At 60.5% G+C, this 56150-nt stretch carries 56 protein-coding genes; 28 read left to right on the plus strand and 28 right to left on the minus strand.

Translation table 11 applies throughout. The annotated features are described in order from the left end of the window. Positions 1-494 precede the first annotated feature (494 nt). The 3 genes from JBE38_RS26195 to JBE38_RS26205 all read right to left on the minus strand — a co-directional run bounded on the left by JBE38_RS26195 (position 495) and on the right by JBE38_RS26205 (position 3506). A complete protein-coding gene (locus JBE38_RS26195; protein ID WP_060754522.1) occupies positions 495-2153 on the minus strand; it encodes a cation acetate symporter in 1659 nt (552 codons plus the stop codon). Further along, positions 2150-2461, minus strand: a complete 312-nt coding sequence (locus JBE38_RS26200; RefSeq protein WP_003190001.1) for a DUF485 domain-containing protein — start codon at positions 2459-2461, stop codon at positions 2150-2152. Before JBE38_RS26200 ends, JBE38_RS26195 begins: the two co-directional genes overlap by 4 nt. Before the next feature lie 193 nt (positions 2462-2654). Then, positions 2655-3506 (minus strand): glycine betaine ABC transporter substrate-binding protein, encoded by an 852-nt coding sequence (locus tag JBE38_RS26205; RefSeq protein ID WP_205345470.1) that lies wholly within the window; start codon positions 3504-3506, stop codon positions 2655-2657. 332 nt (positions 3507-3838) lie between these two features. On the opposite strand from JBE38_RS26205, the gene JBE38_RS26210 reads away from it, so the two are divergent. Next, positions 3839-5392: a glycoside hydrolase family 17 protein gene (locus tag JBE38_RS26210; RefSeq protein ID WP_205345471.1), complete on the plus strand. Its 1554-nt coding sequence runs from the start codon at positions 3839-3841 to the stop codon at positions 5390-5392. Between the two features lie 98 nt (positions 5393-5490). Here JBE38_RS26210 and JBE38_RS26215 read toward each other — a convergent pair whose 3' ends face one another. Further along, the gene (locus JBE38_RS26215) at positions 5491-5859 is read right to left on the minus strand and encodes a hypothetical protein (RefSeq protein WP_205345472.1); all 369 of its coding nucleotides are present in this window, start codon (positions 5857-5859) and stop codon (positions 5491-5493) included. Between the two features lie 236 nt (positions 5860-6095). On the opposite strand from JBE38_RS26215, the gene JBE38_RS26220 reads away from it, so the two are divergent. The 4 genes from JBE38_RS26220 to JBE38_RS26235 all read left to right on the plus strand — a co-directional run bounded on the left by JBE38_RS26220 (position 6096) and on the right by JBE38_RS26235 (position 9039). Then, positions 6096-7394 carry a serine/threonine protein kinase gene (locus JBE38_RS26220; protein ID WP_205345473.1) on the plus strand — a complete coding sequence of 433 codons (1299 nt, stop codon included), beginning with the start codon at positions 6096-6098 and terminating at the stop codon, positions 7392-7394. Then, entirely contained in the window at positions 7387-8175 is a 789-nt protein-coding gene (locus tag JBE38_RS26225) for an MlaA family lipoprotein (RefSeq protein WP_060754527.1), read from the plus strand. The genes JBE38_RS26220 and JBE38_RS26225 overlap by 8 nt, the downstream gene beginning before the upstream one ends. Positions 8176-8208: 33 nt before the next feature. Then, entirely contained in the window at positions 8209-8370 is a 162-nt protein-coding gene (locus JBE38_RS26230; protein ID WP_159438925.1) for a hypothetical protein, read from the plus strand. Between the two features lie 63 nt (positions 8371-8433). Beyond that, positions 8434-9039: a TetR/AcrR family transcriptional regulator gene (locus JBE38_RS26235; protein WP_060754529.1), complete on the plus strand. Its 606-nt coding sequence runs from the start codon at positions 8434-8436 to the stop codon at positions 9037-9039. Positions 9040-9143: 104 nt separating this feature from the next. Here the strand turns inward: JBE38_RS26235 and JBE38_RS26240 are convergent, their stop codons facing one another. Next, entirely contained in the window at positions 9144-9584 is a 441-nt protein-coding gene (locus JBE38_RS26240; protein ID WP_060754530.1) for a GlcG/HbpS family heme-binding protein, read from the minus strand. A gap of 256 nt (positions 9585-9840) precedes the next feature. Between JBE38_RS26240 and gcl the strand changes: the two genes are divergently transcribed. From gcl to JBE38_RS26280, 8 genes are all read left to right on the plus strand, one after another. Further along, complete coding sequence (gene gcl / locus JBE38_RS26245; RefSeq protein ID WP_090365967.1) at positions 9841-11616, plus strand: glyoxylate carboligase; 1776 nt, start codon at positions 9841-9843, stop codon at positions 11614-11616. 10 nt (positions 11617-11626) lie between these two features. Then, positions 11627-12409, plus strand: coding sequence for a hydroxypyruvate isomerase (hyi, locus tag JBE38_RS26250; protein WP_205345474.1), 783 nt, complete (start codon positions 11627-11629; stop codon positions 12407-12409). Positions 12410-12427: 18 nt separating this feature from the next. Next, the gene (locus JBE38_RS26255; protein WP_060754533.1) at positions 12428-13318 is read left to right on the plus strand and encodes a 2-hydroxy-3-oxopropionate reductase; all 891 of its coding nucleotides are present in this window, start codon (positions 12428-12430) and stop codon (positions 13316-13318) included. Positions 13319-13497: 179 nt separating this feature from the next. Continuing rightward, entirely contained in the window at positions 13498-14778 is a 1281-nt protein-coding gene (locus JBE38_RS26260; RefSeq protein WP_205345475.1) for a glycerate kinase type-2 family protein, read from the plus strand. Continuing rightward, positions 14768-16183, plus strand: a complete 1416-nt coding sequence (gene pyk / locus JBE38_RS26265; protein WP_090365973.1) for a pyruvate kinase — start codon at positions 14768-14770, stop codon at positions 16181-16183. The genes JBE38_RS26260 and pyk overlap by 11 nt, the downstream gene beginning before the upstream one ends. 138 nt (positions 16184-16321) lie before the next feature. Further along, the gene (locus JBE38_RS26270) at positions 16322-17197 is read left to right on the plus strand and encodes an urea transporter (protein ID WP_205345476.1); all 876 of its coding nucleotides are present in this window, start codon (positions 16322-16324) and stop codon (positions 17195-17197) included. A 31-nt stretch (positions 17198-17228) separates the two neighbouring features. Then, positions 17229-18050, plus strand: a complete 822-nt coding sequence (locus JBE38_RS26275) for an ion transporter (protein ID WP_090365976.1) — start codon at positions 17229-17231, stop codon at positions 18048-18050. 97 nt (positions 18051-18147) lie between these two features. Then, positions 18148-19152, plus strand: a complete 1005-nt coding sequence (locus JBE38_RS26280; RefSeq protein WP_205345477.1) for a sulfate ABC transporter substrate-binding protein — start codon at positions 18148-18150, stop codon at positions 19150-19152. Positions 19153-19288: 136 nt separating this feature from the next. Here JBE38_RS26280 and JBE38_RS26285 read toward each other — a convergent pair whose 3' ends face one another. Further along, a complete protein-coding gene (locus JBE38_RS26285; RefSeq protein WP_060754539.1) occupies positions 19289-19903 on the minus strand; it encodes a DUF5666 domain-containing protein in 615 nt (204 codons plus the stop codon). 175 nt (positions 19904-20078) lie between these two features. Between JBE38_RS26285 and JBE38_RS26290 the strand changes: the two genes are divergently transcribed. Continuing rightward, entirely contained in the window at positions 20079-21275 is a 1197-nt protein-coding gene (locus JBE38_RS26290) for an MFS transporter (RefSeq protein WP_090365979.1), read from the plus strand. Between the two features lie 53 nt (positions 21276-21328). On the opposite strand, the gene JBE38_RS26295 is transcribed toward JBE38_RS26290, so the two are convergent. Together JBE38_RS26295 and phnN are read right to left on the minus strand one after the other, a co-directional pair. After that, complete coding sequence (locus JBE38_RS26295) at positions 21329-22867, minus strand: M10 family metallopeptidase C-terminal domain-containing protein (protein ID WP_205345478.1); 1539 nt, start codon at positions 22865-22867, stop codon at positions 21329-21331. A 350-nt stretch (positions 22868-23217) separates the two neighbouring features. After that, positions 23218-23790 (minus strand): phosphonate metabolism protein/1,5-bisphosphokinase (PRPP-forming) PhnN, encoded by a 573-nt coding sequence (gene phnN, locus JBE38_RS26300; RefSeq protein WP_126870631.1) that lies wholly within the window; start codon positions 23788-23790, stop codon positions 23218-23220. 570 nt (positions 23791-24360) lie between these two features. On the opposite strand from phnN, the gene JBE38_RS26305 reads away from it, so the two are divergent. After that, the gene (locus JBE38_RS26305) at positions 24361-25878 is read left to right on the plus strand and encodes an MFS transporter (RefSeq protein WP_060754542.1); all 1518 of its coding nucleotides are present in this window, start codon (positions 24361-24363) and stop codon (positions 25876-25878) included. Positions 25879-25972: 94 nt separating this feature from the next. Here JBE38_RS26305 and JBE38_RS26310 read toward each other — a convergent pair whose 3' ends face one another. The 10 genes from JBE38_RS26310 to ccmA all read right to left on the minus strand — a co-directional run bounded on the left by JBE38_RS26310 (position 25973) and on the right by ccmA (position 33336). Further along, positions 25973-26368 (minus strand): hypothetical protein, encoded by a 396-nt coding sequence (locus JBE38_RS26310; RefSeq protein WP_060753302.1) that lies wholly within the window; start codon positions 26366-26368, stop codon positions 25973-25975. Positions 26369-26382: 14 nt separating this feature from the next. After that, on the minus strand, positions 26383-27567 hold the full coding sequence (gene ccmI, locus JBE38_RS26315) for a c-type cytochrome biogenesis protein CcmI (RefSeq protein WP_090365982.1): 1185 nt from the start codon (positions 27565-27567) through the stop codon (positions 26383-26385). Continuing rightward, a complete protein-coding gene (locus tag JBE38_RS26320) occupies positions 27560-28033 on the minus strand; it encodes a cytochrome c-type biogenesis protein (protein WP_090365984.1) in 474 nt (157 codons plus the stop codon). The genes ccmI and JBE38_RS26320 overlap by 8 nt, the downstream gene beginning before the upstream one ends. Further along, complete coding sequence (locus JBE38_RS26325) at positions 28030-28566, minus strand: DsbE family thiol:disulfide interchange protein (RefSeq protein ID WP_205345479.1); 537 nt, start codon at positions 28564-28566, stop codon at positions 28030-28032. Before JBE38_RS26325 ends, JBE38_RS26320 begins: the two co-directional genes overlap by 4 nt. Then, a complete protein-coding gene (locus JBE38_RS26330) occupies positions 28563-30551 on the minus strand; it encodes a heme lyase CcmF/NrfE family subunit (RefSeq protein ID WP_205345480.1) in 1989 nt (662 codons plus the stop codon). The genes JBE38_RS26325 and JBE38_RS26330 overlap by 4 nt, the downstream gene beginning before the upstream one ends. 3 nt (positions 30552-30554) lie before the next feature. Continuing rightward, positions 30555-31022: a cytochrome c maturation protein CcmE gene (gene ccmE, locus JBE38_RS26335; RefSeq protein ID WP_090365989.1), complete on the minus strand. Its 468-nt coding sequence runs from the start codon at positions 31020-31022 to the stop codon at positions 30555-30557. Continuing rightward, complete coding sequence (gene ccmD / locus JBE38_RS26340) at positions 31019-31195, minus strand: heme exporter protein CcmD (protein ID WP_060753296.1); 177 nt, start codon at positions 31193-31195, stop codon at positions 31019-31021. The genes ccmE and ccmD overlap by 4 nt, the downstream gene beginning before the upstream one ends. Then, positions 31192-31947: a heme ABC transporter permease gene (ccmC, locus tag JBE38_RS26345; RefSeq protein WP_060753295.1), complete on the minus strand. Its 756-nt coding sequence runs from the start codon at positions 31945-31947 to the stop codon at positions 31192-31194. The genes ccmD and ccmC overlap by 4 nt, the downstream gene beginning before the upstream one ends. Before the next feature lie 88 nt (positions 31948-32035). Next, positions 32036-32704: a heme exporter protein CcmB gene (gene ccmB, locus JBE38_RS26350; protein ID WP_205345481.1), complete on the minus strand. Its 669-nt coding sequence runs from the start codon at positions 32702-32704 to the stop codon at positions 32036-32038. Then, positions 32701-33336, minus strand: a complete 636-nt coding sequence (gene ccmA, locus JBE38_RS26355) for a cytochrome c biogenesis heme-transporting ATPase CcmA (RefSeq protein WP_205345482.1) — start codon at positions 33334-33336, stop codon at positions 32701-32703. The genes ccmB and ccmA overlap by 4 nt, the downstream gene beginning before the upstream one ends. A 200-nt stretch (positions 33337-33536) precedes the next feature. Between ccmA and fliK the strand changes: the two genes are divergently transcribed. Both fliK and JBE38_RS26365 read left to right on the plus strand, forming a co-directional pair. Next, complete coding sequence (gene fliK / locus JBE38_RS26360; protein WP_205345483.1) at positions 33537-35111, plus strand: flagellar hook-length control protein FliK; 1575 nt, start codon at positions 33537-33539, stop codon at positions 35109-35111. Beyond that, complete coding sequence (locus tag JBE38_RS26365; protein ID WP_060753292.1) at positions 35108-35437, plus strand: EscU/YscU/HrcU family type III secretion system export apparatus switch protein; 330 nt, start codon at positions 35108-35110, stop codon at positions 35435-35437. The genes fliK and JBE38_RS26365 overlap by 4 nt, the downstream gene beginning before the upstream one ends. Positions 35438-35763: 326 nt before the next feature. Here the strand turns inward: JBE38_RS26365 and JBE38_RS26370 are convergent, their stop codons facing one another. After that, a complete protein-coding gene (locus JBE38_RS26370; protein WP_205345484.1) occupies positions 35764-36990 on the minus strand; it encodes a molybdopterin-binding protein in 1227 nt (408 codons plus the stop codon). Next, positions 36974-37513, minus strand: a complete 540-nt coding sequence (moaB, locus tag JBE38_RS26375) for a molybdenum cofactor biosynthesis protein B (RefSeq protein ID WP_010211803.1) — start codon at positions 37511-37513, stop codon at positions 36974-36976. Before moaB ends, JBE38_RS26370 begins: the two co-directional genes overlap by 17 nt. 76 nt (positions 37514-37589) lie before the next feature. On the opposite strand from moaB, the gene mobA reads away from it, so the two are divergent. Beyond that, positions 37590-38192, plus strand: a complete 603-nt coding sequence (gene mobA, locus JBE38_RS26380; protein ID WP_205345505.1) for a molybdenum cofactor guanylyltransferase MobA — start codon at positions 37590-37592, stop codon at positions 38190-38192. A 79-nt stretch (positions 38193-38271) separates the two neighbouring features. Further along, entirely contained in the window at positions 38272-38493 is a 222-nt protein-coding gene (locus JBE38_RS26385; protein ID WP_060753290.1) for a YgdI/YgdR family lipoprotein, read from the plus strand. A 56-nt stretch (positions 38494-38549) separates the two neighbouring features. On the opposite strand, the gene JBE38_RS26390 is transcribed toward JBE38_RS26385, so the two are convergent. The 3 genes from JBE38_RS26390 to JBE38_RS26400 form a co-directional block, all read right to left on the minus strand. Beyond that, on the minus strand, positions 38550-39440 hold the full coding sequence (locus JBE38_RS26390; RefSeq protein WP_205345485.1) for a pseudouridine synthase: 891 nt from the start codon (positions 39438-39440) through the stop codon (positions 38550-38552). Positions 39441-39512: 72 nt separating this feature from the next. After that, positions 39513-39848 (minus strand): transcriptional regulator, encoded by a 336-nt coding sequence (locus tag JBE38_RS26395; RefSeq protein WP_090366000.1) that lies wholly within the window; start codon positions 39846-39848, stop codon positions 39513-39515. Between the two features lie 73 nt (positions 39849-39921). Next, positions 39922-40158: a glutaredoxin family protein gene (locus JBE38_RS26400; protein WP_060753287.1), complete on the minus strand. Its 237-nt coding sequence runs from the start codon at positions 40156-40158 to the stop codon at positions 39922-39924. Positions 40159-40315: 157 nt separating this feature from the next. Here JBE38_RS26400 and JBE38_RS26405 point away from each other — a divergent pair, with 157 nt between their 5' ends. Continuing rightward, positions 40316-42034, plus strand: a complete 1719-nt coding sequence (locus tag JBE38_RS26405) for a cation:proton antiporter (protein WP_090366002.1) — start codon at positions 40316-40318, stop codon at positions 42032-42034. Here JBE38_RS26405 and JBE38_RS26410 read toward each other — a convergent pair. Next, complete coding sequence (locus JBE38_RS26410) at positions 42021-43229, minus strand: ammonium transporter (RefSeq protein WP_090366003.1); 1209 nt, start codon at positions 43227-43229, stop codon at positions 42021-42023. The genes JBE38_RS26405 and JBE38_RS26410 overlap by 14 nt on opposite strands. A 347-nt stretch (positions 43230-43576) precedes the next feature. On the opposite strand from JBE38_RS26410, the gene JBE38_RS26415 reads away from it, so the two are divergent. The 7 genes from JBE38_RS26415 to JBE38_RS26445 all read left to right on the plus strand — a co-directional run bounded on the left by JBE38_RS26415 (position 43577) and on the right by JBE38_RS26445 (position 51190). Further along, positions 43577-43891, plus strand: coding sequence for a DUF883 family protein (locus JBE38_RS26415; protein WP_205345486.1), 315 nt, complete (start codon positions 43577-43579; stop codon positions 43889-43891). 2 nt (positions 43892-43893) lie between these two features. Beyond that, complete coding sequence (locus JBE38_RS26420) at positions 43894-44280, plus strand: phage holin family protein (protein WP_060753283.1); 387 nt, start codon at positions 43894-43896, stop codon at positions 44278-44280. After that, positions 44277-44615: a hypothetical protein gene (locus tag JBE38_RS26425; protein WP_060753282.1), complete on the plus strand. Its 339-nt coding sequence runs from the start codon at positions 44277-44279 to the stop codon at positions 44613-44615. Before JBE38_RS26420 ends, JBE38_RS26425 begins: the two co-directional genes overlap by 4 nt. Positions 44616-44776: 161 nt before the next feature. Then, positions 44777-46108, plus strand: a complete 1332-nt coding sequence (locus JBE38_RS26430) for a deoxyguanosinetriphosphate triphosphohydrolase (RefSeq protein WP_060753281.1) — start codon at positions 44777-44779, stop codon at positions 46106-46108. A 166-nt stretch (positions 46109-46274) separates the two neighbouring features. Beyond that, positions 46275-46664, plus strand: a complete 390-nt coding sequence (locus JBE38_RS26435) for a response regulator (protein ID WP_060753280.1) — start codon at positions 46275-46277, stop codon at positions 46662-46664. 255 nt (positions 46665-46919) lie between these two features. Then, positions 46920-47546, plus strand: coding sequence for a response regulator transcription factor (locus JBE38_RS26440; RefSeq protein WP_060753279.1), 627 nt, complete (start codon positions 46920-46922; stop codon positions 47544-47546). Positions 47547-47554: 8 nt separating this feature from the next. Then, entirely contained in the window at positions 47555-51190 is a 3636-nt protein-coding gene (locus JBE38_RS26445; protein WP_205345487.1) for a transporter substrate-binding domain-containing protein, read from the plus strand. A 146-nt stretch (positions 51191-51336) separates the two neighbouring features. Here the strand turns inward: JBE38_RS26445 and JBE38_RS26450 are convergent, their stop codons facing one another. Both JBE38_RS26450 and JBE38_RS26455 read right to left on the minus strand, forming a co-directional pair. Next, a complete protein-coding gene (locus JBE38_RS26450; protein WP_205345488.1) occupies positions 51337-51819 on the minus strand; it encodes a GAF domain-containing protein in 483 nt (160 codons plus the stop codon). Next, positions 51816-52706, minus strand: a complete 891-nt coding sequence (locus JBE38_RS26455; protein ID WP_090366008.1) for an ATP-binding protein — start codon at positions 52704-52706, stop codon at positions 51816-51818. Before JBE38_RS26455 ends, JBE38_RS26450 begins: the two co-directional genes overlap by 4 nt. Positions 52707-52869: 163 nt before the next feature. On the opposite strand from JBE38_RS26455, the gene JBE38_RS26460 reads away from it, so the two are divergent. Continuing rightward, positions 52870-55179, plus strand: coding sequence for a response regulator (locus JBE38_RS26460; RefSeq protein WP_205345506.1), 2310 nt, complete (start codon positions 52870-52872; stop codon positions 55177-55179). Here JBE38_RS26460 and JBE38_RS26465 read toward each other — a convergent pair. Together JBE38_RS26465 and JBE38_RS26470 are read right to left on the minus strand one after the other, a co-directional pair. Further along, a complete protein-coding gene (locus tag JBE38_RS26465; RefSeq protein ID WP_090366009.1) occupies positions 55160-55624 on the minus strand; it encodes a MarR family winged helix-turn-helix transcriptional regulator in 465 nt (154 codons plus the stop codon). The two genes, JBE38_RS26460 and JBE38_RS26465, sit on opposite strands and share 20 nt — an antisense overlap. Then, a complete protein-coding gene (locus tag JBE38_RS26470; RefSeq protein WP_090366011.1) occupies positions 55621-56106 on the minus strand; it encodes a glutathione peroxidase in 486 nt (161 codons plus the stop codon). The genes JBE38_RS26465 and JBE38_RS26470 overlap by 4 nt, the downstream gene beginning before the upstream one ends. Positions 56107-56150: the final 44 nt, after the last annotated feature.

The raw sequence follows: 56150 nt of genomic DNA on the forward strand, positions 1-56150 counted from the left end.
AAAATCGCAACCAAGCCGATCGTTCCCACGCTCCGCGTGGGAATGCATACCGGGGCGCTCTGCGTCCCAAGGCGTGACGCAAAGCGTCACAAGAGGCATTCCCACGCAGAGCGTGGGAACGATCAAAACCAGTCGCGTGACATTCCGAAGCTGGAAAATCGCAACCAAGCCGATCGTTCCCACGCTCCGCGTGGGAATGCATACCGGGGCGCTCTGCGTCCCAAGGCGTGACGCGGAGCGTCACAAGAGGCATTCCCACGCAGAGCGTGGGAACGATCAAAACCAGTCGCGTGATATTACGAAGCTGGAAAATCGCAACCAAGCCGATCGTTCCCACGCTCCGCGTGGGAATGCATACCGGGGCGCTCTGCGTCCCAAGGCGTGACGCAAAGCGTCACAAGAGGCATTCCCACGCAGAGCGTGGGAACGATCAAACGCCAGGCCAAAAAAATGCCCCGGCCTTTCGACCGGGGCATTCTTATCCAGCGCCAACCTTAGTGATTGACCGCCCCGCTCGCCCCCAGGCCAGTCTGCGAACGCACAAACTGCGGGAAGAACAGCGCACGCTCCTTCTCTGCCGCCGCCGACTTGTCGGTGATGGAGAAGAACCAGATGCCGATGAACGCAATGATCATCGAGAACAGCGCCGGGTATTCATACGGGAAGATAGCTTTTTCATGGTGCAGGATCGAGACCCAGATGGTCGGGCCGAGAATCATCAGGCCGACAGCACTGACCAGTCCCAGCCAGCCGCCGATCATCGCGCCACGGGTCGTGAGCTTTTTCCAGTACATGGAAAGCAGCAGTACCGGGAAGTTACAGCTGGCAGCAATCGAGAACGCCAGGCCGACCATGAACGCAATGTTCTGGCTTTCGAACAGAATACCCAGGCCGATCGCCAAGACACCCAAGGCCACGGTGGTGATCTTCGACACGCGAATCTCATCTTTCTCGTTGGCCTTGCCCTTCCTGATCACGCTGGCATACAGGTCGTGTGACACCGCAGACGCACCGGCCAGGGTCAGGCCGGCAACCACCGCCAGGATGGTGGCGAAAGCCACGGCCGAGATGAAGCCCAGGAAGATACTGCCACCCACCGCATTGGCCAGGTGCACCGCCGCCATGTTATTGCCACCCAACAAGGCGCCTGCCGCATCCTTGAACGCCGGGTTGGTGCTGACCAGCAGGATCGCGCCGAAGCCGATGATAAAGGTCAGGATATAGAAGTAGCCGATGAAGCCCGTGGCATACAGCACGCTCTTACGCGCTTCCTTCGCGTCGCTGACGGTGAAGAAGCGCATCAGGATATGCGGCAGGCCGGCGGTCCCGAACATCAGGGCCAGGCCAAGGGAGAAGGCGGAGATCGGGTCTTTGACCAGGCCGCCGGGGCTCATGATCGCTTCACCTTTAGGGTGGACCTTGATCGCCTCGGAGAACAACGTATTGAAGTCGAAGTTGACGTGCTTCATCACCATCAGCGCCATGAACGAGGCACCGGACAGCAACAGCACCGCCTTGATGATCTGCACCCAAGTGGTCGCCAGCATGCCGCCGAACAGCACATACAGGCACATCAGGATACCCACCAGGATCACCGCAACGTGGTAATCCAGGCCGAACAGCAACTGGATCAACTTGCCCGCACCCACCATCTGCGCGATCAGGTAGAACGCGACCACCACCAGCGAGCCGCAGGCCGACAGGCTGCGGATCTGGGTTTGGCCCAGGCGATAGGACGCCACGTCGGCAAAGGTGTACTTGCCCAGGTTACGCAAGCGCTCGGCGATCAGGAACAGGATGATCGGCCAGCCCACGAGGAAGCCGATCGAGTAGATCAACCCGTCATAACCCGAGGCGTAGACCAGTGCGGAAATGCCCAGGAAGGACGCTGCCGACATGTAGTCACCGGCAATCGCCAGGCCATTCTGGAACCCGGTGATCTTGCCGCCGGCCGCATAGTAGTCGGCCGCCGACTTGTTGCGCTTGGACGCCCAGTAAGTGATGCACAGGGTCGCGCCGACAAAGGCGATAAACATCACGATCGCCGAGATGTTCAGCGGTTGTTTGTGCACTTCGCCGGTCAATGCATCCGCTGCCCAAACAGCTGGAGCCAACAGCGAAGCGCCGAATACTGCCAATAGACGCCGGATCATTGCGCAGCCTCCTTGAGAATCGCATTGTTCAGGTCGTCAAATTCGCCATTGGCCCGGCGCACATAAATGCCGGTCAGGATGAAAGCGGACACAATCAATCCAACGCCCAGGGGAATGCCCCACGTAATCGAGGAGCCAGGACTGATCTTGGCGCCCAGCACTTGTGGTCCATAGGCAATCAACAGGATGAAAGCGGAGTAAAGCCCAAGCATGATCGCCGAGAGAATCCAGGCGAATCTTTCCCTTTTTCTCACCAGCTCCTTGAAACGCGGGCTGTTTTGAATCGAGAGGTAAATGCTGTCGTTCATTGTTTTTATCCTCGCAGCACAGCTTTTTATTATTGGAACGTATCCACTGTATGCGGCTCTGGAACAGGTTCCAGACGACCTTAGTATTAGAGGGAGTGTAGCGAGGGTTTTCGAGGGTGCAGGAGGATTTGCAGAGGGGGATACCCCTGTGGGAAAGGGCAAGCGCCCTCCCACAAGGTTAAATCAGAGAATATTACTTAGCGGTCCACTCAGCGACGCGCTCAGGGTGCTTGGCCACCCAATCCTTGGCCGCGGCATCAGGCTTGGCACCCTCCTGGATCGCCAGCATGACTTCGCCGATTTCGTCCTTGGAGGCCCACTGGAATTTCTTCAGGAAGGCCGCGACTTCCGGCGCTTTCTTCTCCAGGCCCTTGCTGCCGATGCTGTTGACGGTTTCAGCAGCGCCATAAACGCCCTTTGGATCGTCCAGGAAGCGCAGTTTCCATTTGGCGAACATCCAGTGCGGCACCCAACCGGTGACGGCAATGGATTCCTGCTTGTCTTCGGCACGGGTCAGTTCGGCGATCATCGCCGCGCCCGAGCTGGCTTGCAGCTTATAGTCCAGACCGTATTGTTTGATGGCTTCGTCGGTCTTGAGCATCACGCCTGAACCGGCATCGATGCCGACGATCTTGTTCTTGAAGGTCGTATCAGTCTTGAGGTCTTCGATGGATTTGGCCTTGACGTACTCCGGCACGATCAGGCCGATCTTCGCATCCTTGAAGTTGGGGCCGTAGTCGACCACCTTGTCTTTGTTCTTGGCCCAATACTCACCGTGGGTCACAGGCAGCCACGCGGAGAGCATGGCGTCGAGCTTGCCGGTGGCGACGCCCTGCCACATGATCCCGGTGGCGACGGCTTGCAGTTTCACGTCGTAACCGAGTTTTTCCTTGATCACCTCTGCCGCCACATAGGTAGTGGCAACGCTGTCGGACCAACCGTCCACATAGCCGATGCTCAGGGTTTTGCTGTCGGCGCTGGCCAGTGTGGAGCTCATCGCAACTACCAGAGTGGCAGCTGCGCCCAAGAGTCGTCGCATCTTCATAATACTTCCCCGAAAGTGCTGCGCCCGACGGATGCCGGGCGACATCAACCTGTGTTGTTTTAGGGTGCGCCGCGCGCCCTTCACGCGCATCGATCCGGATGTTGCGGCATCAGTGGAGTGCTGACCTTGCGATAATCAACCTGCCGGGGTGTTCGACCTGCTCTGTCAGCGACCTTGTACGAGCAAGAAACGACATCACATAGCCAGTAGGACGCTTTGTCTTACCTGGCGTCAAAATCCCGCCCGAACTTTGCATGTCAAAATCATGCAGCCCACTGAAACGGGCTAAATCGGGGTAAGATGCGCGCCTTTGCTCCCCAGATAAGCTGACCATGCCCGCGACTGCCCGCTTTCCTGCCCTGCCCTACTTTTTCGCTTTGTTCCTCGGCTTGCTTGCCATCGTCGGCTATTGGTACGGCATCGGCCGGCCCGTGGTGCTGCCGGACGTCGCCAGCGCCACACACAAGATGCAGTGCGCGTCCTACACGCCCTTCGATAAAGACCAATCGCCCTTTGACCAGCCATTCAAGCTGCGCCCCGAGCGCATGGATGCCGACCTTGCGCTGCTGGCCACGCGCTTTGAATGCATCCGCACCTACACGATGTCCGGCCTGGAAGCGTTGCCGGACATGGCGCGTAAACACGGGCTGAAGTTAATGGCCGGCGCCTGGGTCAGCAGTGACCCGATTGCGACTGAAAAAGAAGTCGACGAACTGATTGCAGCCGCCAACGCCAACCCCGACGTGATCACCTCGGTGATCGTCGGCAACGAGGCCTTGTTGCGCAAGGAAGTCACGGCCAGGCAACTGGTCACGCTGATCCATAAAGTCAAAAGCCAGATCAAGCAGCCGGTCACCTATGCCGACGTCTGGGAATTCTGGCTGAAACACCCGGAAATCGCCCCGGCAGTGGACTTCCTGACCATTCACCTGCTGCCGTACTGGGAAGATGATCCTTCCGGCATCGACCAGGCTCTCAAGCATGTCGGTGATGTACGCCAGACCTTCGGCAACAAGTTCGCCCCTAAAGATGTACTGATCGGCGAAACCGGCTGGCCCAGCGAAGGCCGCCAGCGCGAAACGGCTGTGCCGAGCCGGGTCAACGAAGCCAGGTTCATGCGCGGTTTCGTGGCCATGGCCGAAGCCAATGGCTGGCGCTACAACTTGATCGAAGCCTTCGACCAGCCGTGGAAACGCGCCAGTGAAGGCGCCGTCGGGGGCTACTGGGGCTTGTTCGATGCCGATCGCCAGGACAAAGGCATCCTCGCCGGCCCGGTGAGCAATGTGCCGTACTGGCCGCTGTGGCTCGGCGTAGGTGGCCTCATCCTGCTGGGCAGCCTGACGCTGGGCGGGCGCGTTCGCAGCCCTCGCAGCGCCCTGGTGCTGCCATTGCTCGGTGCCGTCGCAGCCTGCTCCATCGGCACCTGGGCGGAACTGACCCGCGTGACCGCACGCTTCAATGATGAATGGGTATGGGCAGGCTTGCTGGTGGTGTTGAACCTGCTGGTGCTGGCCCACGCCGCCCTCGCCCTCAGCGCCCGTCAGGGCTGGCGCGGGCGAGCCTTCCACTGGCTTGAGCAGCGTGCCGGCTGGCTGATCGCAATCGCCGGGTTTGCAGGGGCGGTGATGATGCTGGCGCTGGTGTTCGATCCGCGTTATCGCAGCTTTCCGAGCGCGGCGCTGGTGCTGCCGGCCCTGGTGTATCTGGTACGCCCGGTGACCGGGCCGCGCCGGGAGATTGCCCTGCTGGCCTTCATCATCGGAGCCGGCATTGCGCCGCAGCTGTACCGCGAAGGGGTGTTGAACCAGCAGGCTTGGGGTTGGGCGGTGATCAGCGTGCTGATGGTTGCAGCTTTGTGGCGTTGCTTGCGGGTGCGCAAGGTCTGAAACCGCTATCGGGAGCAAGCCCCCTCCCACAGTGGACTTCATTGCCTCAGGCAAATGCGTTCAACTGTGGGAGGGGGCTTGCTCCCGATAAGGTCCTATCAAATACCGCGCGGCTTGCGGACCAACCGCAGCCCGGCAATCACCACCGCAAATACCGCAAACGTCGTGTTGTACAACGCCAACGCCGGTAACCCGAACACCATCCCCAACACCGCCAGCCCCCACCCCGCGCGACCCGGCACAAAGAACGCCAGCACCGACGCCACCAACGCCGCCCAACCCAGCACCTTGAAGTGAATCATCAACCCCAGGTTGGAGCGCAACTGGCATTCCCAGCGGCTGGCTTCATCGACGCAAATACCCACCCACCGGCCATCCTCCATGAAACCGTAGCGAGCGCCATAACTGGCGGCCAACCATAACGGCAGGGCAATAAGCAGCAGGATCAGCGGCAAACGACGAGACATGGGGCACTCCGATAGACAAAAACGGCGCCCAGCTTAATGCTCCGACGCCCATTGGCAAGGTACAAACATACAATTAGTGTTCAGCAGGGCCTGGCAAAGTGTATCGTCTGGCTGCTACACCCCCGATTCCTACGTTATTTTCCGATATTTCGTGCCGTGTGATGGCACTTCGGCGACAGGGCGGTGGTCATAGCCTGCGATCTTCATTCAGCACGTTTCCTCTTAGGGATTAAGTCATGCTCCGTTCCTTGCGCTGTGCGGCCCTGTTGGGCAGCCTATTTTTGAGTGCGTCAGCACTGGCGGTCGATATCGACCAAGCCACCTATGGCTACCCTTTGACCAACCCGTTTGAAGCGACCATCGCGACGACACCGCCCGACCTGCGGCCAAAGCTGCCGAGCAACGATGAGATCAACCAGTCCGACTACAGCCTGACCATGCGCCCGGAGCGTGAGTTCAGCCTCCCGGACAACTTCTGGGCCGTCAAGAAGCTCACCTACCGTATCGCCAAGCAAGACCGCGCCGCGCCGCTGATCTTCCTGATTGCCGGCACCGGCGCACGGTATGACAGCAGCCTCAACGAATACCTGAAAAAGCTCTACTACCAGGCCGGCTACCACGTGGTGCAGCTCTCCTCGCCCACCAGCTTCGACTTCATCGCGGCCGCCTCGCGCTTCGCCACCCCGGGCATCACCCAGGAAGACGCCGAAGACATGTACCGGGTGATGCAAGCGGTGCGCGCACAGAATGCGTCGCTGCCCGTCACTGACTACTACCTGTCCGGCTACAGCCTGGGCGCGCTGGACGCCGCATTCGTCAGCAAACTCGACGAAACCCGGCGCAGCTTCAACTTCAAGAAAGTGCTGTTGCTCAACCCGCCGGTCAACCTCTACACCTCGATCACCAACCTCGACAAACTGGTACAGACCGAGGTGAAGGGCATCAACAACACCACCACCTTCTATGAGCTGGTGCTGGGCAAGCTGACCCGCTACTTCCAGCAGAAGGGCTACATCGACCTCAACGACGCCCTGCTCTATGACTTCCAGCAATCCAAGCAACACCTGACCAACGAACAGATGGCCATGCTGATCGGCACCTCGTTCCGTTTCTCGGCGGCCGACATTGCGTTCACTTCGGACCTGATCAACCGTCGCGGCCTGATCACCCCGCCGAAATACCCCATCAGCGAAGGCACCAGCCTCACGCCCTTCCTCAGGCGTGCGCTGCAATGCGACTTCGATTGCTACCTGACCCAGCAGGTCATCCCGATGTGGCGCGCGCGCACCGACGGCGGCAGCCTGTTGCAACTGGTCGACCAGGTCAGCCTTTACGCCCTCAAGGACTACCTGCACAGCAGCCCGAAAATCGCGGTCATGCACAACGCCGACGACGTGATCCTCGGCCCTGGCGACCTCGGTTTCCTGCGTCAAACCTTCGGCGATCGCTTGACCGTCTACCCGCTGGGCGGCCACTGCGGCAACCTCAATTACCGCGTCAACTCCGACGCCATGCTGGAGTTCTTCCGTGGCTAAATATCTTTTGCTGCTCGCCGCCTTGATGTGCGCGGGCGTGGCCAACGCCGACAACAGCAAGGCCCACGAGCCGATCAAGGTTGACTCCGATGGCTTCAAGGAGCCGCTGTCCAAGCTCAAGTTCAACCCCGGCCTGGACCAGCGTGAGTTCGAACGTTCCTCGCTGACCGCGCTCAACGTCTACGACCCGCTGGAATCGTGGAACCGCCGCGTCTACCACTTCAACTACCGGTTTGACCAATGGGTGTTCCTGCCCGTGGTCGACGGTTATACCTACATCACTCCACGCTTCCTGCGTACCGGCGTGAGCAACTTCTTCAACAACCTGGGCGACGTGCCCAACCTGTTGAACAGCCTGCTGCAGCTCAAGGGCCACCGCTCCCTGGAAACCACCGGGCGCCTGCTGCTCAACACCACCATCGGCATCGCCGGCCTCTGGGACCCGGCCACCGCCATGGGCCTGCCACGCCAGAGCGAAGACTTCGGCCAGACCCTGGGCTTCTACGGCGTGCCCGGCGGCGCGTACCTGGTACTGCCGATCTTCGGCCCATCGAACCTGCGCGACACCACCGGTCTGATCGTCGACTACGGCGCCGAAACCGAGGTCAACTTCCTCAACGTGTCCAAGGTCAGCGAAAACCACCCGGAAATCTGGGCCCTGCGCGCAGTCGACAAGCGTTACCAGACCAGCTTCCGTTATGGGCAGATGAACTCGCCGTTCGAATACGAGAAGGTGCGGTACATCTATACGGAATCGCGCAAGTTGCAGATTGCCGAATAAACGCCCCCCCAAAAAAAGAGGCCATTGCATTGAATGGCCTTTTTTATTGCGGCTGAGATAAACCAGATTTTTCGACTCACCGGCGCCAAACCCAACGACACGCCAACAGCCCAAGCGAATGCGCATGGGCTCAGCATCAAGACTGACTATTTCAGTCGTAACACCCGCGCCGCAGGGCTGCGCAAGGATTCTTGAGCGTCGCGCAAGGCCGGTGCTACCATGCCCGACCGCCTGTCTTGGCAAGGAATCAACTGGTTTATGAGCAGCATTCGCGAGCGCAACAAAGAAAAGATCCTGCGGGCGGCCAGCGAGGAGTTCGCCGACAAAGGCTTCGCCGCGACCAAAACCAGTGACATCGCCGCCAAGGCCGGGCTGCCCAAGCCCAACGTCTATTACTACTTCAAGTCCAAGGACAACCTCTACCGCGAGGTGCTCGAAAGCATTATCGAGCCGATCCTGGCCGCTTCCACGCCGTTCAACCCGCAGGGTGCCCCCAAGGAAGTGTTGAGCAATTACATCCGCTCGAAAATCCGCATCTCCCGCGACCTGCCCTTTGCCTCCAAAGTGTTCGCCAGCGAAATCATGCACGGCGCGCCGCACCTCAGTGCCGACCAGGTCGAGCAGCTTAATGCCCAGGCCAAGCACAATATCGATTGCATCCAGAGCTGGGTGGAACGCGGCCTGATCGCAGCCATCGACCCCCATCACCTGATGTTCAGCATCTGGGCGGCGACGCAGACCTATGCGGACTTCGACTGGCAGATCTCGGCAGTGACCGGCAAGGCCAAGCTGGATGAAGCCGATTATGAGGCAGCGGCGCAGACGATTATCCGGTTAGTGCTCAAAGGCTGTGAGCTGGACTGATACACCGAGTGGCCTGTGCCCGTCGGGAGCAAGCCCCCTCCCACAATTTTTACTGTGCTCACAGTTAAATGTGGGAGGGGCTTGCTCCCGATGGGGCCCTCAAGTCAGGCTGACACGCCCGCGTCCGCCCACAACCCCAGCCCCTCGATCGCCGTGATCGCACACTGCTCGTCAATATCCGACGTATCCCCACTGATCCCGATCGCCCCCAGCACCAGCCCTGCCTGATCCCGAATCAACACGCCACCCGGCGCGGGCACCACGCTGCCCTGCCCCAGGCTGTTCAATGCCGCAATAAACGCCGGGCGCTGCTGGGCGTCCAGTGCCAACAAGCGAGACCCCTTGCCCAGTGCAATCGCCCCCCAAGCCTTGCCGATGGCGATCTGCGGGCGCAGCAGGCTGGCGCCGTCTTCGCGCTGCAATGTGATCAAGTGCCCGCCGCTGTCGAGCACCGCAATGGTCAGCGGAGCAGCCGAAATCGTGCGGCCTGCGGTAAGGGCCTGCCCGGCCAATTGGGTGGCGAGTTTCAAGGTTAAAGCGCTCATGGTGCCGTCCTTCTTTTGTTATTGGAAATACGGTGGAGGTCTGCTTGATCAGATGCTCGATCAAACAAATAGAACACAATGAAATAATTTTTTGTATACAATATTTGCAGACAAAGTCTCCACATGTCGGAAAAACCCCTTCCGACGAGCGTAAGGGCTGGTTCATGAAATGCATTGACCTGCGCTGCTCGCCGTGAATACACTTTGACCACTCACCACTTGTATACAATTACAAAACGCAAGAGGCACCAAAACCATGAGCAAAATGAGAGCAATCGAAGCCGCCGTTCTGGTGATGCGTCGTGAAGGCGTCAACACCGCCTTTGGTATCCCGGGTGCTGCGATCAACCCGTTGTATTCGGCCTTGCAGAAGGTCGGTGGCATCGATCACGTCCTCGCTCGCCACGTTGAAGGTGCCTCGCACATGGCCGAGGGCTACACCCGCACCAAGGCCGGGAATATCGGCGTGTGCATCGGCACATCGGGGCCGGCGGGTACCGACATGGTCACCGGCCTGTACAGCGCCTCGGCCGACTCGATCCCCATTCTCTGCATCACCGGCCAGGCACCCCGCGCCCGCCTGCACAAGGAAGACTTCCAGGCCGTCGACATCACCAGCATCGTCAAGCCGGTGACCAAGTGGGCTACCACCGTGCTGGAGCCCGGCCAAGTGCCCTATGCGTTCCAGAAAGCCTTTTATGAAATGCGCTCCGGCCGCCCCGGCCCGGTACTGATCGACCTGCCGTTCGACGTGCAGATGGCCGAGATCGAATTCGACATCGACGCCTACCAGCCATTGCCCCTGGCCAAACCCTTGGCCACCCGCGTGCAAGTGGAGAAAGCCTTGGCACTGCTGGACCAGGCCGAACGTCCACTGCTGGTCAGCGGCGGCGGCGTGATCAACGCCGACGCCAGCGAACTGCTGGTGGAGTTCGCCGAGCTGACGGGTATTCCCGTCATCCCTACCCTGATGGGCTGGGGCACCATTGCCGATGACCACCCGCTGATGGTCGGCATGGTCGGTCTGCAAACCTCGCACCGTTATGGCAACGCCACCCTGCTCAAGTCGGACGTGGTGCTGGGCATCGGCAACCGCTGGGCCAACCGTCATACCGGTTCGGTGGATGTCTACACCGAGGGCCGCCGGTTCATTCACGTCGACATCGAACCGACGCAGATCGGCCGCGTGTTCACCCCGGATCTGGGCATCGTCTCCGACGCGGGCAGCGCACTGACGATGTTCATTGAAGTGGCGCGCGAGTGGAAAGCCGCCGGCAAGCTCAAGGACCGCAGCGCCTGGTTGCATGACTGCCAGCAGCGCAAAGCCACCCTGCAGCGCAAGACCCACTTCGACAACGTGCCGGTCAAGCCGCAGCGGGTGTACGAAGAAATGAACCAGGTGTTCGGCAAAGACACCTGCTACGTCAGTACCATCGGCCTGTCGCAGATTGCCGGCGCGCAATTCCTGCACGTCTACAAACCCCGCCACTGGATCAACTGCGGTCAGGCCGGCCCCTTGGGCTGGACCATCCCGGCCGCGCTCGGCGTGGTCAAGGCGGACCCTAGCCGCAAGGTCGTGGCGCTGTCGGGCGACTATGACTTCCAGTTCATGATCGAAGAGTTGGCGGTGGGCGCGCAGTTCAAGCTGCCGTACATCCACGTGGTGGTGAACAACTCCTACCTCGGCTTGATCCGCCAGGCCCAGCGCGGTTTTGAAATGGACTACTGCGTGCAGTTGTCTTTCGACAACCTCAACGCGCCCGAACTCAACGGCTATGGCGTCGACCACGTAGCTGTCGCCGAGGGCCTGGGTTGCAAGGCACTGCGTGTGTTCGAACCCAGCCAGATCGCGCCGGCGTTGCGCCAGGCCGAGCAAATGATCGAAGAATTCAAGGTGCCGGTGATCGTTGAGATTATTCTGGAGCGGGTGACCAATATTTCCATGGGCACCGAGATCAACGCCGTCAACGAATTCGAAGATCTGGCCCTGGTCGGCAACGATGCGCCGACCGCCATTTCCCTGCTCGATTAAGGAGAACCTTATGCCGCGTTTTGCCGCCAACCTGTCCATGCTGTTTACCGAGCAGGACTTTCTTGCCCGCTTCAAAGCGGCCGCCGACGCCGGTTTCCAGGGGGTCGAGTATCTGTTTCCGTACGAGTTCAGCTCGGCCGAAATCAAGGCGCAACTCGACGCCCATGGCCTGACGCAAGTGCTGTTCAACCTGCCGGCCGGTGACTGGGCCAAGGGCGAGCGCGGCCTGGCCTGTCATCCGGACCGGGTCGAGGAATTCCGCGCCGGGGTCAAGCTGGCCATCGCCTACGCCCAGGTGCTGGGCAATGCCCAAATCAACTGCCTGGCGGGCATCCGGCCTGCCGGGGTAGATGATCAAACCCTGGAAACCACCTTCGTCGCCAACCTCAAGTATGCCGCCGACAAGCTGCAAGCGGCCGGCATCAAGCTGGTGATGGAGATGATCAATACCCGCGACATCCCAGGCTTCTACCTGAACAACACCGCCCAGGCCCTGTCGATCCGCGAGCAAGTGGGCAGTGACAATCTGTTCCTGCAATACGACATCTACCACATGCAAATCATGGAAGGCGACCTGGCCCGAACCATCGCGGCGCATCTGCAAGCGATCAATCACATCCAGCTGGCGGATAACCCCGGGCGCAATGAGCCGGGCACGGGGGAGATCAACTACCGCTTCCTGTTCGAACACTTGGACCGCATCGGTTACACGGGCTGGGTCGGCTGCGAATACAAGCCGCTGACCACCACCGAAGCGGGTTTGGGCTGGTTGAAAACCCACAACGCCATCTAATAAAAAGAGGATTGCTTCATGGCTAAGATCGGATTTATCGGCACCGGCATCATGGGCCAACCCATGGCCGCCAACCTGCAGAAAGCCGGGCACCAACTGTTTCTTTCCGAACACCACGGCAAGGCCCCGGCCGAGTTGATCGCAGCCGGCGCCGTGGCGTTGGCCAACCCGCAGCAGGTTGCCCAGGAAGCCGAGTTCATCATCGTGATGGTGCCCGACACCCCGCAGGTCGATGACGTCCTGTTTCGCAAAGACGGCGTCGCCGCAGGCTTGTCACCGAACAAAGTGGTGATCGACATGAGTTCGATCTCCCCTACCGCGACCAAAGCCTTCGCCGCGAAGATCAACGAGACTGGCGCGCAATACCTGGATGCGCCGGTGTCCGGTGGTGAAGTCGGCGCAAAAGCCGGCACCCTGAGCATCATGGTCGGCGGCGAGCCGCAGACGTTTGAACGCGCACTGCCGTTGTTCCAGAGCATGGGCAAGAACATCACCCTGGTGGGCGGCAATGGCGATGGCCAGACAGCCAAGGTCGCCAACCAGATCATCGTCGCGCTGAACATCCAAGCCGTGGCCGAAGCGCTGTTGTTCGCGTCGAAAAACGGCGCCGATCCGGCCAAGGTGCGTGAAGCGCTGATGGGCGGCTTTGCCTCGTCGAAGATCCTGGAAGTGCATGGCGAACGCATGATCAAGGGTACCTTCGATCCTGGTTTCCGTATCAACCTGCACCAGAAGGACCTGAACCTGGCCCTGGCGGGTGCCAAAGAGCTGGGGATCAACCTGCCGAACACCGCCGGCACCCAACAGGTATTCAGTACGTGCGCCGCAATCGGTGGCGGTAACTGGGACCATTCGGCGCTGATCAAGGGCCTGGAGCATATGGCGAATTTCTCGATTCGCGATCAGTAAATCCTGACCTGGAATGCGATCGATTGTGGGAGGGGGCTTGCTCCCGATAGCGGTGGATCAGTCAGCAAAGCGGTGAATGACACACCGCTATCGGGAGCAAGCCCCCTCCCACAGATTGATTGCATTTCAAGCTTGAAATGGTTGCACCTCTAATAACAAAAATTCCCGGGAGCCCGCTTATGTCGGTCGATCCGCAACACCTGCTTCGCGAGCTGTTTGCCACAGCCATCGAGGCCGCCCACCCCCGGCAAGTCCTGGAACCTTATCTGCCCGCCGACCGCAGCGGCCGGGTGATCGTGATCGGCGCCGGCAAAGCCGCGGCAGCCATGGCCTTGGTCGTCGAGAACTGCTGGCAGGGCGAAGTCACCGGCCTTGTGGTCACCCGCTACGGCCACGGCGCGCCGTGCAAGAAAATCGAAGTGGTCGAAGCCGCCCACCCCGTGCCCGATGCAGCGGGCCTGGCCGTGGCACAGCGTGTGCTGGGGCTGATCAGCGACCTGGGCGAAGACGATCGGGTGATCTTCCTGCTCTCCGGCGGCGGCTCTGCCTTGCTCGCCCTGCCCGCCGAAGGCATCACCCTAGCCGACAAGCAAGCCATCAACAAAGCCCTGCTCAAATCCGGCGCCACCATTGGCGAGATGAATTGCGTACGCAAGCACCTCTCAGCCATCAAAGGCGGCCGATTGGCGAAAGCGGCCTGGCCCGCGACGGTCTACACCTATGCGATTTCCGATGTGCCCGGTGACCAGGCCACGGTGATCGCCTCCGGCCCCACGGTGGGTGACCCCAGCACGTCGCAACAGGCCCTGGCGATCCTCAAGCGCTACGGCATCGACGCCCCCGCGTCGGTGCGCAACTGGTTGCAGGACCCGGCCTCGGAAACCGTCAAACCCGGCGACCCGGTGCTCGCGCGTAGCCACTTCCAATTGATCGCACGCCCCCAGCAATCCCTCGAAGCCGTGGCGGTCAAAGTTCGCCAAGCGGGGTTCAGCCCGCTGATCCTCGGTGACCTGGAAGGCGAAGCCCGCGACGTGGCCAAGGTACACGCCGGTATCGCCCGGCAGATCGTGCAACATGGCCAGCCGTTGGCCGCGCCGTGCGTGATCCTCTCCGGCGGTGAAACCACCGTCACCGTGCGCGGCAATGGCCGTGGCGGGCGCAATGCCGAATTCCTGCTGAGCCTCACCGACAGCCTCAAGGGCCTGCCCGGCGTGTACGCCCTGGCCGGCGACACGGATGGCATCGACGGCTCGGAAGACAATGCCGGCGCGATCATGACCCCCACCAGCTACGCCCGCGCCGAAGCCCTGGGCCTGTCGGCCAGCGACGAGCTGGACAACAACAACGGCTACGGCTATTTCGCCGCGCTCGACGGTCTGCTCGTCACCGAGCCGACCCGTACCAACGTCAATGACTTGCGCGCCATCCTGATCCTTGAGACTGCCCACCATGACGCCTGACAAGAAGGTCAAAATCCTCGCCACCCTGGGGCCGGCTACCGACGGTATCGACGATATCCGCGAACTGGTGGAAGCCGGAGTGAACATCTTCCGCCTCAACTTCAGCCATGGTGAGCACGCCGATCATGCCCAACGTTACCAGTGGATTCGCCAGGTGGAGCGCCAGTTGAATTACCCGCTGGGCATTCTCATGGACCTGCAGGGGCCAAAGTTGCGGGTCGGACGTTTTGCCGAGGGCAAGGTGCAACTGGTGCGCGGCCAGGCCCTGCGCCTGGACCTGGACCCGACGCCGGGCGACCAATGCCGGGTCAACCTGCCTCACCCGGAAATCATCGCAGCGCTGGAGCCGGGCATGGACCTGCTGCTGGACGACGGCAAGCTGCGCCTGCGGGTCATCACCAAGCACGCCGACGCCATCGACACGACCGTGCTCAATGGTGGCGAGTTGTCCGACCGCAAAGGCGTGAACGTCCCACAAGCCTTGCTGGAACTCAGCCCGCTGACCGCCAAGGACCGCCGCGACCTGAGCTTCGGCCTGGAGCTGGGCGTGGACTGGGTGGCGCTGTCCTTCGTGCAACGCCCGGAAGACATCCGCGAAGCCCGCGAGCTGATCGGCGACAAGGCGTTCCTGATGGCCAAGATCGAAAAACCGTCGGCCGTGCAGCGCCTGGCGGAAATCGCCGAATTGAGCGACGCGATCATGGTGGCCAGGGGCGACCTGGGGGTGGAAGTGCCGGCCGAGAGCGTGCCGCACATTCAGAAAGACATCATCCGTACCTGTCGCCAGTTGGGTAAACCGGTGGTGGTGGCCACGCAGATGCTCGAATCCATGCGCTTCTCGCCTGCGCCGACGCGCGCCGAAGTCACCGACGTGGCCAATGCGGTGGCTGAAGGGGCGGATGCGGTGATGCTGTCGGCGGAAACCGCCTCGGGCGATTACCCGCTGGAGGCCGTGCAGATGATGAGCAAGATCATCCGCCAGGTGGAAAACGGCCCGGACTACCAGACGCAACTGGACGTCAACCGACCCAAGGCGCAGGCCACGGTGTCCGACGCGATCAGCTGCGCCATCCGGCGCATCAGCAGCATCCTGCCGGTGGCGGTGCTGGTGAACTACAGCGAGTCGGGCAACTCCAGCCTGCGTGCGGCGCGGGAACGCCCGGTGGCGCCGATTCTCAACCTCACGCCGAACCTGTCCACGGCGCGGCGTTTGAGCGTGGCGTGGGGCGTGCATTCAGTGGTCAATGACCGGCTGCGGCAGGTGGATGAGGTGTGCTCCACGGCATTGGAGATCGCCCAGGCCCAAGGAATGGCGCAGCGTGGGGATACGTTGGTCATTACAGCGGGGGTGCCGTTTGGGCAGTTGGGGTCGACCAATTCCTTGCGGATTGAGACGTTGATTTAGCGCCTGTCAGGGCCTCATCGGGAGCAAGCCCCCTCCCACAACTGAATGCGTTCACAAATTTTAAGCTGTGAACACCATCAAGTGTGGGAGGGGGCTTGCTCCCGATTGGGGGCAACCCAATCCAACTGACTGACCACCATGCACAACCCAACCTGCCCCGACTGGGCCGAAGCCCTGCTCAACGGTTTCAGCCAGATCTTCCTGCAACGCCACCCGCTATGCGGCCTGCTGTGCCTGCTGGCCATTCTGATCGGCGCTCCGGCGCTGTTCGGCGGGGCGCTGCTGGGCGGTGTGGCGGGATTGCTGACCGCCCAGCGCCGAGGGTATCCGAAGGCTGAGCGGCAGGCCGGCCTCTATAGCTATAACGGCGTGCTGCTGGGGTTGTTGATCAGCCAGCACTGCGCCTGGTCGGCGTTACTGCCGCCACTGATCCTGGCGTGCGGCGGCTTGAGTGCGATCCTGACACGGCAATGGCTGCAACATGCCACCCAAGCGCAAGCCTTGCCCGCCTACACCGCGCCATTTGTCGGCCTTGGCTGGTTGCTGCTGGGCACGCTGCCTGATAGCCCCGTTGCCCTGAGCGAACCCGATGCAGTGGCCTTGCTCACCGCCCCCTTTACGGGGCTCGCGCAAGTCCTGTTGCTCGATCAACCGCTGGCCGGCGTATCGATTGCCCTGGGCCTGCTGCTGGCCAACCGCAGCGCCGCGTTATGGGCGTTGATCGGCGCCGGCAGCGGCGTGTGGGTCGGCTGGTTGCTGGATGACCCCACCGGCGCCCTGCTCGGCCTGCACAGCTACAACCCGGCACTCGCGGCCCTGGCGCTGAGCCAGTCCCATCGGCGCCCCTGGTTGCCGTTGCTCGGTATCCTGCTGGCGATTGCACTCACACCGGGTTTTGCCGCGCTGCACCTGCCGGCGCTGACCGCGCCGTTCATCCTCGCGTGCTGGCTGGTGCGCGCCAGCTGCCGGGTACTGCAGAAAACCCGCATGGACAGCCCCTTCGAATCCTCCTAGGCTGGCGCGATATTCGATTCAGGCGACTTCCATGGACAGCAACAACTGGCGTCAACGGCTGTATGTAATGGTCTTTCAGAGCGACACCGCGGCCGGGCGACGCTTCGACAGCACCCTGCTCTTGATCATCCTTGCCAGCCTGGTGATCGTGATCCTCGACAGTATCCAGGCGGTGCACGATAACTATGCCGACGTGCTGGCCTATATCGAATGGGGTTTCACCATCATCTTCGCCATCGAGTACGGGCTGCGCCTGTATTGCTCGCCCAAGCCGTTGCGCTATGCCTTCAGCTTCTACGGGCTGGTGGACTTGCTGGCCATCGTGCCGGGCATTCTGGCGCTGTACTACAGCGACGCCCAATACCTGCTGATCATCCGCATTATCCGCATGTTGCGTATATTCCGGGTGCTCAAGCTGGGCCCCTACCTCAAGCAGGCCAACTACCTGATGTCGGCGCTGCGGGGCAGCAAGCAGAAGATCGTGGTGTTCCTGGTCAGCGTGTGCACCCTGGTCACGGTGTTCGGCACCCTGATGTATGTGATCGAAGGCCCGGAGCACGGGTTTACCAGTATTCCCAAGGGCATTTACTGGGCGATCGTGACCCTGACCACCGTCGGCTTTGGCGATATCGTGCCCAAGACCCCGTTGGGCCAGGTGATTTCGTCGCTGGTGATGATCACCGGTTACTCGATCATCGCCGTGCCGACCGGGATCTTCACTGCGGAACTGGCCAACGCCATGCGCGGTGAGCAACTGCAAACGGATTGCCCGGTGTGCAAGAAAAACAGCCACGAAGCCAATGCCGCATTTTGCTCCCGATGCGGTAATGCACTGTTTAAGAAAGTGGAATAAGCAAAGTTCGTTTTAATCTTTAAGCGACTATGCGCCCCCGGCTATAGTCGCTGGCAAATTGCCGCCCCCTCTTCTCCCGAACAACAAGGAATGAGCAGTGAAAAAAATCCTCAGCGCGTCTCTACTGGCCGCCGGCCTGGCCCTGGCCGGTGCCGTCCAAGCCGCACCGGTCACCCTGCTCAACGTCTCCTACGACGTGATGCGTGATTTCTACAAGGACTACAACGCGGCGTTCCAGAAGCACTGGGAAGCCGAGCACCCGAACGACAAACTCACCTTGCAGATGTCCTTCGGTGGGTCGAGCAAACAGGCGCGCTCGGTCATCGACGGCCTGCCGGCTGACGTGATCACCATGAACATGGCCACCGACATCAATGCCCTGGTCGACAACGGCCAACTGGTGCCCGACAACTGGGTCACCCGCCTGCCGAACAACAGCGCACCGTTTACCTCGGCCACGGTGTTTATCGTGCGCAAAGGCAACCCCAAGGCCCTGAAAGACTGGCCGGACCTGCTCAAGGATGGCGTGCAGGTGATCGTGCCCAACCCGAAAACCTCGGGTAACGGGCGCTATACCTATCTGTCGGCCTGGGGGTATGTGCTCAAGAACGGCGGCGACGAAAACAAGGCCAAGGCGTTTGTCGGCAAGCTGTTCAAACAAGCGCCGGTACTGGATACCGGTGGCCGCGCCGCCACCACCACGTTCATGACCAACCAGATCGGCGACGTGCTGGTGACCTTTGAGAACGAAGCGGAAATGATCGCCCGTGAATTCGGGCGTGATCAATTCGAAGTGATCTACCCGAGCGTCTCCGCCGAAGCCGAACCACCCGTGTCGGTGGTCGACAAGGTGGTCGAAAAGAAAGGCACCCGCACGGCCGCCGAGGACTACCTGAAATACCTGTGGTCGCCGCAAGGCCAGGAAATCGCCGCGAACAACTACCTGCGCCCGCGTGATCCGGCGGTACTGGCCAAGTACACCGACCGTTTCCCGAAGGTCGACTTCCTGTCGGTGGAAAAAACCTTTGGTGACTGGCGCACGGTGCAGAAGACCCACTTCGATGATGGTGGCGTGTTTGACCAGATCTACTCTGGTCAATAACCCTTTCAGATAAACCTGGTAAAAAATGTGGGAGGGGGCTTGCTCCCGATAGCGGTGTATCAGTCAACTCATTCATTGACTGACACTCTGCCATCGGGAGCAAGCCCCCTCCCACACTGGGTTTTGTGACTGGCTGTTACATGGGCGGCGTTACGCCGTCCTTGCCGGCTGAGATAGCCTGCGCGGTGATAGTCCCATCCGGCCCTTTCGCCGCAAACAGCACCACCTTCACCCCGGCCTTCAGCAGACTGCGATCCCCCGGCTCCAGGTTGACGATGGGCACACCCTCCGGCACTACAATCTTCTGCTCGCCACCCTTGTATTTGACGGTCAGGGTGCGCCCGTTGCTGACCACCAGATCACCGACGGTGCCGTTGGTCATGCTGCTGCCTTCCTTCAAGTCAAATGCACGATGCCCGTCGCCGGTGCCGGCCATGGCCGGTGGAAACACATGCACTTCCAGCGCCGTGAGGGTGCCGTCGGCATTCGGCATTGCGGCCGAGCCGATATAGCTGCCGGGCTTGATTTCATCGATCCTGGCCAGCGTAACGGCGCGCACCTGGGTGGCTTGGGTGAGGTTGACGGTGACCTCTTCACCGCTGTTGGCCTTGACCTGCAGCGCGTCACCGTCGACCGCCGTAATCTCGCCGCGAACCCCGACACGCGGAGCCTCGGCAGCGTGGGCCAAGCCCACGGCCATGGCGGCGGCGAGGGTCGAAGCCATGAGCATCTTGTTCAACGTGATCTTCATCGCAAGCGTTTCCTGTTTCAGCCTTTGTGCCTGAATGTATCATCACCCTTGGCGCAGAAAATTAACGATTCAGTCATCAATGCCGCGCATGAGTGATATCACTGCCAGCGGCCTACCCCGGCGGTGGTGTTGCCTTTAGGCTTGCGCCACTTTCCTACGCTTTTATGAGAACACCATGAACGCTACTTCCCACACTGCGAGCACGATGACCCGGAGCATGGTGATGCTGTTCGCGTTTTGCTGCGGCGCCATCGTTGCCAACATCTACTACGCACAACCGATCATCGAGCTGATTGCACCGGATATCGGCCTGACCCCGGCGATGGCCAGCCTGATCGTGTCCCTGACGCAGATCGGCTACGCCCTCGGCCTGTTCTTCCTCGTACCGCTGGGCGATCTGCTGGAAAACCGCAAGCTGATGATCACCACGACCGTCGTGGCCATCGCCAGCCTGCTGGGCGCAGCGTTTACCGAACAGCCGAACCTGTTCCTGCTGGTGTCGTTGCTGATCGGTTTCAGTTCGGTCTCGGTGCAGATCCTGATCCCGCTGGCCGCGCACCTGGCGCCCGCCGAGTCCCGTGGACGTGTGGTCGGTAGTATCATGGGCGGCCTGTTGCTTGGTATCCTGCTGTCACGCCCGGTGTCCAGTGTGGTGGCCGACCATTTCGGCTGGCGAGCGATGTTCATGGCCGCCGCCGCGCTGATGGCGTTTATCAGCGTGGTGCTGCTGCTGACCATCCCCAAGCGCCAACCCGACCACAGTGCCAGTTATGCTCAGTTGTTGCGCTCCCTTGGCACCCTGGTGCGTGAGCAACCGCTGCTGCGCCAGCGCGCGTTCTATCAGGCCTGCCTGTTCGCCACCTTCAGCCTGTTCTGGACCGCCGCCCCATTGGAACTGGCGCGCAACCACGGCCTGAGCCAAAGCGAAATCGCGCTGTTTGCCCTGGTGGGCGCCCTGGGCGCTGTTGCCGCGCCCATCGCCGGTCGCCTGGCCGATGCCGGCCACACCCACCGCGCCTCGCTGCTGGCGATGTTGTTCGCGGCGCTGAGCTTCCTGCCGGCCTTCGTACACCCGCTGTACAGCGTCATCGGCCTGGCCGTCACCGGCGTGGTCCTGGACTTCTGCGTGCAGATGAACATGGTCCTCGGCCAACGCGCCATCTACGCCCTCGACGCCAAAAGCCGCAGCCGCCTCAACGCGCTGTACATGACTAGCATCTTCATCGGCGGCGCCTTCGGCTCGGCGATTGCCAGCAGCGTGTATGAACAGGGCGGTTGGTTGGGGGTGATGCTCGTAGGCAGTGCCTTCCCGCTGGTGGCGTTGTTGCGGTTCCTGAGTGCAGCGCGTCAAGTCACTCCGGTGGCTGCGTAAGTGCCCTAAGGAACATGGCTCGTAATCCCCTTACGTTCAGGTAGGACTGACGCTTACCTGAACCACGAAAAAATGCGCCTCACAAACCTTGTGATGGGTGCCAACACGGTATTGATAATTCGTCTGATCGTTCTTGTGTTGATAAGGGGTCGGCGAATGCGGCGTGGCTGGGGCGCAGGTTCTGGTTCTGGTTCTGGCTCGGGTTCTGGTATCGGCTCTGGCGGTGGCGCCACTGCCGGGGGCGCAGTCAGTACCTCAGTTGGCGCCTGGCCGCTCCAGATCACGTCCGTCTGCTTGATTTGACCTTGGCTGGTGATCAGCAGGCTGGCCCGGCGGTCCCCTGTCGTATCCACCGACAATGTCGAACGACCTGTCTGCGCGTCATAGCCAAGCACAGCGTCGCCAGGCCTGCCGCTGAATTGATCGGTGAAGTTCAGCCCCTTGAGACGTGCCTCGTAGATCACTCCCGAAACATCGATCTTATCGATACCACTGGAGAAGTCTTGAATAAAGTCAGGTTTCTGTGGGGTCGAATCGCTGATGCGCTCATAAATGAACGTATCCGATCCGGCGCCCCCACGCAGCTTATCGCTGCCCCTGCCACCTTTGAGGCGATTGTCGCCGTCGTTCCCCTTCAACGTATCGTCACCGTATCCGCCGATGGCATTTTCGATAACCACCCCTTTGGCAATGGAGACGTTTCCCCGCAGCCCACCCACATCCGAGAACGCCTCGGCATCGAGGTTGATGTTCTGGTTATGGGCAAACCCGGAAAAATCCAGCGTATCGTTGCCCGCGCCGTCCCAGACCGTGAAGACCGGCTTTTCAGTTGCACGCTTGAGGCTATAAACCTCACGACCGGCGTTGGAGTTGAAGCCATACGTGGTATCGGTATCTCGGGTCTTGGTGTTCTTTCCATAAAGCCTTTGAACCGCCGCAATATCATCCATCATGGGCGCACAGGGGCTTTGGTTGGCGAAGTTGTGCCCGGGTTGGTTGGTTTCCGCCCAGTAACTCATGACACTGCGCGCTTTGGTGTCCTGTTTGTAGGCCGCAGAACTGCTGTAGCTGTGGCCCAGGCCGTCGTAGTCGCCCGGATGGCTGAGCCCCAGGGTATGTCCCAGTTCATGGATCGCCAAACCCAGGAACGCACAGCCTATCGCCGGCTTACCCTCGCCGCCCCCGGTGCCTATATTCGCGGTGACCCGCGCTTGAGACTGGTTAGGCATATACGCGTGACCAGACCAGGAACCCGCCACGCCATTGACCGTGATATGGCCATCGGTGTTCGAGCCATTTTCAACAAAGTTGATGTTTGTAACATCCGCCCAGTATTGCAAGGCTTCCCTGATACGCACTTTCTGCGGCTCGCTAAAACTGCCAACCAGGTTAAAACCGACAACTATTTTGTTATCGCCGTTGCGATCGTAAAACTTGCAACCTTCGCGTGTTATATGTTTTTCCGCTTGATCCGTATTAAAGGAGCGCTGTGTACCGACCCACTTTAAACCATCAATTTTATTCGAGCACGGTGGTTCGGACGGCAAAGAATCGGGGCGTGACAGGAAAGGATGTCTGACAGGGATCTTCATGCCATAAATACTCTTGGGCGTTGAGCACAATCCATAATGAATTTTCGATGCTGACCAATCCTTCGCCAGCCCGATAAAAGTCCCATAGATAAAAAGCGCCAGCCACCCAGACTTTATTGCAAGACCACTGCCTGAAAACCGCCGAACAACAAGCTGCCTTGACTGTTCTATTACAAACCGTCAACAAGCTGTTTTATAAAGAAAAAATACTTCGCAACAAGCGAGCAATCTATTGAGGTGAAAACATCAAGAAACCCACCCAAACACACCGGTAACGAGTGGAACACTCTCGTTACCCCTGTCTCACTTTCAACACGTTTGACGCCTACATTACGCAATGAACGCGGACGTCAGGCACATGCCGCGTCCCCGTGATCCAGGCAGCACAGCAGGCGCTCGACGGTATGCTCCAGGGGGCCGGAGTTATCCAGCACGAATAATCCCGCGCCATTGCCGGCAATCAGCTCGGCGGTGAACCGCGCGTTGCGCGCCAGGCGCTCTTCAATGTCCGCCAGCGACTCACGCCCGCGTGCAATCAGGCGTTCACGCAACACCGCTTGATCCACGGTCAGCAGCAACACCAACGAGGTCGGATAGCGCTCACGCGTCTGCGCCAGATGCGCTCGGGAGCCATTGACCAGCACATCCTCCCCCGCCGCCAGCCAGACGTCGATGTCCCTGGGGATACCATAAGACAGCCCATTGGCCTGCCAACTCAGGGCAAACGCCCCCTCGTCCTGCATCGCGGCAAACTGCTGCGGGCTCACGCCCTGCGCCGCCTCGCCCACCGCCTCCGCCGAACGCGTGATCACGCGGCGCACAATGCGGCAGCCGCGCTCAACCAAACGTGGGCGTGCGGCCTCCAGCAGGCTGTCCTTGCCCGAACCCGACGGCCCGATGAGATAGATCAACCTGCCCGCCATCAAAACACCCTCTTCGCTTGTCGCCAGACTGGCCTGGTAGTCGCTGGAAAGTATACCCAGCAATCCCCCGGCCGCCAGGCCGGCGGCGGCCACATTACCCGAGTGCGATCCGCCGCGCACCCAGTTCGGTGCGCCCATCGGCATGATCATGTTCAGTGCTGATAGCCAAGTCGCTAGTACGCTTTTAGGGGGCGAATGCGAACCCGAAGAAACCCAAGCATTTTGTTCTGTATTGTTCGCTGCTTGTATCTATCAGACATGAAAAAATCCGGTGACCGCCGTTAGAGGCTACAGATAAATACGTTTCCCCTAAACTCGCGGCGTCTGTTGTCAGACTTGTGAATTTATAACAGCGATACAAGAAGAAACAAATACTCGATGGTCGCACCTCAATACAAATTATACAAAGCTCGTCACGTTCCAACATGGGAACGCTTTTCTTCTTATAACCGCCAGTCAATTAGGGATATGGAACATGGAGTTCGACGTAATTGCAGTAGACGCAGCCTCTCTGGCCCGCCTGCTTGGACTGAACGCTTGGCAATTCACAATGTGTAGAAGGAGCCGGTGATGTCTTTAGCGGCTGATGAAGTAAAACGACAAACCCAGTCTCGGCGGTGGTTGGCTCTAGCGATATTGATGCTACCGGTCTTGCTGGTGACCGTGGATAACACGGTCTTGGGCTTCGCACTGCCAAAAATCGCTGAGGCGTTACACCCTAGCGCCAGCCAGCAGTTATGGATGATTGATGCCTATTCACTGGTATTGGCAGGATTGCTCATTACCATGGGTAGCCTGGGTGATCGCAAAGGCCATCGAAAACTGCTGTTGATCGGGTCACTGGGGTTTACCGTCGTTTCAGTCATGACAGCTTACTCTCACACTGCCTCCCAACTGATCGTGGGACGTGCCTGTATGGGGATCTTCGGTGCCATGTTGATGCCTTCGACATTGGCGTTGATTCGGTCACTCTTCGAAGACCGGGAAGAGCGGCGCATGGCCGTGGCTATCTGGGCGACAACGTTGACGGTCGGTTCTGCGCTTGGACCTTTGGTTGGTGGCGTTCTGCTCGAGTTCTTTGCCTGGGGATCGATTTTTCTACTGGCGGTACCGGTGCTGGTGCCCTTATTAGTGCTCGGCCCCTGGCTGTTGCCTGAGTCGGAGCCCGATGCTTCCGGGCCTATGGACGCCATCAGTACTGTGCAATCCATCGTGGCACTCAGTGCTCTGGTGTACAGCATCAAGCATATCGCCAGCGATGGTCTGGATGTGTCCGCGCTGGTGGCCTTCGGCGTTGCAGTGGTTATCGGTTGGCAATTCGTACGCCGCCAATTGCACCTGTCGACGCCGTTGATGGACCTGGGCCTGTTTCGCAACAAGACGTTCAGCGGGTCGGTGACGATTAATCTGATGAGCTTGGCTTTCCTGATAGGTTTTGTATTTTTCTCCACTCAATTCCTGCAAATCGTTCTGCAAATGTCCCCCCTCAGCGCCAGTATCGCGCTGATTCCGGGTCAGATCATGGCAATTGCGGTGGGCATCCTGATAGTCCCGGTCGCGCAGCGAGTATCGGTCAATGTCCTGATTCCCATCCTGCTGGCCTTTACTGCCGGCGCATTTTTGTTGGTTGCAGGCCTGGGCAGTAGTTTGACGGTGATTGTGGCGGCGTTTGCATTGCTGAACATTGGCGTCGGTGCAATCGCTACTGTCTCCAACGACGTGATTCTGTCGGCCGTCCCACCCACCAAAGCCGGAGCAGCATCAGCCATCAGCGAAACCGCCTATGAAGTCGGGGTAGTGCTCGGCACCACCCTGCTCGGAGGCCTTGTCACCGCCTATTACCGCGGCACATTGCAATTACCCGACTTCCTGACGCCTATGCAGATGAGCCTGGCAAGCGAGACATTGGCAGGCGCTCATGCGGTATCAGCCACATTGGTGGGAGATCAGGCCAGTGAATTGATGAACAGTGCCACGCGGGCATTTGAGGGAGGTGCTCACCTGATGGCCTGGACCACCTTCAGTTTGGCGGTGCTGGCCATCGTCGTCGCTAGGTGTACGCTGAAGGCTCGTCAGACAGCGGCATAGAGTCGGAACCAGAAGTACTCCCACATTTGCCCAGCAGTGACCGGCAAAGTGGATTTCAACCCCATGAAAAAGGCGACCCGAAGGTCGCCTTTTGTCATTGCGCGTATTGCTTGCTCAACCCTGGCGGCACGCCGTGCACATCGGTTTCTTCCCAGGGGCCGTTCGGGCTGATCGAACGACTCCAGCCGTTGCTCCAGCGGTAGTAGGTGCGCTGGCGATAGAAGGTGTCGGGCTGGTCGTCGAGCACGTAGACCTGCATCTTGCCGTCCCAGTGGCTGGCGGCGCCCGGTGGCGGAGCGAACGTCGGCGATTTGCTGGGCTGTGGTTTGGGAGCCGGAGTGACTGGGCCGGACGGCTTGGTGCTCGGTTGAGTCGATGGGCCTGACGGTGGGATGGTCGGGCCGGTGGGCGCTGGAGGGGGCCGATGGACCGCACAGGCGCTCAGGCCGAGTACCAGGCTGAGCAAGGTGATGCGTGCAAATGCGGTCATGGCGTTTCCTCGAATTACGGGTTCGGACTGTCGATGGTCAGTTGCTGCAGCGCAGTGGTGCTGCTGGCCAAGGGTTGGCTGCGGCCGATCCACTCACCGGCGGTGGCAACACCCGCCCGGGATATGCGCGCAACCAGTTGGACTTCGGGGAAGTTCGACAGTTTCAACTGCGGCATCATCGCGTCGGCGTCGCCCAGTTCGACGGTAATCGGCAGTTCCGCTACGGTGACGCGTTTGGCCGCCAAGGGCGCCGGCGGGCCGGAGACGGCGCGGGCGAAGATGAACACGCTGTCGGTAGGCAGGGCCTTGGCCTTCACCTCGGGCGACACATCCACACGCACTCTCATCACCGCCTTGGGTGCGACGGCGCTACCGCTTTCTTTCAGCTTTTCGGCAGCACGGTCAATCCCGCCTTGCAGCGCGGCGCGGGAGTTGTCTTGCGCCGGCAGTTGCGCCAGCAGGCGGCTCCAGTAGTCGATAGCCTCCTGATAACGCTGGCCTTCAAAGGCTGCGATACCCAACAGGCCCAGGCTGGTGACTTCCTTGGGATCTTGCTTCAACGCTTCGTCGGTCAGGGCTTGAACCTTGGGCGACCACTGTTTGTTGTCGGCAAAGTACTGCGCCTGCGCCCACTGGCCGAGCAGTTCCGGCTGGCGACCGGCCAGGGCCACGGTGCGCTCGAAGACTTTCGCGGCATCGGCGGAGCGATCCTGCGCCATGTAGGCGCGACCGAGGAAGTACAGACCTTCGGCCGAGTCCGGCTGGGCCGCCGCGGCGCGCTCCAGGCGCTGGGTCATGTCTTCCATGGACACCGGCGGCTGGGAGAATTCGCGGGTCAGTTCGACCTTGTCGCTGGCACCGAAGTGCAGGTAGAGGCTGATGCCCAGCACCGGGACCAGAAGCGCGGCGAGTAATGGCAGTGGCTTGCCCAGGCGCGACTCACGGGTTTTTTCCGCGCCTTCGGTGTCAGCCAGCAATTCACGGGCCGCCTCCGCACGGCCGGCATCGAGTTGCGCGGCATTGAGCACGCCTTCGGCCTGCTGCACTTGCAGTTCGGCAACACGCTCCTGGTACAACGCCACGTTCAACGCGGTGCGATCCTCCTCACGCTGGGCACGGCGGCCGCGCAACACAGGGATCAACAGGAAACTCAGGGCAATCAGAAGCAGCAAGCCGGCTGCGAGCCAGAAATCAATCATCAGTCTTGGTGTCCAGCAATTGGTCGAGACGTTTACGCTCTTCAGGCGACAGTGCGTCGCTGCCATCAATCGGCGCGGCGCGGCGGCGGCGCACAATCACCGCCATGACGACCACACCGGCCAGCAACAGCCCGGCGGGGCCGAACCAGAGCAGTGCGGTCTTGCCGGTGAGGGCCGGTTTGTAACGCACAAAATCACCGTAGCGATCGACCATGAAGTCGATGATCTGCTGGTTGTCCTTGCCCTCTCCCAGCATGCGGAAAATTTCTTTACGCAGGTCGGCGGCGATCGGTGCATTGGAATCGGCGATGTCCTGGTTCTGGCACTTGGGGCAGCGCAGTTCCTTGGTCAGGTCGCGGAAACGCTCGCGCTCGGCATCATTGGCAAACTCGTAGGTATCGATGGCGGCATGGGCCACACCTGCCAGCCCGAGTGCCAGCACAGCGGCGGTCAACCAGCGCTTCATGGCTTGGCCTCATCGACCAGGGCCTGGTACTTGGCGGCCAGTTGCTCACGCCACACGACTTCGTCGATCACGCCGACGTATTTGTCGCGGATCACGCCCTTGGCATCAATGAAGAAGGTTTCCGGGGCGCCATACACGCCGAGGTTGAGGCCGAGGTTGCCGTCTTCGTCGCGGATATCCAGCTGATACGGGTTGTGGAACTCCGCCAGCCACTTCAACGCCGCCGTGTTGTCGTCCTTGTAGTTGATGCCGTAGATCACCACGCCCTTCTCGGCCAGCTTGTTCAGCACCGGGTGTTCAACGCGGCAGGAGATGCACCAGGTGCCCCACACGTTGACCAGCGCCGGCTTGCCCAGCAGGTCGGCCTGGGTCAGGGTCTTGTCGCCCTGCACCGTCGGCAAGCTGAACGCCGGGAACGGCTTGCCGATCATTGCCGAGGGCAGCTCGGCCGGGTCCAGGTACAAGCCGCGATACAGGAACACCGCCACCACCAGAAATGCCGCCAGCGGCAACACCATCAACCAACGCTTCATACCGCCGCTCCCTGCAGGCCGAGGGCTTCACGCACCCGGCTCTTGACCTTGACCCGATAGCGCCGGTCCAGCGCGGCAAGCAAACCCCCGAACCCGGTGAGCAAACCGCCAAACCAGATCCAGCGCACAAACGGCTTCACATGCACGCGCACCGCCCAGGCACCCTCACCCAGGGGTTCACCCAGCGCCACATAGAGGTCGCGGGTGAAACCAGCGTCGATACCCGCTTCAGTCATCATCGAACTCTGCACGGTGTACAAGCGTTTTTCCGGGTGCAGCACAGCCACTTCGCGGCCGTTGCGCACGACGCGCACGGTGCCTTTATCCGAGGTGAAGTTCGGGCCTTCGAAGTGCTTGGCGCCCTCGAAAATAAAGTGGTAACCGGCCAGGTCCATGGCCTCGCCCGGCGCCAGGCGCAGATCGCGCTCGGCGCTGTTCTGGCTGGACAACACCACGCCCAGGGCGCACACGACGATGCCGATGTGGGCGATCTGCATGCCCCAGTAGCTGCGGGTCAGCGTCGGCAAGCCCTTGATCAAACCTTTGTGGCGGGTCTTGTCGAAGATATCGCGCACGCCCGCCAGCAACACCCAGGCCGCCAGCAGGAAGGTGGCGAGCACCGCCCAGTTGAAGTCGCCATAGGCAATACCGGCGATCACCGCCAGGACCACACTGCCCAGCAGCACCGGCATCAGCATGCCGGCCAGCCATTTGACGGGCGTGTCCTTCCAGCGCACCAGCACGCCAACCGCCATCACCACCATCAGCAGGCCCATCAGCGGTATAAACAACGCATTGAAATACGGCGGGCCGACGGACAGCTTGGCGCCGCTCAAGGCATCCAGCACCAACGGGTACAGCGTGCCGAGCAGGATCATCGAGGCGGCCACCACCAACACCAGGTTATTGCCCAGCAGCAGGGTTTCGCGCGACCACAGGTTGAAACCCACCTGGCTCTTGACCACTGGCGCGCGCAGGGCGAACAGCGTGAGTGAACCACCGACCACGAACAGCAGGAAGATCAGGATGAATACGCCGCGCGCAGGGTCGGACGCAAACGCATGCACCGAAGTCAGCACGCCCGAACGCACGAGGAAAGTACCCAGCAGGCTGAGGGAAAATGCGGCGATCGCCAGCAGCACGGTCCAGCTTTTGAACACGCCGCGTTTTTCAGTGACGGCCAGGGAGTGAATCAGCGCAGTGCCCACCAGCCAGGGCATGAAGGAGGCGTTTTCCACCGGGTCCCAGAACCACCAGCCGCCCCAGCCGAGTTCGTAGTAGGCCCACCATGAACCGAGGGTGATGCCGATCCCGAGGAAAGCCCACGCCACAATGGTCCATGGCCGCGACCAGCGCGCCCAGGCAGCATCGAGGCGCCCGCCGAGCAAGGCGGCGATGGCAAATGCGAAGGCCACCGAGAAGCCGACATACCCCATATAGAGCATCGGCGGGTGCACGATCAGGCCGATGTCCTGCAGCAGTGGGTTGAGGTCGCGACCGTCCACCGGGATCTGCGGCAGGATGCGGCTGAACGGGTTGGAAGTCATGATCAGGAACAGCAGGAAACCCACGCTGATCATGCCCATCACCGCCAGCACGCGGGCCAGCATCACTTGCGGCAGTTGGCGCGAGAACACCGACACGGCGAACGTCCAGCCGCCGAGGATCAATGCCCACAGCAGCAGCGAACCTTCATGTGCGCCCCATACGGCACTGAACTTGTAGTACCAGGGCAGAGCGCTGTTGGAGTTATTGGCCACATAGGCGACGGAAAAATCGTCGGTCATGAAGGCGTAGGTCAGGCAGCCAAACGCAAACACCAGGAAGGCAAACTGGCCCCAGGCGGCCGGCTGCGCCAGGCTCATCCACAGGCGATCGCCGCGCCAGGCACCGAGCAACGGCACCACGGCCTGCACGATGGCAAAGCACAGGGCGAGGATCATCGACAACTGGCCCAGCTCCGGAATAAACAGTGCGGACGTCATCACTTATCCCTCCTTGGCAGGCTGTGAATTAGCGCTTGGGGCGGATTGACCACTGTCTTTCAAGGCTTTGGTCACTTCCGGCGGCATGTATTTCTCATCGTGCTTGGCCAGCACTTCATCGGCCACCACCACGCCGTCGGCGTTGAGTTTGCCCAGGGCGACAATGCCCTGGCCTTCGCGGAACAGGTCCGGAAGGATGCCGCGGTAGGTAATGGTCACGGCTTTGTTGAAGTCGGTGACCACGAAGGTCACGTCGAGGGAGTCGGCAGAGCGTTTCAGCGAGCCTTTTTCCACCATGCCGCCGGCGCGGATACGCGTGTCCTGCGGCGCTTCGCCATTGGCGATCTGGGTCGGGGTGTAGAACAGGTTGATGTTCTGCTGCAGGGCGCTCAAGGCCAGGGCCACGGCGATGCCGACGCCGGCCAGGATGGCAAGGATGATCAACAGACGTTTTCTACGCAGCGGATTCACTTATCGGTCTCCCGGCGCAGACGACGCGCCTCTTGTTGCAGGTAACGCTTGCGGGCCAGGACTGGCGCGGCAACGTTGAGGGCCAGCACCGCCAGGCAGATGCCGTAGGCCGTCCAGACATACAGGCCATGGTGGCCCATGGCGAGAAAATCACTGAAAGAAGCAAAGCTCATCCACGCGCTCCCAGGCAGGCTTGCACTTCGGCCTTGACCCAACTGGCGCGGGCCTCACGCTTGAGCACTTCAAGACGCATGCGCATCAAGAGCACGGCACCGAAGAAACAGTAGAACCCCAGCACCATCAGCAGCAACGGCGCCCACATTTCCACGGGCATCGCCGGCTTTTCGGTGAGGGTGAACGTGGCGCCCTGGTGCAGGGTGTTCCACCACTCGACCGAGTACTTGATGATGGGGATGTTGATCACGCCGACAATCGCCAGCACCGCACAGGCCTTGGCGGCGCTGTCACGATTGCTGATCGCATTGCCCAGCGCAATCAGACCGAAGTACAGGAACAGCAGGATCAACATGGACGTTAGTCGCGCATCCCACACCCACCACGAACCCCAGGTCGGTTTGCCCCAGATCGCGCCCGTGACCAGCGCCACGGCGGTCATCCATGCGCCGATGGGCGCAGCACATTGCAGGGCGACGTCCGCCAGCTTCATCTTCCACACCAGGCCGACGATGCCGCACACCGCCAGCATCACGTAGCAGGACTGGGCCAGCATCGCAGCGGGTACATGGATATAGATGATGCGAAAGCTGTTGCCTTGCTGGTAGTCCGGCGGCGCGAAAGCCAGGCCCCAGACCAGGCCGACGCCGATCAGCAAGAGGGCGGCGATGCTCAACCACGGCAGCAGCTTGCCGCTGATGCCATAAAACCATTTAGGCGAGCCGAGCTTGTGAAACCAGGTCCAGTTCATTGCTGTTTCCATCACGGTGGCTTCCCGTCGTAGCGGGACGCTCAGGGTCTTTACTGGTCAAGGGTATGACGCGCTCAACCAGACCTCATTATTCGCCGACGCTGATCTTCAGGCCGGCGGCTATAGCAAAGGGTGTCAGGGTTACCGCCAGGGCGGTCAGGCTCCCTAGCCACAGAAGGTAACCGGTCGCCGGCATCCCCATGAGCGCGGCTTGCAGAGCGCCGCTGCCCAGGATCAACACCGGGATATACAAAGGCAGAATCAACAGGGCGAGCAACAGGCCACCCCGCTTCAAACCGACAGTCAACGCTGCGCCCACCGCCCCCAACAGGCTGAGCACCGGCGTACCGAGCAACAAGGATAGAAGCAATACCGGCAGGCACTCCACGGGCAGCCCGAGCATCATCGCCAGCAACGGGGAGAGCAAGACCAGCGCCAGGCCGGAAAAAACCCAGTGTGCCAGCACCTTGGCCAGTACCAGAAGTGGCAGGGGGTGCGACGAAAGGACCCACTGTTCCAGGGAACCGTCTTCGAAATCACTGCGAAACAGCCCGTCCAGCGAGAGCAGGACGGACAAAAGCGCGGCCACCCACACCAGGCCCGGAGACAAGGTTTGCAACAGTTCAGTCTCGGGGCCGACGGCCAGCGGGAACAAGGCAATCACGATGGCGAAGAACACCAGCGGGTTGGCCAGTTCGGCTGGGCGACGGCACAACAACCGGGCTTCACGCGCAACCAACAGGGCGAACACGCTCATAGCGACCACCGCGCCAAATCCAGCTCACGATAACCGGCCGGCAGGCGGGCCAGGCTGTGGTGCGTGGTCAGCACGACCAAACCGCCCTGCTCACAGTGCCGGGCCAGGTGCTCTTCGAGTTGGGCGACGCCTTGTTTGTCGAGGGCGGTGAAGGGTTCATCGAGAATCCACAGCGGCGGGCCGGGCAGATATAAACGCGCCAGGGCCACACGGCGCTGCTGGCCGGCAGACAGGGTGTGGCAAGGCACGTCTTCAAAACCCTTGAGGCCGACCGCCGCCAAGGCCTGCCAGATGGCGTCGCGGGAGGCCGGGTGATGCAGGGCACTGAGCCAGCTGAGGTTTTCTTCAGCGCTGAGCACATCTTTGATACCGGCGGCGTGGCCGATCCACACGAGGTTGCGCGCAAGCGTGCTGCGTTGTTCGTTGAGAGGCTTGCCGTTGAGACGGACCTCACCGGCCGTCGGCTGCATCAAGCCGGCCAGCAGGCGCAGTAAACTGGTCTTGCCACTGCCATTGGGGCCGCTGATTTGCACCATGTCGCCGCCCGTCAGCCGCAGTTCGAGGTGTTCGAACAGCAGGCGCAGGTCGCGTTCACAGGCAAGCGCTACGGCTTCAAGAAGAGGGCTGGTCAAGAGATCGCGGGCCTTTACGGTTCAAGTCGGCGGTGCAGCGGCCGTTATAGAGAGATGCACAATAACGGCTTTGGCGACCGATTTTAGAGAGCTGGATCAAATAGTTGTGAGGTTTTTACCGCTCTCTTTGCAGACGGGCGGCATTATACATGTGATGCCCTACTCTAAAGAGGGCAATTTCCCCAGAGACGACGCGCACGATGACCGGTGAGATCAACCTTCCTCCGCTGCCTCCCACCCCGGCGCCCGGGCCTGCTCCACTGCCGGCGACCGGTGAGTTGCTCAAATTGCTGGAGCCGCAGGCGGGGCTGATCGACCCTGGAAAAACCGCAAACGCCGAAGTGCTCGCGCTTAAACAAGGCGGTGACTCGTTTCAACTGCTGCTCAAGCTGACCCTGGATGGCGGGCGCCAGACGTTGGTGCAAGCCAGCAGTGCGCAACCGCTGCCACTGGGCAGCAACGTGGCGGTAAGCCAAACGCCGACAGGCAACCTGACCCTCTCCCTGCAGCAAGCCATGAGCGCCAATGTCGCCGCCCTCAACCGCATCGATACCACGCAAATGCCCGAAGGCACGCTGTTGCAGGCCAAGGTGCTGACTACCCAGATGTTGCCTCAGGGCGCCACGCAGCCGGCAATCTATCGCTCGCTGGTGAGCGTGCTCAATAACGCCCTGGCAGGCACCACTCTCACGGTGGAGAGCCCGCAGCCGCTGCGGGTCGGCAGCTTGCTCAGCGCCGTGGTGCAGAATGCGCAAACCCTGAATTTCGTGCCCTTGAGCGGGCTCAAGGATCAACTGGCCATCGCGCAGCAACTCACCACCCAGCAAAGCCGTCAGGGCTCGCTGGATGTGCTGTTCACCGCGTTGCAGAACCTGCCCGCCAGCAGCACGTCCGCCGACCTGCGCGCCGCCGCCGACCGCTTGCTCGCGGCCCTGCCCGACCTGGCACAAGCCAGTAACCCCAAGGTGCTGGCGCAACTGGTGCAGAACAGCGGTGCCTTTCTCGAAGCCAAATTGTTGGCCGGGCAAAACCCGCAGATACCGCCGCTGGATATGAAGGGCGCGCTGCTGCGCCTGGTCGCCGACTTGCTGCCGGCCCTGCCCACCCCGACCAACCTGAACGCGGTGCTTGCCGCCAACACCCTGGCCCAGGTGCTGCCGAACTTCGTACGCAACCCGCTGAACACCCTTGGCCAGATCGGTGCCCGTCAAGCGCCCGCGGGCTTTCCGTTACCGGACCGGCTGATGCAGCGCCTGGAAGGTGAAGGTGACCTGGAAAACCTGCTGCGCCTGGCGGCTGCGGCGATCTCGCGGTTGCAGAGCCATCAGCTGTCGAGTCTGGAGCAGACCGGCACCACCGCCGATGGCCGCCTGCAAACCACCTGGCAGTTGGAGATCCCCCTGCGCACCCTGCAGGACATCGTGCCGTTGCAAGTCAAGTTCCAGCGTGAAGAGCCAACGCCGGACAAGGAGCAAACCGAACGCAAAGACAAAAAAGACCCCAAGCAGATGCTCTGGCGCGTCGAGCTGGCGTTCGACATGGAGCCGCTGGGGCCGTTGCAGGTCCAGGCCCAGCTCAGCCAGGGCAAACTGTCCAGCCAGTTATGGGCGAGCCGGCCCTTCACCGCCAGCCTGATCGAAAGCCATTTGGGCAGCCTGCGCGAGCGTCTGGTGACCTCGGGGCTCAACGTCGGTGACCTGGACTGCCACCTCGGCACCCCGCCACGCGGGCCGCGAACCGGGCTGGAACAACGCTGGGTGGATGAAACCGCATGAAGAACGCTAACCCGCCGCGCCAGGCGATTGCCCTCAAGTACGACGGCCAGCAGGCCCCGACGCTGACGGCCAAAGGCGATGACGCACTGGCTGAAGCGATCCTGAAATTGGCGCAGGAGAATGAAGTACCGATCTATGAAAACGCCGAGTTGGTGAAGCTGCTGGCGCGCATGGAACTGGGCGACAGTATTCCTGAGGAGCTGTACCGCACGGTGGCCGAAATCATTGCGTTTGCCTGGACGCTCAAGGGCAAGTTCCCGGTGGGCTACGACCCCCATGCGCAGCCGCCGGAACGAGACGTCACAGAACGTGGCGACGACTATTAACCCTCGTAGTGAGCGGGCTTGCCCTAATGCCAGTCAGTTAAGCGATAAAGCGGGCGATGAATAAATTGTGGGAGGGGGCTTGCTCCCGATAGGCCGCGCAGCGGCCTCAAAAATGGGCCTGCTACGCAGTCCATCGGGAGCAAGCCCCCTCCCACAGTGACCGCGTTAATCCTTAACTGACGGGCATTAGAGCAAGCCCCGCGCTGGGGGGCGCAGCCGCCCCAACAAGACCGCCCCGGTGTTTCAGAAAGACCGAGGTGCCTGGGTTTGGGGCCGCTTCGCAGCCCAGCGCGGGGCAAGCCCGCTCACTACAAGATGGCTCTAGGTCAGTTCAGGACTTCACTCAACGGGATGAAATTGACTCGATCACCCACCGCCAGCGTCGTGCCCTCCAATACCTCCACAAACCCCTCCGCCCACGCCGCGCTGCGCAGCACGCCGGAGCTCTGGTTGCGATAGATGATCGCCTTGCCCTGTTCGATGCGCCCGCGCAGGTATTCGCGGCGGTTACCCGGTTTGGGCCACACGAACCCCACCGGCACTTCGAAACGCAGCGGCGTCACTTCGTGTACGCCCTGGCGGCGCAGTAGATACGGGCGCGCCAGCAAGGCGAATGTCACCAGGGTCGAAGCCGGGTTACCCGGCAAACCAATCACCGGCACACCGCGAAAGTGACCGAACGTCAGCGGTTTGCCCGGTTTGATCGCCAACTTCCACAAGGCTAGTTCGCCCTCTTCGCGCAAGGCGATGCCAAGGAAGTCCGCTTCGCCCACCGACACACCGCCAGTGGACAGGATCAGGTCGACATTACCTAGCCCTGCCAGACGCGCACGGGTCTGTTCCAGATCATCCGGCAGGATTCCGCCATCGATCACTTCGCACCCCATACGCGCAAGCCAACTGCACAGTACGCGGCGATTGCTGTTGTAGATCTGGCCAGGCCCCAGCGGCAGGCCAGGCTCGATCAACTCATCGCCGGTGGACAACACCGCCACCCGCACCCGGCGCACCACGCTCAGGCGGTCACGGCCAAGGGAGGCGGCCAGGCCCAGTTCGATCGGGCCCAGGCGCGTGCCGGCGGTCAACACCCGCTCACCGACCGTGGTTTCCTGGCCGCGTGGGCGGATGTTCTGGCCCGCCTGCAACGGCTCGCTGAAGCTCACACGCTCGTCGGCGTGAAGCACGGCATTTTCCTGCATTTCTACACAATCAGCGCCTTCGGGCACCGGCGCGCCGGTAAAGATTCGTGCGCACGTCCCGGCGGCCAATGGCTGCGGCGCCCGGCCGGCGAAGATGCGCTGGCTGACCGGCAGCGGCTCACCCTTCCAGTCCGACAGGCGCAGGGCATAACCGTCCATGGCGCTGTTGGGCCATGGCGGCAGGTCGAGGGTGGAGATCAGGTCTTGCGCCAGCACGCGCCCATCGAGGTCAGCCAGGGGCAACACGTCCTGCTCGCGGATCGGCGTGGCTTCGGCCATGTCCAGCAGGCGCTGCAGCGCTTCTTCCACCGGCATCAGGGCGCCGGTCTTGCCGGGCTTATCCACGGGATTCACAGGGCTCGGCCTGCTTCAAATGAGGCACGAAATTGCACGGACGGTGACGGTTGTCCAACTGCTCGGCGAGGATACCGTCCCAGCCCGTGCGCACGGCGTTGGTGGAGCCCGGCAGGCAGCACACCAGCGTGCCGTTGGCCAGGCCGGCCAGGGCGCGGGACTGCACGGTGGAGGTGCCGATATCCGCCACGGATATCTGGCGGAACAGCTCGCCGAAACCGTCGACCTGCTTGTCCAGCAGGCAACTCACCGCTTCGGGCGTGCTGTCACGGCCGGTGAAACCGGTGCCGCCGGTAATCAGCACCACCTGCACGACGTCTTCAGCGATCCAGTGGGCCACTTGGGCGCGGATTTTATAGAGGTCATCCTTGAGCAACACGCGCTCGGCCAGGTGGTGGCCAGCGGCGGTCAGGCGATCGACGAAGACCTGGCCCGAGGTGTCGGTGTCCAGGGTGCGGGTGTCACTGACGGTCAATACAGCGATGTTCAGGGGTACGAAGGGCGCATCAGCCTTGGCTTTCATGGCTCGGTCCGGTTGTCGAAGGAACAGCCCGATGTTATATCACAGGGCCTTATTGACCTGCCGCAGCGAAACCGCCATGTCCCTCGATGATTCACCCCTGCCCTGTTCGATCCTGCTGCTGGCCGGTGGCCGCGGCCAACGCATGGGCGGCCAGGATAAAGGCTTGCTGCAATGGCGCGGCCGGCCGTTGATCGCGCACTTGCAGGAGCTGACCAGGCCGCTGACAGATGACCTGATCATCTCGTGCAACCGCAACCATGACCTCTACGCGCCCTATGCCGACCAACTGGTGAGCGACGACAGCCAGGACTTCCCCGGCCCGCTGGCCGGCATCCGTGCAGGCTTGCTCGCCGCACGTCATCAGCACCTGCTGATCCTGCCGTGTGATGTGCCGAACATTGATGCACGATTGCTCGCCGACCTGCGGGAGACATCGCGCAGCCATCCCACCGTGCCGGTCATGGTCCGACAAGGCGAGTTCTGGGAACCCTTGCTGTGCATCATCCCCACCGCCCTTAAAAACCCAGTGGAATGTGCCTGGGCCGCAGGCGAACGCAGCCCGCGCAAGATCCTGCTGCAACTGGGTGGCGTCGCACTGGAATGCCCGGACAATGACCCGCGCCTGGCCAACCTTAATACACCCGAACTGTTGCACCCTGGGACTGGCGTGTCAGAATGATGGGCGAACAAGGAACTTTGACGACGCCCTGCGCGTCACAAGCTCAGTCATTCAAAAGTATTTTCTCGGAGACAATCTCATGACTCAACGGACCATCGCCGCTCTCATGCTTGCACTGGGCCTGGCTACCCTCGCCGGTTGCGCCTCGCCAACAGTGATCACCCTGAATGACGGTCGCGAAATCCAGGCCGTCGACACCCCGACTTACGACAAGGCATCGGGCTTCTACGAGTTCAAACAGCTTGATGGCAAGGAAACCCGTATCAACAAAGATCAGGTTCGCACCGTTAAAGACCTGTAAGTCTTAACGCTTGCCGCCCAAGGCCCGCTTCGTGCGGGCCTTGTCGTTTCCGGGGGTCACCAGTCGAGGGTGATCCGGCTGCGGAAACTGCGCTCCAGGCCGGTGATCGGGTCAATAAAACGCACGCCCTGGGCCAACAACTTGAGCGGGTTGGCGTAGTCATCCACGGCGTCCTTGATCACATCCGGGTAGAACGGATCGTTGCAGATACTCGCACCGAGCGCGGTCATGTGCACGCGCAACTGGTGCTTCTTGCCGGTCACGGGAAACAGGCCATATCGCCACAGATCGCCGTGCCTTTCCCGGACCTCAACCGCCGTTTCAGTGTTGCTGGCACCGGGCCCCTCCTGCATGCGAAAGAACGGTTCGCCATCCACCAGGCGGCTTTTATGCACCAGGGGGAAGGTCAGGTTGGGCAATGCTGGCGCGATGGCTTCGTAGAATTTGTCGATACGCCGCGTGGGAAACAGTTGTTGATAGGCCGAACGGCTTTGTGGGTTGGCCGAGAACAACACCAGCCCCGCCGTGTGGCGGTCGATACGATGCAGGGGCACCAGCGAGGGGTTGTCCAGGCGGCGGATCAGGCGCCGCAGCAAGGTCTGTTCGACGTACTCACCGGCCGGCGTCACCGGCAGGAAATGCGGTTTGTCAGCCACCACCAGGTGCTCGTCGGCATACAGGATGGTTTCCTGCACCGCAATGACCTTCTCATTGGGCACTTCCCGGAAGTAGTAGATGCACAGGCCCTCCTTGTAAGCCAGGCCCTGGCTGATCGGCTGGCCATTGAGATCCAGCACTCGCCCCCGCGCAATACGGTCCAGCCAATGCTCGCGACTGATGGCCGGGAAGTGTTCGCACAGGCAATCGAGCACCGTCGCCCAAGACCCCGGAGGCAGATACAGAGTGCTGGCTTGATGCTGAGACGCGGAAAAACCGGAAGTGGACATGAAGAGGCTCGAAACCTGGAAAAACACAGCGGTATTATCCCGCAAGGAGCGGGATTGAGCCTAGGGTCGATCTCAAGCTTTGGCCAATTGGGTTCGCAGGATGGGCGAGGCACTCGCGGCCTCGGTGAACTCCTTGAGCCAGCGCAGCACATCGACCGCATCCCAACGGCCGGGATCGTACAGCGCGTACAACAACCCCTGGTAACCCACCACATCCAGCTGCTTGTGATAACCGGCGCGCTGGAACAACGCCTCGATCTCGGCAAAGCAGGTGTTGAAATGCACTTTGTTAAACGGCGTCTTGCCTTCCGTGACCAGGCCGTCGAGGCGCAGCTCGTTCACCGCATCACGCACGACGTCGGCGGACATGCGATTGACGCTGCTTTTCAATTGTTCAACATTCACCACGGGCGTTCCCTCTATTCAATCGCTGTACAAACATACAGTAACTTAATATTTGGAAACCTGCCATCGCATAAAGCTAGAGCAAGAACGTCACGACCTGTTCCGTATCGAACGGCCAATCCAGCTCAGCTCCGGTGTCTACCCGGCGAAGCACCGGAATCCGCAGGCCGTAGGCTTCGGTCAGGTCGTCGGGGTCGGTGATATCGACCAGTTCCACCAGCAAGCCACGTTCGACGAGCGGCATGATTTCGGCTTCGGCAACTTCACAAAGATGGCAACCCAGGGTGCCGAACAACTGGCATTCAGGAGGCATGATGAATGGACCCGGTCAGAAAACAGTCACCTATTCTAAGCCCGGTGACTGCATGAAGCCCACCACCACAAAAAACCTGACCCAGATCAGCATGGCGTATAACTGATTCAGCGATTCTCGCGGCTTTTTGCCCGCCCAACCTGCAAGGAAGCTGTCCGTGTTTGCCAACCTGTTGATCATTCTGGCCTCATCTCTGGTGGTGATTGCGCTATTTCGCCGCCTGCAATTGCCTCCCGTGCTGGGCTATCTGTGCGTCGGCCTGGCCGTAGGCCCCACTGCGCTGGATTGGGTGAATGACAGCGAAGAACTGCCGGACCTCGCCGAACTCGGCGTGGTATTCCTCTTGTTCTCCCTGGGCCTGGAGTTTTCCCTGAGCAAAATGCTCGCCCTGCGGCGGGTGGTGTTTGGCCTGGGCAGCCTGCAGGTGCTGGGGTGCGGCGTGCTGCTGGGTGGTTTGTTGATGGGCTTGGGCCTGTCGCCCGGTGTGGCGCTGCTATTGGGCGCTGGGCTGGCGTTGTCCTCCACCGCTATCGTCAGCAAGGAACTGGGCAGCCTCGGGGAAATCTTCAGCAGCCATGGCCAGAATGCGATTGGCGTGCTGCTGTTTCAGGATGTGGTCGCCGTGTTGCTGCTGACGCTGGTGCCGGTGTTTGCCGGCAGCAGCACCCAAGCGTGGTACTGGGCGCTGCCACTGACACTGGGCAAAACCGTGGTGCTGTTCATCGGCCTGCTAGGGGCCAGTCGCTGGCTATTACCGCGCTTGTTCCATGAAGTCGCTGCGTCCCATTCGGCGGAGTTGTTTGTGTTGCTGGCGCTGGTGATCGTCCTGTTGACCGCCTGGCTGACGCACCTGCTCGGACTCTCGCCGGCCCTCGGTGCATTCCTGGCCGGCATGCTGCTGGGTGAAAGCCATTACCGGCATCAGATCGAAGCGGATATCCGCCCGTTTCGCGACATTCTACTGGGCTTGTTTTTCGTCAGCATCGGCATGCTCATCGACCTGCAACTGTTCGTCAGCCATAGCCTGCTGATCCTTGGCCTGGCCCTCACCCTGATGCTGGTCAAGGGTTGTGTGGTGGCGGGACTGGTCAAGTGGCGTGGCAGCGACACCGAAACCGCCTGGCGCAGCGGCCTGGCCCTGGCCCAGGGTGGCGAATTCTGTTTTGCGCTGATGGCGCAGATGCAACAAAGCCGGCTGATTCCCGATGAGTTCAATGGCCTGCTCCTCGCCGCCACGTTCTGCTCGATGCTATTTACCCCACTGCTGCTGCGCGCCGCGCCGTCGATCGCCCAGCGCCTGCACCGCAAGCCCAACCTGCAAGTGCAATTGGAGCAAATCACTGCGCTCAACGCCCAGTTACGCGGCCATGCGGTGATTTGCGGATATGGCCGGGTCGGGCAATCCATCGGTCGTTTTCTGCGCCGCGAACAGCAGGCGTTTATCGCACTGGATGACGACCCGGAACGGGTGCAGGAAGCCGCCACTGAAGACAGCAGCGTGCACTACGGTGACTGTCGCCGTGGCGCGTTGCTGAGTGCGGTCGGGCTGGAACGGGCGCGCTTGGTGGTGATCGCGGTGGACGATACGGACGTCGCACTGGTGGTGCTCAAGGAAGCGCGGCGGATCAACCCTGAAGTGCCGATCCTGGTGCGTACCCGCGATGACAGCCAACTGGCCGAACTGAAAGCTGCGGGCGCCAGCGAAGTGGTGCCCGAACTGCTGGAGTCCAGCCTGATGCTCGCCTCCCACGCCTTGATCCTGTTGGGCCTGCCGGACCAACAGGTGCAGGCACGGGTGGATGAAGTGCGACATAACCGTTATCGCCTGCTGCACGGCTTCTACCCGCAGGCAGAACCGCCGATCAGTCCTGACTGACCGCGCCGATTTTGTGGATCGACAGGTCGGCGCCGTAATACTCCTCTTCCTGGCTCAGCCGCAGCCCATGCACGCGCTTGATCAGGCCATACACCAACAGGCCGCCGACCAACGCCACCGCGACACCCAGGGCCGTACCGATCAGTTGGCTGATCAGGCTGACACCGCCCAGGCCGCCGAGGGCCGTCTGCCCGAAGATACCGCAGGCGATACCGCCCCAGACGCCGCACAGGCCATGTAGCGGCCACACGCCCAGCACGTCGTCGATCTTCCAGCGATCCTGGGCCGCAATGAAGAACCACACAAACAACCCGCCGGCGACCGCACCGGTGATCAGCGCGCCCACCGGGTGCATCAGGTCGGAACCCGCGCACACCGCCACCAGCCCGGCCAGCGGGCCGTTATGCAGGAAGCCTGGGTCATTGCGCCCAATGATCAGGGCCGCGACCGTGCCACCGACCATTGCCATCAGCGAGTTGACGGCGACAAGGCCGCTGACGCCGTTGAGGGTTTGCGCACTCATCACGTTGAAGCCGAACCAGCCGACAATCAGAATCCACGAGCCCAACGCCAGAAACGGAATGCTCGACGGCGCAAAGGCGACCAGCCTTCCCTCCCTGTATCGCCCATTACGTGGCCCCAGCAGCAAAACTGCCGCCAGCGCCAACCACCCTCCCATGGCGTGTACCACCACGGACCCGGCGAAATCATGGAAGCTGGCCCCAAAGGTTGCCAGCAGCCAGGCCTGCACGCCGAAATTGCCGTTCCACACCATGCCTTCGAAAAACGGATAGATAAACGCCACGATCAAGGCGGTGGCACACAGCTGAGGTGCGAACTTCGCCCGCTCGGCAATACCGCCGGAAATGATCGCCGGGATCGCTGCGGCAAACGTCAGCAGAAAGAAGAACTTCACCAGGCCGTAGCCGTGATCGGCGCTGATCACCGCTGCCGGTTGCAGGAAGCTCACGCCGTAGGAGATCCAATAGCCTATAAAGAAATAGGCCAGGGTGGAGATGGCGAAGTCGCTGAGGATCTTCGACAGGGCATTGACCTGGTTTTTCTGGCGCACCGTCCCGACTTCAAGGAACGCGAAGCCGGCGTGCATGGCCAGGACCATGACCGCACCGATCAGGATAAACAGGGTGTTGGAGCTGTGGACTAAGGTGTCTACTGCGCTTTGCACATTTTCCATGGACGTTGGCAGGCCTGCATCAAAGGCAAAAAAGCACCAAACCGGTTCAGACCAGGGTTTCACGCACTAAATTGGCACCACCGGTCCCACCCCTCTATTGGAGGCGTGAACCGCTTTAGCGCAGTGATCAACACAACAGGCCGTAACCGACAGGGTTTTTCCGCGAGTTTCAATTATTTAGGGTAAGGTTTTTCAAGGCTTTAGGCCCGACCGCCCGGATTCAGCGCAGCCCGTTGGGCCTGCGCACCAAGGCAAAGCAAAAGCTGTACCACACAATTGCACTGAACCTTCACCGAACGCGGTGACTCGAAACCACACAGACCGATCAGCCAATCACGGAGATACCCATGGCCAGACGTACTACAAAGACTGCTCAAGAAATACTGATGGCGGATTTTCAAACCCTGGTCAGTGACACCGAAAAGTTGCTGGACGACACCGCCGTACTGGCCGGTGACCAGGCCGACGAGCTGCGTACCAAGATCCATGAGAGCCTGTTCAAGGCTCGCGAAACCCTGCAACTGACCGAAGACTCCCTGCGTGAGCGTGGCCAGGCAGCGGTTGCCGCCACCGAGGATTACGTACAGGCCAACCCTTGGCAGTCGGTCGGCATCGCCGCTGGTGTGGGCTTTCTGATCGGCCTGCTGGCCACAAGGCGCTAATCATGTCTATCGGCGAAACCGAGTCGTCCAAGGGCGCAAGCTCAACCTCTCGACGCCTGGGCGCGGCCGTTCTGGGCTTGCTGCACAGCCACGTCGAGCTGTTTGGCATCGAACTGCAGGAACAGAAGTCGCGCACCGTCAGCCTATTGCTGTTTGCCGGGCTCTCGCTGGTGTTTGCCTTGCTGTTATTGGTGGGGTTGTCGGCACTGGTGATGATTCTGGTATGGGACACCTACCGTATCACCGGGATCATCAGCCTCTGCGGGTTTTACATCCTGGCCGCGGCATTCTGCGGGTTGCGCTTGAAAGCGGCGATATTCGACGAGTCCACGCCCTTCCACGCGACCCTGGAAGAGCTGGCCAATGACCGGGAGCGCCTGCTGCCATGAGCCTGACTGAAATCCCGCCATCCACCTCACGCCGGGAAATGCGCAAGGCGTTGATTCGCCTGCGCATGGAAATGCACCGCCAGGAGATCCGCCACGAGTCGCAACAACTCATGGCGCCCCTGCACAAAATGCGCGACATGCGCCATAACTGGCAAGACAGCCTGGGGATCAAGCATGCGCCGCTATGGGGCGTTGCGGCAGTGACGCTGCTGGGCTTTTTTACCGGCAAAGGGGCCAAGGGCGGCAGTATCAGCAGTGTGACGCGCCTGGTGCGCTTGGGCGCCGGCTTGATCCCACTGATCAAGCTGGCCATGCAAGGCGCGCGCAAAGGCTGACCCCCACACGCTGCCTGTTGCCTCGACAGAACCGGCCTGGCCCTTATCAGAACAGGGCCGGGCCTTTTTTCGCCCGCGCATCTGCCGGTAGATTTTCGCTTGCCCAGGCCACGCCGAACCGGGAAGCTGGGCGCATCCTTCACCAACGGAGAGTACCCGCCTTGGATTGGCCTACCCTGCTGACTCGCGAACGCCTCGGAAAACCCCTGCACAGCCCGGAAGAACTGGGCCGTAGCCCATTTCACAAAGATCACGACCGCATTATCTTCTCGGGTGCTTTCCGGCGCCTGGGCCGCAAGACCCAAGTGCATCCGGTGTCGAGCAACGACCATATCCATACGCGCCTGACGCATTCCCTGGAAGTCAGTTGTGTTGGCCGCTCCCTCGGCATGCGCGTCGGCGAGACCCTGCGCAGCGCCCTGCCCGACTGGTGCGACCCGAGCGACCTGGGCATGGTGGTGCAATCGGCTTGCCTGGCCCATGACATCGGTAACCCACCCTTCGGGCATTCCGGTGAAGATGCCATTCGCCATTGGTTTCAGCAGGCTGCGGGCCGTGGCTGGCTGGATGGCATGAGCCCTGCCGAACGCAATGACTTCCTCAATTTCGAAGGCAACGCCCAGGGTTTTCGAGTGCTGACCCAACTGGAGTACCACCAGTTCGACGGTGGCACGCGGCTGACATACGCCACCTTGGGCACCTACCTGAAATATCCCTGGACCGCGCGTCACGCCGACTCCCTGGGCTACAAGAAACACAAGTTCGGCTGTTACCAGAGCGAACTGCCGATTCTGGAGCAGATCGCCCACAAACTCGGGTTGCCCCAACTGGAAGAACAACGCTGGGCGCGTCATCCGTTGGTTTACCTGATGGAAGCCGCGGACGACATCTGCTACGCGCTGATCGACCTGGAAGACGGGCTGGAGATGGAGCTGCTGGAATACGCCGAGGTCGAATCGCTGCTGCTCAACCTGGTCGGCGATGACCTGCCGCAGACGTATCGCCAATTGGGCCCGCTGGACTCGCGCCGGCGCAAATTGGCGATCTTGCGCGGCAAGGCGATCGAGCACCTGACCAACGCGGCGGCACAGGCATTTGTCGAACAGCAGGACGCCTTGCTGGCCGGCACCCTGCCCGGCGACCTGGTGGAGCATATGCATGGGCCTGCCAAGCGTTGTGTGCTGGATGCCAAAGACATGGCGCGCAAGAAAATTTTCCAGGACAAGCGCAAGACCCTGCATGAAATCGGCGCCTACACCACCCTGGAAATCCTGTTGAATGCGTTTTGCGGTGCCGCCCTGGAACAACATGGCGGGCGCACACCATCGTTCAAGAACCGACGCATTCTCGACTTGCTGGGCAATAGCGCACCGGACCCCGCCTGGCCGTTGCATGCCTCGTTCCTGCGCATGATCGACTTTATCGCCGGCATGACTGACAGCTACGCTACCGAAATGGCGCGAGAGATGACCGGCCGCTCCAGCCCCCAATAACCCTCGGATCCCGCAGCCTGTTCCCTGAACAGAATTAACCTACAAAGGGAACAGAGCGGCCTGATCGAATTCGTACAGGCACCCGAAGAATAATCACGCACGCTCCTCGCGGGCGTCGCAAACAATTCCTACATCCCACCGACGCTTGACCCACTGTGTGCTCTCTATGCCCAGACACTCTCTTCGTATTCTTGTGGTGGAAGATCATCCCTTTCAACTCCTGGCCACCCAATGCCTGCTCAGAAGCTTCGGTTTCGATCAACTCACACCCGTAGAAAACGCCGAACAGGCCATCCGCACAATGACCCAGTCCGAACGACCTTTCGACCTGATGCTGTGCGACCAATGCCTGCCTGACTTACCCGGCCTCGAGTTGATAGAAATAGCCAGCCGCGGCCGTTTTATCAGTGCTGCGATTCTGCTCAGCGGGTTACCTGCCACCGAATTGATCAACCTCGCTCTACAAGCTGCGCAGCGAAGCCTGCCACTGTGGGGATATTTACCCAAGCCGTTAAATAAAGAAGAACTTGAAAAGCTAATAACATCCAATCGATAAATGTAGGACATTAAACATCTCGGCTGATGAAAAGCGACTCTAAGCGCATCGTAAATTCCCGGCCACTTCCCGTCACCGCTTTCGCGCCCAAAACTCTGTCCGTTTCATTTCACAACTACCCTGTAGCTGGTAGGCATATGCCTTTTTTTATGTAGGACTTTTCTTGTTTTATGTCTAGGCCGTCGGCGTCGATCCTTCTCACTCATCTTCTGAGCTAATGTGCCCGCTTTATTTGCATCGGCGCGGAGCGTGACCATGAATACAGTTTTTATTATCGACGACCATCCGGTTATACGATTGGCCATTAGAATGTTACTTGAACATGAAGGTTACAAAGTCGTTGGCGAAACAGACAATGGCTGCGATGCCATCCAAATGGTCCGCGAATGCCTCCCGGATCTGGTTATTCTCGATATCAGCATCCCCAAACTTGATGGCCTCGAAGTACTCTGCCGATTCAACGCCATGAATACTTCGATGAAAACCCTGGTGCTCACGGCCCAGTGCCCTACCTTGTTTGCAACACGCTGCATGCGTTCGGGCGCTGAAGGCTATGTGTGCAAGGAAGGTGACCTCAGCGAGCTGCTGAGCGCGATCCGTGCAGTACTCTCCGGTTACAACTATTTCCCCAGCCAGGCACTGAATGGCAACGGCAGCGAAGGCGTTGAGGTGGAGGAGTTGGAATTATTCAAAACAGTCAACGACCGGGAGTTGATGGTATTACAACTTTTTGCACAAGGACGCACTAATAAAGAAATAGCCAAAGGCATGTTCCTGAGCAATAAAACCGTCAGCACTTATAAAAAGCGGCTCATGCAGAAGCTCAAAGCCAAATCCTTGGTAGAACTCATCGAGATGGCAAAACGAAACGCGCTAGTGTGAGAAAGCGGATGCCCAGCCGTATAAAGGACTATCTGATTGTATTATGTGCCGGCTTGTGCTTCAGCACCGTTGCGCTCGCACAATATCAACCCGACCCGGAACATTTCACCTTATTAAGTCGTGCAGGAAGCGTTCAACTGGACATTCAATTGGACAGAGCACAACGCCAGTGGCTACAGAACAAACGCGAGCTGGTACTGGGCACTTCCGCACCCGACTACCCGCCCTTCGACCTCACTTCCAGCGGCCATGACTATGAAGGCCTCACCGCCGATTATGCGGGGCTGCTGGCTAAGGCACTCGCCTTGCCGGTCAGGGTCGTGCGCTACCCTTCCCGCAAGGCATCCATTCAAGCCCTGGAGGCGGGTGACATTGATCTACTGGGCTCCTCCAACGGCTTTGAAGCCGCGAACCCAAAGCTGATCCTGTCCGCACCCTACGCCGTGGACCAGCCGGTGCTGGTCACCCGTGAGGGTGAAACCCGCAGCCTCAACGATGGCTTGGCGGGGCTGCGCCTGAGCCTTGTCTATCATTACCTGCCCCTGAGTGAAGTGGAAAAGCTGTACCCCAACGCGATCATTCGCGCCTATCCCTCTTATCAAAATGCCTTGAATGCGGTGGCCTTCGACCAGGCGGATGTGTTTCTGGGCGACACCATTTCCACCCATTACATGATCAACAAGGGCTATCTGAAAAATATCCACATGGCTAACTTCGGCAAACATGAGGCCTTTGGTTTCAGCTTTGCACTGCGCCAGGACCAACACATCCTGTTGAGCATTATCGACTCGGTACTGGCCGCCGTGCCTACCAACGAACGGGACAACATAGCCAAGCGCTGGAGTGCCGGTAGCGACATCCTGCTGACCGACAAAAAACTGCAACTGACCCAACGTGAAGAGCGCTGGCTGAAACAGCACCCCGTGGTAAAGGTCATCGTGAACGAAACCTTTGCACCGCTCACGTTCTTCGATGCGGACGGCAACTTCCGCGGCATCACTGCCGACCTCCTGGAGTTGATTCGCCTGCGCACCGGCCTGCGTTTCGTGATCCAGAACGGCCGCGACGTCAACGACATGATCGAGCAGGTCGCCACCGGCAAAGTGGATATGATCGGCGCCATCGTTCCGAGCAACGAAAGGGAAGCGCAGCTCAACTTCAGTCGGCCCTACCTGGAAAACTCCTACGTATTGCTGACACGCAAGGAGCCCGGTGCTCCGTTGAGCCTGGAGCAGATGGCCGGAAAACGCCTGGCCATCACCCAAGGCAACCCACTGGCCGGCACCTTGGGCAAGGACTTCCCACAGATTCACCTGGTGGAGACCAGCGACACGTTCAAGGCTTCGGAACTGCTTGCACAAGGCCATGTGGACGGCGCCGTGAACTCGCTGGTCATCGCCAACTACTTCCTCTCCTCGCAGGTCTTCCAGGACAAACTGCAGATCAGCAGCACTATCGGGACGGTCCCCGCCACGTTTGCCCTGGCCACATCACGCCATGCGACCGAACTGAGTTCGATCCTCGACAAGGCACTGCTCAGTATCGCCCCGGATGAAATGGGTGTGATCAACAGCCGCTGGCGTGGCTATACCGCCGCGTCCGACAGCTATTGGCGCAACTACCACCAATTGATTGCCCGGATCGTTATCGGCACCGGGCTGCTGCTGTTGATCTCCTTGACCTGGAACGCCTATATGCGTCGCCAGATCAAACATCGGCAAATGGCCGAGCGCGCCCTCAACGACCAGTTCGAGTTCATGCGTGCGTTGGTCAATGAAACCCCACACCCGATCTACGTACGTGATCGCAACGGTTTGTTGCAGACCTGCAACGACAGTTACCTGCAGGTGTTCGATGTCAAACGCGAAGACGTCATCGGCAAAAGCGCGGTCCAGATGAGCATGGCCCTTGAGTCGGAGGCGGCGCAGTATCACGCCGATTATCAACGCGTCGTGGCCGAAGGTAACCCGCTGATCCTGGACCGCACCCTGCACATCCACGACAAGAAACTGACCATCTACCACTGGATCCTGCCGTACCGCGATTCCACCGGCGAAGTCCAAGGCATCATCGGTGGCTGGATCGACATCAGTGAAAGGCGCCAACTGTTTGATGAGTTGCGCGCTGCCAAGGAGCGCGCCGACGAAGCCAACCGTGCCAAAAGTACGTTCCTTGCCACCATGAGCCATGAGATCCGCACACCGATGAATGCCGTGATCGGTATGCTCGAACTGACACTCAAGCGCGCCGATCAAGGACATCTTGATCGACCGGCCATTGAAGTGGCCTACAACTCGGCCAAGGACCTGCTGGAACTGATCGGCGATATTCTGGACATCGCACGCATTGAATCCGGGCGTCTGAGCCTCGCCCCGGAACGCGTCAACCTGCGGGAAGTAATCGAGTCCGTCGTACGCGTATTCGATGGGCTTGCGCGCCAGAAAACCCTCAGCCTGTTGCTGGAGTTCAAACCCGACCTTAACGATATCGAGGTTCAGATTGACCCGCTGCGCTTCAAGCAAGTGCTGTCCAACCTGGTGAGCAATGCGATCAAGTTTACCGAGCGTGGGCAGGTGAAGATCAAAGTCGAGGTGCTGCCGACTCAAGCACCGGAACAGATCGAGCTCAAACTGGTGGTGGAAGACACCGGCATCGGGATCAGCAGGGACGACCAGTTGCGTTTGTTCGAACCCTTCGCCCAAGCGGACAACTCCGGGCACCTGGCCAGGAGCGGCGCAGGGCTGGGGCTGGTGATCTGTCGCAGCTTGTGCGCGATGATGGGCGGCCAGCTAAGCCTGAGCAGCGTGCCCATGGTCGGCACCCAGGTGCACGTCAACCTGAAGATGCCGCGTCTGCACACGCAGAACCAGGTCGGTGAACTGGTACCGGTGGCGGCCGCCCCGACCCCGGTGCTCAATGTGCTGGTGGTGGACGACCACCCGGCCAATCGCTTGCTGATGTGTCAGCAGCTGGGCTACCTGGGCCACCAGTTCACCGCCGCCGAGCACGGTGCGGCCGGTTTCCAGGCATGGCGCCAGGAACATTTCGACCTGGTGATCGCCGACTGCAACATGCCCATCATGAACGGCTACGAGTTGAGCCGCTCGATCCGTGAATACGAGCAACGCGAACAACGGCCGCCCTGCGTGGTATTGGGCTTTACCGCCAATGCACAACCCGAGGAACGGCAACGGTGCGTGCAGGCCGGTATGAACGACTGCCTGTTCAAACCCATCAGCCTTACGGTGTTGGAGCGACAACTGGCACACATCGCCCCACAACCGGCGACCCCGTGCCTGGACCTGGCGTGCCTGGAGGCCCTGACCGGCGGCGATACGCAATTGAGTCGGCGCTTGCTGGAGGAACTGCTAAATAGCAGCCGGCACGACCGCCAGGAACTCATGGGCATGCTGGCTCGACAAGCCCCGCACCAGGACATCATCGAGCAAGCCCACAAAATCAAAGGAGCCGCCCGCATCGTCCAAGCCCACTCATTGGCGGGGCAATGCGAAACACTGGAACAAGCCTGCTCTCGCAGCGAAGATCGTCCCGTGATCGACGCCGGCATCAAAGCCCTGGAAAAGCTGATGCTGGAATTGGAAAGAATGCTGCAAACGCAACTGCATGACCTGGATCGCCAATAAGAGGCAGGGGTCAGTCAAGCTGTAGGAGCGAGCTTGCTCGCGAAAAAACGTCAACGATAACGCGTTCTTCCTGGATCAACGCGGCGCCTGTGAGTTTTTCGCGAGCAAGCTCGTTCCTACACAAAGCCTTACCCTGGCATCTTTGTTCAGCAATCCGTCAAACGCAGGAAAATCGCTGCCAGCTGTTCAATCCCGACCTGGTCCTCGGGGGTAAAGCGCGCCAGCGAGGGGCTGTCGAGGTCGAGGACACCAATCAACCGGTCGTCCTTGACCAACGGCACCACCAACTCGCTGTTGGAAGCGCTATCGCACGCAATGTGCCCAGGGAACGCGTGCACATCCTCCACCCGCTGGGTTTGCCGCGAAGCCGCAGCCGCACCACACACGCCACGGCCGAACGGAATCCGCACACAGGCGATCTGCCCCTGAAATGGTCCGAGCACCAGCTCTTCGTTACGGTTGAGGTAGAAACCCGCCCAGTTCAGATCATCCAGCTGGTTGAACAGGAACGCGGAAAACTGCGCACTGTTGGCGATGAAATCACGCTCATCCGCCAACAGCGACTCCAACTGCGCGCAAAGCATGGCGTAGCCATCAAGGCCGGTACCGGCCTGTTGTAAATCGATCATGGTTGACGTTCCAGCAATTTGAGACCCACCCAATAACGGGCGAATTGATAAGCACACCGGCCGTTGCGGTTGCCGCGACCGGTAGCCCAGCGCACGGCGAGGATATCGAGGGCCTCATCGCGTTGCCACTGTAAACCGGCTTTATTGGCCAGCTCACCGATCCAGTGCTCCACCACATCCAGAAAGTGCTCCTGGGTAAAGGGGTAAAACGACAGCCACAAGCCAAAACGGTCAGACAAGGCAATCTTGTCCTCGACCGCCTCGCTGGGGTGCAACTCACCGTCTACGCGTTTCCAGTTGTCGTTATCACTCTGGTTTTCCGGCACCAGATGGCGGCGGTTCGACGTGGCATACAGCAACACATTGTCCGGTGCCTGCTCCAGCGAACCGTCAAGTACGCTTTTGAGCACACGGTAATCACTTTCACCGGCTTCGAACGACAGGTCATCGCAGAACAGAATGAAGCGTTGCGGCAGCTTGAGCAGTTGCTCGACCACACGTGGCAGGTCGGCCAGGTGATCGCGCTCGATTTCGATCAGGCGCAAACCCGCCTTGGCATGCTGGGCCAGCAGCGCGCGCACCATGGACGACTTGCCGGTGCCACGCGAACCCCAGAGCAACGCATGGTTGGCGGGCAGGCCCTCGATAAATTGCTGGGTGTTGCGGGCCAGTTGCTCACGCTGCCGGTCAACGCCGATCAGATCGGACAGGCGCATATCCAGGCTGACGTCCAGCGGCAACAGGAAGCCGCTGCGGCCTTCGCGCTGCCAGCGGGCCGCCAGGCACTGGTTCCAGTCAATAGCTTGGCGTGGGGCGGGCAACAAGGGTTCCAGGCGTGCGAGCACCGCATCGGCCCGCTCTAGAAAGGCATTCAATCGAGAATCCACGATTATTCCTCTGGAAAGTTCCTGCAAAAGATGGCGTATTGGCAACCCTGCGGCAGACCGCACGAGGCTGCGTAAAAAACGATTTATGCCGGGTAAGCCAGAGCCTGTGGATGTTCAGCTATGCTTGCCGGGCGAAGGGAAACGTGAAGTGGTTCAACACTCGATGGATATCAAGTTCGCCCACCGCTTGTCTTATAAACAAGCCAGATTGACTGTGCTGGTCGGTTTCGTCTTGGGAACCCTGCTCAGTCTGATCCAAATCGGTATTGATTATGCCAGCGAAGACGCATCCATCAACCGTGAAATACGTTCGCTGATCGAAATCAGCCATAACCCCGCGTCACGTATTGCCTACAACATCGATGCCGAACTCGCCCAGGAGTTGACCCTGGGCCTGCTGCAGTCCCCTGCCATCACTCATGCGCAATTGATCGACAACAATGGCGTGGTCCTGGCAGACGTGGTGCGTGCGCCCAAGGAAAGCAGCTACCGGCCCCTCAGTGATTTTCTGTTCGGCGCCAACCGTCAGTTTGAAGACCGCTTGTTCCTCAGCCATATGCCCAATGATTCGCTTGGGGTGCTGCGGCTGGACGTCGACACCTACGCCTTCGGCAGCCGTTTCCTGCATCGCGCCGAAATCACCCTGCTCAACGGATTTGCCCGCAGCCTGCTGCTGACCGGAATACTGCTGGCGTTGTTCTACGTCATGTTGACCCAGCCGCTGGTGCGCATTATCCGTGCCTTGAGCACCAGTAAGCAGACCCATCTGGACTGCCCGCCGGGGCACGAAAACGACGAAATCGGCGTGCTGGTCAACGTCGCCAACCAGCAGTTCGAAAACATGCAGACCGAAATCCAGCAGCGCCGCCACGCTGAAGACCGGCTGACTGAATACCTCGGACAGCTGGAAGATATTGTCTCGGCGCGCACCCTCGAACTCAAAGCCAGTAACCAGCGCCTGATTCAATCCAATGATGAGCTGGAAGCGGCAAAAATGACCGCCCTCGGCATGGCCCAGGCAAGGGCGGCATTCCTGGCCAACATGAGCCACGAAATCCGCACGCCGCTGAACGGCCTGCTGGGGATGATCGCACTGTCACTGGACAGCCCATTGAACGCCGAACAGCGCCAGCAACTGTCCATTGCCCATGACTCGGGCAAAGTGCTGGTGGAATTGCTCAACGATATCCTCGACCTGTCCAAGTTCGACGCCGGTCAGCTGGAGCTTGAGCACATCCCGTTCGACCTCGGCTCACTGGTGGAAGACACCGCAAACCTGCTGTCGCAGAACGCAGCTCCCAGTGTCGAACTGACGTGCCTGATCGACCCACAGTTTCCCGCCCAGGTCATTGGCGACCCAACCCGTGTACGCCAAATCGTCAGCAACCTGCTCTCCAACGCGTTGAAATTCACCCGCTTCGGCCGGGTCGATGTACGCCTGCGCGCTCAAGCCGACCGGGTCAGCATCGAAGTGTGCGACACGGGCATCGGCATCGCCCAGGAAGCGCAGGCGAAGATCTTCCAGCCGTTCACTCAGGCCGGTGCCGGTATCACCCGTCAGTTCGGCGGCACTGGCCTGGGCCTGGCGCTGACCTACAACTTGTGCGAAGCGATGAAGGGCCGGCTGACGATCAGTTCGGAGGTCGGGTTTGGCAGCCAGTTCTGCGCCGATCTGCCGTTGCCTACGCATTTGCCGGCCGCCCCGGTTGCCCCGCTGACGGGCGAAGTCATTGCCATCACCAACGCGGGCAGCGGCCTGACGGAACTGCTCACCACCCTGCTCACCCATTGGGGGCTGACACCGCGCTGCTATTCCCAGGACGATGACTTGAGGGGGCAAACGCCGGACCTGCTGATCACGGATTGCCCCGAGTGCCTGTTCCGCCTGCGCCCGGCGATCAGCGCACCGATTCTGGTGGTGACCGCCTATGGCAACTTCATGCCCAGTGAAGAAGTGGCGGCCCTTGCGCCATTGCAGCAACAGGCACGCCCGTTGAGCCGCAACGCGTTGTACCAGATCTTGCAACGTAACCTGCACAGCGACTCGCCGTTGATCCTCGACCCGGTGCAGATAGAAGCCGCCCCCCTTGCCCACCGCGCGTACATCCTGCTGGTGGAGGACAATCCGGTCAATCAACTGGTAGCCAAGGGCATGCTCAACAAATTGGGGTGCAAGGTCATCGTCGCCGCCCATGGTGGCGAAGCGCTCAAGCTGCTTGAAGACCAGCGCTTCGACATGGTGCTGATGGACTGCAACATGCCGGTGATGGACGGCTACGAGGCGAGTCGGCAAATTCGTCGCAGCGGGCGTTGGCCGGACCTGCCCATCGTCGCGTTGACGGCCAACGCGATGTCTGAAGAACGCGAGCGTTGCCGGGCGGCGGGGATGAATGATTATCTGGCCAAGCCGTTTCGCCGTGAAGAACTCAATGCGTTGCTGGACCTCTGGGTGCCTAAGACGACAACCCTTTGACCTGCGCCAGCAACTGGTCCAGGCCATTGCGCAGGGCGTCAGCCTGATTCAGGTCGATGCCACTGTCGCACAGTAACCGGGTCTTCAAACCCTGAGTCCGGTCGCGCAATTGCACGCCGGCCTCGCTCAGGCTCAGGTGCACTTCGCGCTCATCCTTGGCGCTGCGCTGACGCCTCACCAGTGCAAGCTGCTCAAGCCGCTTGAGCAACGGCGTCAACGTGCCCGAATCCAACATCAGCCGTTCCCCTAACGCCTTGACCGTGGGTTGCGCCGGTGCCGCGTCGTGCCATTCCCACAACACCAGCATCACCACGTATTGCGGATAGGTCAGGCCCAACTGATCCAGCATCGGCTTATAGGCCCGGGTGACCGCGCGCGAGGCGGCGTAGAGCTTGAAACACAACTGGTTGTCCAGGGCGAGGGATACGCCAGGCAGATCGGTCATTTGAGCAGCGCTTCGATCTCTTGGGTCAGGTCCTCAGGCTTGGTGGTCGGGGCAAAACGCTTGACCACCTGACCGTTGCGACCGACGAGGAACTTGGTGAAGTTCCACTTGATGCCCTTGGAACCCAGCAGCCCCGGCGCCTGTTTTTTCAACTGAACAAACAAAGGGTGAGCATCGCTGCCATTGACGTCGATCTTCTTGAACAGCGGGAAACTGACGCCGAAGTTCAGCTCGCAGAACTCGGAGATTGCCCCTTCATTGCCAGGCTCCTGCTTGCCGAACTGGTTGCAGGGAAAACCCAGCACCACCAGACCCTGGTCCTTGTACTGCTGCCAGAGTTGCTCCAACCCTTTGTACTGCGGCGTGAAACCGCATTTGCTGGCGGTATTGACCACCAGGATGGCTTTGCCGGCGAAATCGGCCAAGGTCTTTTGCTCACCCTTGATGGTGGTGCAAGGGATACTCAGCAGGTTGTCGCTCATGGCAGTGCCTCGGATAAAGGGAAGAAGCAAAAAGATAGTGGGTA

The organism is Pseudomonas sp. ICBG1301 (assembly GCF_016918385.1).
GTDB lineage: Bacteria > Pseudomonadota > Gammaproteobacteria > Pseudomonadales > Pseudomonadaceae > Aquipseudomonas > Aquipseudomonas palleroniana.

Excerpts from the sequence above, each read along its gene's own strand:
- JBE38_RS26195 (WP_060754522.1), bottom strand. The coding sequence starts at position 2,153 with ATGATCCGGCGTCTATTGGCAGTATTCGGCGCTTCGCTGTTGGCTCCA.
- JBE38_RS26200 (WP_003190001.1), bottom strand. The coding sequence starts at position 2,461 with ATGAACGACAGCATTTACCTCTCGATTCAAAACAGCCCGCGTTTCAAG.
- JBE38_RS26205 (WP_205345470.1), bottom strand. The coding sequence starts at position 3,506 with ATGAAGATGCGACGACTCTTGGGCGCAGCTGCCACTCTGGTAGTTGCG.
- JBE38_RS26210 (WP_205345471.1), top strand. The coding sequence starts at position 3,839 with ATGCCCGCGACTGCCCGCTTTCCTGCCCTGCCCTACTTTTTCGCTTTG.
- JBE38_RS26215 (WP_205345472.1), bottom strand. The coding sequence starts at position 5,859 with ATGTCTCGTCGTTTGCCGCTGATCCTGCTGCTTATTGCCCTGCCGTTA.
- JBE38_RS26220 (WP_205345473.1), top strand. The coding sequence starts at position 6,096 with ATGCTCCGTTCCTTGCGCTGTGCGGCCCTGTTGGGCAGCCTATTTTTG.
- JBE38_RS26230 (WP_159438925.1), top strand. The coding sequence starts at position 8,209 with ATGGCCTTTTTTATTGCGGCTGAGATAAACCAGATTTTTCGACTCACC.
- JBE38_RS26235 (WP_060754529.1), top strand. The coding sequence starts at position 8,434 with ATGAGCAGCATTCGCGAGCGCAACAAAGAAAAGATCCTGCGGGCGGCC.
- JBE38_RS26240 (WP_060754530.1), bottom strand. The coding sequence starts at position 9,584 with ATGAGCGCTTTAACCTTGAAACTCGCCACCCAATTGGCCGGGCAGGCC.
- gcl (WP_090365967.1), top strand. The coding sequence starts at position 9,841 with ATGAGCAAAATGAGAGCAATCGAAGCCGCCGTTCTGGTGATGCGTCGT.
- hyi (WP_205345474.1), top strand. The coding sequence starts at position 11,627 with ATGCCGCGTTTTGCCGCCAACCTGTCCATGCTGTTTACCGAGCAGGAC.
- JBE38_RS26255 (WP_060754533.1), top strand. The coding sequence starts at position 12,428 with ATGGCTAAGATCGGATTTATCGGCACCGGCATCATGGGCCAACCCATG.
- JBE38_RS26260 (WP_205345475.1), top strand. The coding sequence starts at position 13,498 with ATGTCGGTCGATCCGCAACACCTGCTTCGCGAGCTGTTTGCCACAGCC.
- pyk (WP_090365973.1), top strand. The coding sequence starts at position 14,768 with ATGACGCCTGACAAGAAGGTCAAAATCCTCGCCACCCTGGGGCCGGCT.
- JBE38_RS26270 (WP_205345476.1), top strand. The coding sequence starts at position 16,322 with ATGCACAACCCAACCTGCCCCGACTGGGCCGAAGCCCTGCTCAACGGT.
- JBE38_RS26275 (WP_090365976.1), top strand. The coding sequence starts at position 17,229 with ATGGACAGCAACAACTGGCGTCAACGGCTGTATGTAATGGTCTTTCAG.
- JBE38_RS26285 (WP_060754539.1), bottom strand. The coding sequence starts at position 19,903 with ATGAAGATCACGTTGAACAAGATGCTCATGGCTTCGACCCTCGCCGCC.
- JBE38_RS26290 (WP_090365979.1), top strand. The coding sequence starts at position 20,079 with ATGAACGCTACTTCCCACACTGCGAGCACGATGACCCGGAGCATGGTG.
- JBE38_RS26295 (WP_205345478.1), bottom strand. The coding sequence starts at position 22,867 with ATGAAGATCCCTGTCAGACATCCTTTCCTGTCACGCCCCGATTCTTTG.
- phnN (WP_126870631.1), bottom strand. The coding sequence starts at position 23,790 with ATGGCGGGCAGGTTGATCTATCTCATCGGGCCGTCGGGTTCGGGCAAG.
- JBE38_RS26305 (WP_060754542.1), top strand. The coding sequence starts at position 24,361 with ATGTCTTTAGCGGCTGATGAAGTAAAACGACAAACCCAGTCTCGGCGG.
- JBE38_RS26310 (WP_060753302.1), bottom strand. The coding sequence starts at position 26,368 with ATGACCGCATTTGCACGCATCACCTTGCTCAGCCTGGTACTCGGCCTG.
- ccmI (WP_090365982.1), bottom strand. The coding sequence starts at position 27,567 with ATGATTGATTTCTGGCTCGCAGCCGGCTTGCTGCTTCTGATTGCCCTG.
- JBE38_RS26320 (WP_090365984.1), bottom strand. The coding sequence starts at position 28,033 with ATGAAGCGCTGGTTGACCGCCGCTGTGCTGGCACTCGGGCTGGCAGGT.
- JBE38_RS26325 (WP_205345479.1), bottom strand. The coding sequence starts at position 28,566 with ATGAAGCGTTGGTTGATGGTGTTGCCGCTGGCGGCATTTCTGGTGGTG.
- JBE38_RS26330 (WP_205345480.1), bottom strand. The coding sequence starts at position 30,551 with ATGACGTCCGCACTGTTTATTCCGGAGCTGGGCCAGTTGTCGATGATC.
- ccmD (WP_060753296.1), bottom strand. The coding sequence starts at position 31,195 with ATGAGCTTTGCTTCTTTCAGTGATTTTCTCGCCATGGGCCACCATGGC.
- ccmC (WP_060753295.1), bottom strand. The coding sequence starts at position 31,947 with ATGAACTGGACCTGGTTTCACAAGCTCGGCTCGCCTAAATGGTTTTAT.
- ccmB (WP_205345481.1), bottom strand. The coding sequence starts at position 32,704 with ATGAGCGTGTTCGCCCTGTTGGTTGCGCGTGAAGCCCGGTTGTTGTGC.
- fliK (WP_205345483.1), top strand. The coding sequence starts at position 33,537 with ATGACCGGTGAGATCAACCTTCCTCCGCTGCCTCCCACCCCGGCGCCC.
- JBE38_RS26365 (WP_060753292.1), top strand. The coding sequence starts at position 35,108 with ATGAAGAACGCTAACCCGCCGCGCCAGGCGATTGCCCTCAAGTACGAC.
- moaB (WP_010211803.1), bottom strand. The coding sequence starts at position 37,513 with ATGAAAGCCAAGGCTGATGCGCCCTTCGTACCCCTGAACATCGCTGTA.
- mobA (WP_205345505.1), top strand. The coding sequence starts at position 37,590 with ATGTCCCTCGATGATTCACCCCTGCCCTGTTCGATCCTGCTGCTGGCC.
- JBE38_RS26385 (WP_060753290.1), top strand. The coding sequence starts at position 38,272 with ATGACTCAACGGACCATCGCCGCTCTCATGCTTGCACTGGGCCTGGCT.
- JBE38_RS26390 (WP_205345485.1), bottom strand. The coding sequence starts at position 39,440 with ATGTCCACTTCCGGTTTTTCCGCGTCTCAGCATCAAGCCAGCACTCTG.
- JBE38_RS26400 (WP_060753287.1), bottom strand. The coding sequence starts at position 40,158 with ATGCCTCCTGAATGCCAGTTGTTCGGCACCCTGGGTTGCCATCTTTGT.
- JBE38_RS26410 (WP_090366003.1), bottom strand. The coding sequence starts at position 43,229 with ATGGAAAATGTGCAAAGCGCAGTAGACACCTTAGTCCACAGCTCCAAC.
- JBE38_RS26415 (WP_205345486.1), top strand. The coding sequence starts at position 43,577 with ATGGCCAGACGTACTACAAAGACTGCTCAAGAAATACTGATGGCGGAT.
- JBE38_RS26420 (WP_060753283.1), top strand. The coding sequence starts at position 43,894 with ATGTCTATCGGCGAAACCGAGTCGTCCAAGGGCGCAAGCTCAACCTCT.
- JBE38_RS26425 (WP_060753282.1), top strand. The coding sequence starts at position 44,277 with ATGAGCCTGACTGAAATCCCGCCATCCACCTCACGCCGGGAAATGCGC.
- JBE38_RS26435 (WP_060753280.1), top strand. The coding sequence starts at position 46,275 with ATGCCCAGACACTCTCTTCGTATTCTTGTGGTGGAAGATCATCCCTTT.
- JBE38_RS26440 (WP_060753279.1), top strand. The coding sequence starts at position 46,920 with ATGAATACAGTTTTTATTATCGACGACCATCCGGTTATACGATTGGCC.
- JBE38_RS26445 (WP_205345487.1), top strand. The coding sequence starts at position 47,555 with ATGCCCAGCCGTATAAAGGACTATCTGATTGTATTATGTGCCGGCTTG.
- JBE38_RS26450 (WP_205345488.1), bottom strand. The coding sequence starts at position 51,819 with ATGATCGATTTACAACAGGCCGGTACCGGCCTTGATGGCTACGCCATG.
- JBE38_RS26460 (WP_205345506.1), top strand. The coding sequence starts at position 52,870 with ATGGATATCAAGTTCGCCCACCGCTTGTCTTATAAACAAGCCAGATTG.
- JBE38_RS26465 (WP_090366009.1), bottom strand. The coding sequence starts at position 55,624 with ATGACCGATCTGCCTGGCGTATCCCTCGCCCTGGACAACCAGTTGTGT.
- JBE38_RS26470 (WP_090366011.1), bottom strand. The coding sequence starts at position 56,106 with ATGAGCGACAACCTGCTGAGTATCCCTTGCACCACCATCAAGGGTGAG.